Here is a 57,671-nt window from a genome sequence, read left to right as displayed (position 1 = left end):
CAACTTCAATATTCGTTAATACGTTCGATGACTTAGTTAATAGGGATGCTGCAAACTTAATTCAACTGTAAAAATGAAAAAAATTTCATTTTTTGTGATTTATTTACAAAATAACCCTAATAATTGTAAGGAATGGTGATTTTTACATCGCTAGGGAGGTTTTTAATTACTGGTCTGACTAGTTGGGTTGTGTTATAAATTTATTAAATCGCACTTTAAAAGGACATCCACATGCATTTTGAGCAATTACTTCAACAAGCCGCAAATCTTGGAAATTCAGATAATATCGAACAATCAACTAGCACCATGCAATTTCCAGAAAATTGGTGCCAAGGCAGAACAGCGTTTGGTGGCCTTTCTGCTGCATTACTTTATCAAGCAATTAGAGGTAAGGTAACGGATGATCGTCGCTTACTCTCTCTCAGTACTAATTTTGTAGGGCCATTACTTGCCGATACTCCTTTTTCATTGTCGGTTGAAATACTACGCCAAGGTAAAAGTAGTACACAGGTATTAGCCAAAGCGATTCAAAATGAACAAGTATGTGTAATAGTACAAGCGTGTTTTGCAAAAAGCAGAGACTCGGGCATTAATGTGCCTGTTTCAAAGTCATTGGGCTTAAAGCCGGTAGATGCGCGTCATACATTACCTTTTATAAAAGGTCAGATGCCTGAGTTTTTTCAGCATGTTGATTTATGCCCCCAACAAGGTGGTATGCCATTTAGTAGTGCAGAAACGTCTCACCTAGGTGGTTGGATGCGCTTTAAGCATACGCCAGAGCAAATAACAGAGGCACATGTTATTGCACTTACCGATGCATGGCCGCCAACCCTCTTACAAATGTTCAAACAACCTGCGCCGGCAAGTAGTATGTCGTGGTATTTAGAGTTTGTACAAGAGCCGAACTTAACTCCCGGCGAATGGCTAGGCTTTGAAGCAATTACACATCATTCAAAAGATGGTTACGGTTTAGAAGATGGCTGTATATGGTCACAATCGGGTGAGTTAATAGCCCTTACACGCCAAACAGTCGCTTTATTTGACTAAAATTATGGCCAAACAATATTAAATTGTTTGGCCATTAAATGCTTATTAGCTGTTCGCGTTGTATTAATGCATTAAATATTGCAAAATTGGAGAAATATTCTTCATGCTTGGTATTAAATTGCAAACTGTATGCCCCTGCTGCGATCTGATCATAGATATACCTCGCATAATCGCAAAACAAATGGCGATATGCCCGCACTGCCACCACAAACTTTGCGAAGCTGATGTTAATCACGACAGCCGAATTGTCGCACTTAGTTTTAGTGCCCTACTCATGCTACTTAGTAGTATGTTTTATCCTTTTATTTCTTTTAGCAGTAGTGGTATTACTCAAACAATTACTCTGCCCGATGCTGCCCGTATTTTATTTAATTACGACAGTGAACTGCTTGGCCTATTTATTGATTTGAGCATTATTGCTCTACCTATGGGTTTACTCCTTATTTTAATTCCTTTACATCTTGGGCTGTTAAAAACATTACCAGAGGGTATCGCAAGGCGGCTACTAAAGTTCACCCTTGCATTAGAGCCTTGGATTATGTCGGAAATATTTTTAATCGGTGTACTGGTTAGTATGGTTAAAATCATGTCGCTGGCTGATATTAGTTTTGGTACTAGCTTTTGGGCTTATGTAGGATTTGTTATTTTATACATAGCAGCGCTTGTTCACTTAAACCGCCCACGCTTGTGGGCTCAAATAAAGCCTGTAAAAATACTCGAAGGCGCAGAGCATGCTAAACGTGCAATAGATGAAAACATTAAAGCTTGCCATGTGTGCCATCAACTTTGTACGGGTAATATTTGTCAGCGTTGTCATACTAAAACACACGTCAGAAACCCTTATAGCGTACAAAAAGCAGCAGCTTGGCTAATTACTTCTGTTGTTTGTTATATTCCAGCTAATGTTTTACCTATTATGCACACCACTAGCCTTGGGGATGAATCACCTTCGACTTTAATTGGTGGCGTAATTACACTTTGGAAAAGTGGCTCCTACCCTATTGCTGCTATTATCTTTTTAGCCAGCGTAGTGGTGCCACTTGCTAAGGCTTTTGTACTCAGTTTTTTATGCATAATGGTAACAAGGCCTGCCAACAGGCATACAAAAAGTTATACGCGAATTTATCAACTGACTGAGTTTATCGGCAAATGGTCTATGATAGATGTATTTGTGGTGGCAATTTTAGTTGCCTTAGTTCAATTGGGTAATTTAATGTCAGTAACGCCAGGATTAGGCATTGTATTTTTTACAATTATGGTAATATGCCAAATGATGGCTGCCCATGCCTTTGACCCACGTTTATTGTGGGATTCACCCAAAAATAAATAATCAGAGAACAAAGCATGACCGAAACTGCCGAAATAACAAAAGAACCGAAAATTTCCGCTATCTGGATCATTCCGGCAATTGCGCTGTTAGTGGGCATGTGGATGTTATACCAATACCAAGCTAATAAAGGCCCTACGATTTTTATCGAAATGCCACAAGCCGAAGGCATTATTGCAGGTAAAACTGAAATAAAAGTACGTAGCGTAAAAATAGGCCAAATTGATCATGTTCGACTATCAGATACCCAAGACAGCGTTATTGCCCGAGCGCAAATAGACAAAAACTACAATAATTTGTTAACTGATGATGCTAAAATTTGGGTCGTAAAACCACGCATAGATGAAACAGGTATTAGCGGAATGAGCACGCTATTGTCTGGTGTATATTTAGAGTTTTCGCCAGGTGAAAGTAAAGAATTAAAAGAGCGTTTTCAATTACAAGATGAACCCGCCCTTATTGGTAAAGATGTAAAAGGCGGCCGTTTTAAATTAATGAGCTACAGCGCTGAAGTACTTGATGTAAGTACCGGTATATTTTTCAAAAACTACAAAATAGGTCAAATAGAAACCGCCACTTTTGATTGGGAAAACCAAGCAATGAAGTACGGCGTATTTATTAAAGAACCATATCAAAACCTCATCACCAATAACTCTATTTTTTGGGTAAACGCAGGAATAGAAATTGACCTGTCTGCCGATGGAATAAATATTAATACAGGTTCTTTAAGCAAGCTTTTAAAAGGCGGTATTTCGGTTGGCTTACCTGAGCAACAAGCCCCAGGCGATATAGCTGATGATGGGTATAGCTTTTCACTAAGTCAAAGTTACAAAGAAGCACTTGAGGAGCGTTTTTACGATTTTGATTACTACCTAATTGAGTTTGAACAATCAATTAGAGGGTTACGCACAGGTGCTCCAGTAGAGTATAGAGGCATGCGCGTAGGTACAGTGGTAGAAGCCCCAGCCAATGTAATTCTTGACGGTAAACCTGCACACTTTAGAAATAACAGCACCGCTGTGCCAGTATTAATAAAAGTTGAATACGGACGCTTGTATCACGATAGCGCCTCGGCTAAAGAGTATTGGCAAGGCAGTTTAAAAGGCTGGATTGAAAGTGGTATGCGTGCGTCGTTAAAGCCAGGTAATTTATTAACAGGTGCTGTGTATGTTGATTTTGATATATACCCCGATGCACCACAAGCTCAACTAGGTAAACTTGTACAGTATGATGTTTTTCCGAGTATTTCTAGCGGCATAACCGTATTAGCAGACCAAGTCTCTGACGTACTTAATAAAGTAAATAACTTAAAAGTTGAAGATAGCTTAGAACAAATGCAAGCCACATTTACCGATTACCGAGCGCTTGCTAATGAAATGCGAGAGCTGCTAAGCCAAAAAGATACACAAAACTTACCAGGCGACTTTAACCGTAACTTTGAAAAGATGACAAAAAGTATGGAGCAGTTTGAAGTAACCATGCGCCAATTTGATAAAACTATGGCCAGTTACCAAGCAGGCTCTGAACTTCATCATCAAATACAGCAAACGTTAAAAGAATTTAAGCGTTTAAGTGAAGGCCTACAGCCACTTACTCGCGGTTTGAACGAGCAACCTAATATGCTAATTTTTGATAAATCATTACCAGCAGATCCAAAACCAAGGAAGCAATAATGAAATCGTTATTTTTAACTGCAAGTTTATTATTACTATTGGCAGGTTGTAGCTCATCAATACAAACTGCGACACAGTATTATCAGTTTGAGCAGCCTATTGGTGCATCATCTCGAAACGTTGCAGATACAGATGCGCAACTAAGAATACAAACTGTTGTACTTAGAGGCGCTTTAAATAATTTGGGCATTGCTATGAAAATAGATAGCAACCAAATACATGCTGCTAATTACAACCTGTGGGGTGAATCACCTGATGTAATGCTTACTGCAACAGCCCAGCAAACACTTTTTAATGCTATGCCTAACTGGATGGTGATAAAGGGTTTGCCTGTCATTACTGAACTCGATCAACAAACGTTTTATGAACTTGAATACGAAATTCACCACTTTAATGGCGATATGCAAGGTAACGCTGATATTTCAGGGCTTTGGCGTTTATATTACACACACCCTGAAACAGGCCGACGCCTAATAAGTATTCATAACTTTTCAAACGTAGTAGCTATTGATGATGACGGCTATGACGGCCTGGTTTCAACGCTTGAAAATACATGGCTAAATATAAACCTAAATGTTGCAAAACAAATAGAACAAGCAAGACTTTAATCATTACGTGAAAATATAATTACGGCGGTTTTATCATCAATTACCGCCGTACCTTTCGCTTAAAACTCCTTCTTTAATAATTTCACCTTGCTCAACACTCCGCGCCACAAAAAAGTGAGCCATATGAATCACACTATTAAAGCCGCCTCTAATAAACTTTATCAATTTATGTATTTTTTTATTGACTGAAATTAAAAAGCAGATTATTTTTGCGCCGATGTTTTTACAGGCACAACAATAGCGGTTTGCACTCCTTGCACTCCTTGCACTCCTTGCACCGTCTGGCGCCAAAGCCAACGCGTTTCACTTAAACTGCAATTTAACATAACTGTTTATGTGTTCCTCCCTCGCGTACAAAAGCAGTGACTTGGAAAATGATTTAACAACAAACTTATCATCTTCTTTGTTTTTGTATAAGCAGCTTAAAATTAATACTTTTTAATTTTTATGCATGCTTTTAATTTTGTGAATACTTAAATGCTTGAACCTTCTGCGTTGAGTTTACTACCACCGTTAGTGGTGGTTGTATTGGCTGTTGTATTACGCCGCCCTATTTTATCTTTACTTATTGGTGCGTTAGTTGGTTTAGTTATAGCCGATCCTGCTCAGGTGCTTACTAACTTTGCAAGTACATCGCTAAAAGTGATGACAGACGAAACTATCGGCTGGCTAATACTTGTATGTGGTGGTTTTGGTGCACTCATCGCGCTATTAGTACGTACAGGTGGCGCGTCGGCTTTTGGTAAGTTAGCCCTTAAATACACCAAAGGTAAACGCTCATCTTTGTTTATGACCTTTTGCTTGGGTGTGGTTATTTTTATTGATGACTACTTAAATGCGCTTACCGTGGGTGAAACCATGAAAGGCATTACCGATAAATTTAAAGTTAGCCGCGAAATGCTTGCCTATGTTGTTGACTCTACTGCCGCACCAATCTGTGTACTTGTCCCGTTATCTACCTGGGCGGTATTTTTTAGTGGCTTATTGGTAGATAACGGTATTGCTGAAGAAGGCAAAGGTATTGCTGTTTATATTCAAGCTATTCCGTACATGTTTTACGCCTGGTTTGCAGTGCTTGTTGTTTTACTTGTTGTGTTGGGTGTAATTCCTGCGATTGGTCCAATGAAAAAAGCAGAACAAATGGCGCAAATTGAGCAAGCTCAAGTCGATCCAGTTCAATACAATGATGTTCAAACAGCGGATGAATATGCTGTAAAAGCAGCTGAAGAAAACTTTGTAGATGCCGATCCTAAAGGTAAATTACGTAATTTTTTAGTGCCGATTATTTTACTGGTCGCATTTACTGTTTACTTTGAAATAGACGTATACAAAGGCTTACTAGCAACAATGGCGGTGACTCTCCCGTTTTATGCGCTACAAAAGTTAATGAGCGTAAGTGAAATGATTGAGCGCATGCTTGATGGCTTTAAAAGTATGATCCCCGCTATTGGTACTGTTATAGCGGCGTTTATATTTAAAGATGTATGCGACTTAATTGGTTTGCCTCAGTTTGTTATTGGTAGCTTAAGCCCTTATATGACCGCTGGATACTTACCGGCTGTGGTGTTTATTTCGATGGCTATTTTAGCGTTTGCAACTGGGTCTAGCTGGGGTATTTTTGCTGTATCAATTCCAATTGTTATGCCACTGGCAAATGCGGTTGATGCAAACATCCCCTTGGTAATTGGGGCGCTATTATCGGCTTCTTCTTTTGGTAGCCAAGCGTGTTTTTACTCAGATTCAACCGTACTTGCAGCGCAAGGTTCTGGTTGTAACTTAATGAGCCATGCCGTTACACAATTGCCATATACACTGATTGCTGCGGCACTTGCCGTAATAGGCTTTTTAATAATGGCTTAAATAGCTTAATAAATAAAAACCCCAATGTAGCAATACATTGGGGTTTATTTTTAGCTACATAAATAAAGCTTATTTTTGTAATTTAATACCATTGTAATAGGCATCAAGCGTTGTGATTTTTGTTTGATTAGGTAAATCAGCAAAGTCACTTTCTATAAACTTAGTCCCGCGTAACTGCACATTTAAACGTGCTGCATTAGGGTTAAGCATTGTTTGCTTGTAGTAGTCTTTTATATCTGCAAGCGTTACTTTTTCAACTTCATCAATCAGCTTTTGCTTAGAATCAAAGGTAAAGTTTTCACGGTACCAATCGCTTATAAGTGGGCTCATTTCGTCACTTAAGTTTTTAGGCTGTTCTTTAAGCGATACAAGGGTTGAATTTTTAAGTTGCTCAAACGTCTCTTCGCTCATGTTATCAAGTTCAACTGCGTATTCTTTTTTAAACTTATCAAAACGAGCTTGTATTTCTTTAGGCCCTTTAACCGGTGTTTGTATAAACAAACCAATAGCTGAGTAATCTTCAATTGGGCGAGCTAACGCGCCTACTGCGTATGCAAGTTGTTCCTCTGTACGCATTTTATCAAACGCAACTGTTCTAAAGTGGCTTTGTAATACAGCTGCTTCTGCTTTTTGCTTGTAACCCGCAACTGGATGAACGGTCATATCAACCACAGCTACATCGGCTACATCAATATCTTTTTGCAGTACCAGCGTTTCGCCCGGTTGTGGCAACCATGCTTTGCTTCGCGCAAATTCACTGTGTTTATGATTACTTGGTAATGTTGCGCTTAGCTCTTTTGCAATTGCGTCTATATCTTGCTGATTGTAGTTACCGTAACTAAATACGCGTAAATCGTTTTGTGCAAACGTAGCTGTTTTTAATTGTGCTAAGTCGGCAACACTCAGTGAGTCAGCAGCTTTAATAAGCGCATCTGTATCAAAACCACCTGTACGCGTTAGTTTTGAATATTCGCCAAATGCTTGTGCATACGGAAACTGTTTTTGTTGATTTAGTAAATTACGTTTAAAGCGATCAACTGCTTGGCTAAATGCTTGTGCTGTTTCATCGGCTTTTAATCCGGTTAAAGCTTGTTTAAGTAATACATCTTGTTTATCTGTAAAACCACTCATAGATAAAACAAGACCGTTACTCGGTGCTAGGCTTACGCTCATACCTGCGATTGCTGCTTCGGTACTTAACTGACTTTGTTGAATATTATATAAATCAGCCCAAACAGAGTATAAAACTTCTGCTTTAATGTCGTTCAAACCCGGTTGGGTATTTATATAAACTTCAACAAGCCCTTTTGGCTGCTCTGCAAATTTTTGACTTGCTTGGCGCCATACTTTTATACCATTTTTATCGTAAGCAAGCTCAGGGTGTTTTTGCTCTTTAAAAGCTTGGGTTTTTATTGCAAAGTTTTCAGGTAATAAATTGTTTACAGTTGGTAATGCTAACTTAAACTCGCTTGGCTTTTTCCAGCTGGCGATTTCATCATCGCTAATATCACTGATGCGGTACTTGCCGTCGTAAAAGTGTAGTTGTGAGTCTGTCTCTTCTTTCTGCGATACATACCAAATACGAAGAGTATCGGCATTTAACTGCTTAAGTACGTTATTTACAGCATCTGCATCAAATTTTGCATAATAATATGGCGCATTAATAGCGTGATTTAACGGATAGTCTTGCATGCTTTGCGTAAGCGAGCTTACATAATTAAACTCATCACCTTTTTCTAAAAACTTAAACTGGTTATTTAGCGATGTACGAATTTCGTTGAAGTACTTGCTATCAACGCCTTCTTTTTTAATTAAATCGATGTACTGCATAATAGTCGCAACTATTTCGTCACGATTTTTCATGCCTTCATCTGTAAGCTCTACATTTACATTTAACGAACCGTAGTTGCCATATTGATTTGGTGCAGCTGAAGCTGAAAGCTGAGACACCCACCCTTTGTCGCGAAGCAGTTGCGCTGGGCTGCCCGGCATTTCATTACTTAGTAAATACGCTACAAATCGGTTTGGTTTAAGTGCAAATTCGCTATTATTATTAGCAATGGTGAAATCAAGTTGTAGCTGTTTTACATCTTCATTTGGTGCATAAAACACGCGTTTTCCGCCAGCGTTATCAAAATCAAGTTTTGCAGTTACTGTTGGTTTTTCTATGTTTTTATTTTTTATATCAGCAAAGTATTTTTGTGCTTTTTGCTCCATTTCAGAAATAGGTAAATTAGAAATAAGCGCTACTTTCATAATATTTGAAGAGTAATATTTATTATAAAAATCAACCGTTTCTTTGTGAAGAGAACTGTTTTCTTTATCACCAAGTGTTTCTAGGTTACCAATTAAAAAACGATTAGCGGGGTGATCGCCCATCATTTTACGCGCGAGTTTAAATTGACCAAAAAAGTCCATTTCGCGGCGCATTGACCACTCTGCATTTACTGCATTTTTTTCTTTATCTGTGTACTCAGGGTATAATTTAGGCGCTTTAAAAAAGTCAGAAAAACGATCTAGCCCTTCATCAAACGCATCGTTGTTAATTTTAAACATGTAATTAGTAATATCGAGCCACGTGTAAGCATTGTGCGCGCCACCATTTTTGGTCATAAAATCAGAATACCCTTTTGTGTCTGGGTAACGATCTGTGCCTAAAAACAGCATGTGCTCTAAATAATGCGCCATACCTTGTTGCGACATCGGGTCGTGCAGTAAACCAACACCTACGCTTAGTGCCGCTGCTGATTTTTCGGCGCTCGGATCAGACACTAAAATAACTTCAATGTCGTTTGCTAATTTAAGTGTTTTATATTCGCGGTTATCGTTAGGGCTTACGACCAACGAATCTGATAATAAAGAGGCCTGAGGCGCCACAGAAACCGAAGCCGTATTTGAACAACCACTTAAAACTGCAAGTGCAATAGCACTAAAACCAATAATCTTTTTCATTTTTGTTTTCCATTAAAAAGTATTGCGCAAAATAGCGTGCGCCAATTCAAAGCAATATAGTTAAGCTAAACTAACATTTTCAATTAATAATTTTCTACAAAATAACGCTATTTTGTGTAACACATTGTGAAAAATGTCTTCATAATCGGATATTAGTTGCGAGTCTACCAATCTTCCGTGATTGAAATTCACTCAATATAAAAATATACACAAACCCTAAATAATAATAAGGAAAAACAATGGAAAAAATCATCATACTTGCCATGTTTGTACAAGTTACGCTTTCACTGGTTGTCATGCTCATTATGGGTAAAAGGCGCTTTGCCGCAGCTAAAAACAAACAGCTAGATTTAAGTGATTTTAAAACAATGCAGTTAGATAAGGCTGGCGACACTATTAGAGTTGCAGATAGAAACTTTTCGAATCAGTTTGAAATACCTGTGCTTTTTTACGCGGGATGTTTACTTGCACTGCAACTAAATAGCGCCAGTACACTTGTGGCTATACTGGCCTGTTTATTTGTAGCAACCCGTATTGTGCATAGTGTTATTCATTTAGGTGAAAATAACGTACGAGCACGTTTTAAAGTGTTTTTATTTGGGTGTATTTGTGTGTTTACAATTTGGCTGGCAATGGTTTGGCGAGTACTGCTTTAAACAGCTCATGCTAATACCAATTCCATTAAGTATGTGGTCTAAATTTTACGCCGAAAAAACAATTCAGTTCTAGGCGCAAATTGATGTAAATGGTTGTTCCCTATGCGAAATTTACAACAAAGAAATGGGTTGTTTTAGCAAGTAAAATAGATCAGCTATTTATTGGAATTAGTATAAGTAGTAATATGGAAGGCAATTTATGCCTGCCATATTACTATTGATTAGATTATTTAGCACGTCTCAAGCGAGGAAGCACAAGTAAAAAAGCGCCTAAAAGCCACCCTAGCCCACCGCCAGAACTACTATCTGAGTTTATTGGTGCACCTGAGTCAATTAACGTATTTTCAGTTACAGTAAGGCCAGCAGCAGAATTTGGATCATCATCCATCACGGTTACACTTTGAATAGTTACTAAATTAGCACTGCTGAAGCTTACATCACTGCTTGAGCATTGCTCAGCGGTAATATCAACAACCGGCATATCGTTGCAATGAACCAGTGCTGCAATTTTATCTAAAGTCGACTGACTCGCTGCTGTTATTTGCCCAAACACAGTAAAACCGCCGTTTTGTGTATCTAGCGCTGCACTTCCTGCGCTGTTATTAGCCATATTAAAAAACCACTGACTTGTAGCGCTATTTTCATTTCCTGATAACTTAGCCATTGCAATGGTGCCTTTAACGTTTGAAAAAACAGGCTCATTTTCTACGGCTGGCTTTGTAGTAATCGAATCTAATGAATCAGAGTATGTAAATCCACCACCTTGAATAACAAAGTTACTTATTGAACGGTGAATCACTGTTTCATTATATGAATCGTCTTGAACATAACTTAAAAAATTGGCGACTGTTTTAGGTGTTTGTTGATCAAATAGGTTAATTTCTATCACACCTTGGCTCGTGTTCATTTCTATAATAGTGGCAGTACTTGTAAAACTAGCTGCGGCGAGTACTGAGCCAAGTAAGAGTTTTTTCATGTTACATCCTGTTGTTATATTTATTTAAATAATTGTTAATACAAGTAAGTTAATATTATTCAGTTAAAAAATCGATAATAAAAAGGTGATTGATACAAATTAGACCGCCTCGATAACATTTAAATTACATTTTATATATTCTTTTAAGTTATAAAAATAACTTTACCAAAGCTAAATCGTCTTTCGTTAAAAAGTACTTTTGTTAGTATTTATCAAAATCTAAAAACTAGGTAATACACATGCCAGACAATAAACACACAATTTGTGACTTTGGTTTACACAGAGGCGAAGCTTACACAAAGCTACCTGCCAGCTTTTTAACGTGGATGATTGCAGCAAACCATGAAAAATCTGAATATGCGAGTAAAGAGTTAAAGCGCAGAGAAATTGCTGCGACAAGCCGTAATTAAGATGAAATGTAAATAAGTACGTTTTTTTCGCATAAAACTAGTTTAAACTAGCCGCTCAATAAATTAAGTGGGCCTTAATAGACAGGTATTTTATGCGAATAATTATTTTATTTTCAGTTTTTTTAAGCGTACTTGGGTGTACATCGGCTACAACCGACTCAAGTGTAAGTAACTCTCCTGCAACTCAATATCTTACTGTACTTCATACTAACGATAACCATGGGCGCTTTTGGCACAACGAAAAAGGCGAATATGGTATGGCAGCGCGTAAAACGCTGATTGACTCTTTACGCAGTAAAGCTCAAAAACAAGGTCATGCGGTATTACTTCTCTCTGGTGGCGATATTAATACGGGTATTCCTGAGTCAGATTTACAAAAAGCAGAGCCTGACTTTAAAGGTATGTCTTTGATTGGTTACGATGCAATGGCATTGGGTAATCACGAATTCGACAACCCTATTGATGTATTGAAGCAACAACAAAAATGGGTAAACTTTCCTTTTTTATCAGCCAATATATTTGAAAAAAAATCAGGTGAACACGCGTTTGATAGCTATAAAATATTCAAAAAAAATGGGTTAACCATTGCAGTAATTGGTTTAACAACAACCGACACAGCTAAAATTGGTAATCCTCAATATATTGGGCACTTAGAGTTTAAAGACCCTGTTGACGTTACAGCAAGCTTAGCTAAAAAAATAAAAGCTAAATACAATCCTGATATTACAATCGCCCTGACTCATATGGGCCATTATGTTGATGCTAACTTTGGTATTAATGCACCGGGTGATGTAACACTCGCTCGCTCATTGCCTGCAAACACGCTTGATATGATCATTGGTGGTCACTCTCAAGAACCTGTATGTATGAGTGAAACGAATGTAAATGACGACAACTTTAAACCAGGCTTAGCCTGTAAACCAGACCAACAAAACGGTACTTATATTATGCAAGCCCATGAATGGGGTAAGTATGTTGGTAAAGCTGAGTTTAAACTTGAAAACGGTAAATTAACGTTACTAAACTACAAACTTATGCCAGTAAATTTGTATGTAGGTAAAGTACAAGCTGATGGCTCAACTAAAGAAGTGCTAGCAAACGAGTACATTAAACCAGACTCAAAACTTGAATCTTATTTAGCGGTATATCAAGCAAAAGGTGCTAAACAAATTGAAGGTACCATTGGTGAAGTTGATGCTCGCTTAGAAGGCGACAGAAACAAAGTTCGCTACCAACAAACTAATCTTGCGCGCGTAATTATTCAAGCTCAAATGGATGTAGTAAATGCAGACTTTGGACTAATAAGTGGTGGTGGTATTCGCAGCTCAATAGAAGCGGGTGAAATAAGCTATAAAGATATTTTAAAGGTGCATCCTTTTAAAAACCGTATTACTTATATGGATTGGCAAGGCAGTGATTTATGGGATTACTTAAATACAGTAACGAGCTTCCCACCGGATGCAGGTGCTTACTTACAGTACCATAAGCTATCGTTTGAACGTAAAAATGGCCAGCTAGTTAATGTGGTTATTAATGGTCAACCTTTGAATAAAAATAAAACGTACCGTATGAGTCTAAATAGCTATAACGCATCAGGCGGTGATGGTTATCCTACGCTTACAAATAAAAAAGGCTTTGTTAGTACAGACGAAACAGATGCCCAAGCGCTACAAGACTTTATATCAAAAAACAGCCCTCTTAAAGCGGCTGAATTTACCCCTAAATAAATCAAGATAATAGGAAAGTGACTGTGTTACTTTCCTATTATTTCAATATTGCCTTTTCTAATATTTGCCAGCCCATAACTATGCAGTCGAGAACGCGAACCTTCTCCATACGCTTTGGGGGGATAATATAACTCTTTCTCTTCAGGACATTCGTTAAGCACTTCATCTAATGCCGCACGTATTTCACTCAAGGTTTTTTCAAGACTATTATTAAAGTTAGGTCTTTTTCTAACCGTGTGACCAAGCTCAATCAACCTATAAAAATACTTGTTAGCAAGCTCTAGCAGCTCCTCTGGTACATTTTTATTATGACTAAGCGTTACAGCATCATTATTTGTACAATACTCTACAAGTGCTAAATAAAAGCATAATGGCTTATTAGCTAAACACATTTTTTGTTCTGGATTACAGCTACTCGATAGTGTTTTATCGTTAAGATCAACAATAAGTACAAGCGGCGTAGGCTCAGTAATTGTTTGATGCTCTGTATTAATCAATTGTTTATTACTTTGCTTAATAAACGCAAATTTTATCCAAAAGCTAACCAACACACTTAAAACAAAAAACATTAAATAATAAATAACATGACTTAACGTAAAGTGAGTGTGCTTAACGCTAAATACAACTAATACAAACCCGCTGTTTGTACTCAAACTACGTATTATTTGGTTGGGCTTTATAGGTGTTACCATCTCGCTTTTGGGTGCAATAGTAACAACCCTAAGATCATCCGAATCGATGTAGCTATTTAAGGCTTTAATGTAGCTATTAACCGCGTCTTTATTGCCTGAGTGTTTAAGCAGCTCATTTGATAAATCAAGTAAGGGTAAGTCGAGTGCTATTTGCTTCTCTATTTGAATTATTTTTTCTTTAACTACTTGCTGGCTTTTTTGAGTTACAGAAATATAAAAAACAGACGATAGAATTAAAAATAAACATAGTAAAACAAGTGATTGCTTATATTTACTCATCATCAGCGTCCTCTTTTAAGTTTACTGAGCTAGCACCACAACTCCAAAACGGCTGCACATTTTGATAGTAGTGCAACCTTTGATCTTTAGACATAGCAAGTAAGTTTTCCTGAACTGCACACAACAAATCAGTATTGTTTTGCTGCATTTTTAAATACCACCTTGTTCCAGAAATATTATTACTCAATGGCGTAATATAGTTTTTTGAAAAGCGTTTTTCGTCACTCTCTTTCCAAAATGAAGCAATAATATCGACTTTTCCGTCGGCGAGTAGATCACGTAATTCATTATGAGAACTAGCATAGGTAATTTTCAAATTAGCTAAATTAATATCCAGCTCTTTAAATACCTTCTTTGGTAATATGTGCCCTGAGCGGCTAGTTGGATAATCAAGCAAACCTATACGCTTATCTAAAAAGTACTGTTTTGTGATGCGAGGTTTTTCTTTAGACGATATAAAAAAGGCAGTGTAATCAGAAAAGCCAACAACGGGCTGGTAGTTATAAGTCGACTCAGCTTTGAAGGCGGCCATAATATTATTTTTAGCTAAAATTAAGTCAGCAATTCCTTTACCAACAAACTCAAAGCTTTCTGCGGTTCTATACCCCCAATACCCTTTTACAGAGCCATATTGTTTAGCCACTACGTTATCAGAACACAAATTCTGTGTTAATAACTTGGCTATTTTTTTCGATTGCATGAAAATAATTAGCTGGTCTTTATTACTTGTTGCTGTTGTTTGACATTCTGTTGAGGTTTCAATCATAACTGGAAAGTGCAAATCATCGTTGTACACACTAACTTGACCGCAAACCCACGTAACGATCAACAATAGAAACAAAAATGTAACAATTAACATTTTGTGCAACACAATATTTTTAAAATTCAAAGTAATGCTACTCAAAAAAAGACTATATTGTGCATTTGAACAATTTTGCTTACTTATTACAACAAGTAATTTTACCTGTCAAACATAAACCATTGATTTATATAAAATCTAAATAAGAAACTATGAATTTTAATAAGTCCTTCCTATCAACGCAAAAAGTGAGGACAATTGACCGCATTAGCTTATAGCAACCCCATGAAATATTCATTTAGGAAGTTCTAATGCATAACAGTATAAAGTACTCGATATCCTCTGCACTTTTGATTAGTGCGATATTCACAAGCGCCGACTCACATGCTTGGGGTCAAAATGGCCATCGTATTGTAGGGCAGATTGCACAATCTCATATAAGCGAAACAACTAAAGCAGCAATTAAACCTTATTTAGATGGTGAGTCACTAGCTCAAATATCAACGTGGCCTGATGAAATGCGCTCTGCTCCTGGTGAGTTTTGGCAAAAGAAATCATCTCGTTGGCATTATATTAATGCAGCACCTGGTAAGTCTTTCAGCTTCAACCACGAACATACTAAAAACAAAGAATCTGTAAGTAATATCCTTGAAGGTATTCACTACTCAATGCAGACACTTACAGATACCAATAGCACGTTAGACGCTAAGCAATTCAGTTTACGTTTTTTAGTGCATTTAGTAGGTGATAGCCATCAGCCATTTCATGCAGGTAGAGGTGAAGACAGAGGTGGTAACCGTATAAAGGTTTCATTTTTTAATGAAGAAACAAATCTTCATAGCCTTTGGGATACAAAGCTAGTTGAAAACGAAAACTTGTCGTTCACTGAATACGCGCAATTTATCGATACTAATAACAGCGAGTTAATTGCACAGTATTTACAAAGCTCTCCTAAAACTTGGGTTGAAGAATCGCACAACTTAGCAACAAAAATTTATAAGTACACCAACGACGAAGTTGGGTACAGCTACATTTATAACAATACGCCTATCGTAAAAACGCGCTTACAACAGGCGGGTATTCGATTAGCTGGATTATTAAATGCCTTATTTGACCCTTCTGCAAAAGAGTTAGAAACAGCACTAAAAATGACAACTGACAAATAAACTGTATTAAATTTATATAACCTACACACGGGAAATCAACATTATGACTAAGCTTCGCCTTTCGAAATTAACTGGAGCGGTAATTTTAGCGCTAGGTGTTTCTACAAGCGCAATGGCTGCTGATACTTCATCTGCAATGCGTGGTAAAATTACGACGCCTTCAGGTGGCAGTGCTGCAAACGTTAAAATTAAAGTAGTTCACCAACCAACGGGAACTATTAGCGAATTAACTACAAACGAAAGTGGTACGTTTATCGCTAATGGTTTACGTGTAGGTGGCCCTTACATGGTTATCATAGACTCTGATACGTTTAACGATACCACTGTTGAAAATATCTACTTGAACCTGGGTGAAACTTATCGTTTAAGCTCGCAGCTTGCTCCGCTAAACATCGAAAAGATTGAAGTGTCTGGTTATAAAATTGTTCAACAATCAGGTGGTTCTAGCAGCACATTTGGCTCTGACACAATTGAAAACATGCCAAGTTTTAACCGTGATATTAAAGATATTGCGCGCTTAAACCCACTTGCCAGTATTAACGGCAATGGCGAACTTACGTTTGCCGGTAGTAACCCTCGCTCGAATGGTTTAACTGTTGATGGCATCGGCCAAAACGATGATTTTGGTTTAAACTTTGGCGGCTACCCTACTTCTCAGCCGCCTGTAGCGCTTGATGCTATTGAGCAGGTTTCTGTTGATGTATCTCCGTTTTCAGCTTCTAAAGGTAACTTTGGTGGCGGTACTATTAATGCAGTAACAAAATCTGGTACAAATGAGTTTAAATTTTCTGGCTTTTACGAAATCTCTACTCCTGAGATAGCTGGCGATGTAAAAAGTATTCGTGAAGAAGATGAATTAGACCCACTAACGGGTCATAAAACTTATTCTTTTTATGATGTTGAGCCTATTCAATCAGAAAAGCGTTATGGTTTTAACGTAGGTGGCGCTATCCTTGAAGACGAGCTGTTTTATTTTGTAAACTATTCTAAGTGGTCAAGCGAACAGGATCTAGATTATGGCTTCGACGGTTCTGGTGCTGCTAATGAATTTAATACTTCTGAAGCTAACTATAATCGTTTCATTTCTATTTTAAATAATGAATACGGCCTGACTGATTCATTAGCAAGTGCGCCTGAAGATACTAACGAAAGCTTATTAGTTAAACTAAGCTGGAATGCTAGCGATGAACATCGCCTAGATTTCACGTATCAGTGGCAAGACGACCAAGACGAGCGCAATAGCAGTAGCGGTGGTAACTCTGTTGTTATGCGATCTAACACTTACGCTTATGCTACTAAGTTTAATAATTTTTCAACTAAATTATACTCAGATTGGAGTGACAACTTCTCTACTGAGGTCGGCATTGCATATAAAGACGTAACTTCAAACAGCAATACACGTTCAAATATAGGCAGTGTTAGTGTTTATGAAGAAGAAAAAAATGGTCGTGGTACAGGGGCTCAATTTGCTTTTGGCACAGACAGCACCCGCCATGCCAATGTATCTGAAACTAAAAACTTAACGCTTACATTTGATGCAACCTATTTAATGGATGAGCATGAAATTAACTTTGGTGCGCAGTACGAGTCATTAAAACTTTATAATTTATTTGCCGAAGATTCATTAGGGTCGTGGCAGTTTAAAAGCTTAGATGATTTTGAAAACCGCATGGTAAGTTTTGAAGCTTCAGATTGGAAAAAAGATGAAAATGGTAACTACCCATACGCTTTTGAGTACAAAAATGCCTATACCAACAATTCAGCTGATAAAGCTTATGATGTAACGCGTAACCAACTTGCGCTTTATATTGAAGATAAGTTTTACATTGGCGATGACTTAGAAATGACTGCTGGCATTCGTTACGAGCGCTTGTCATCAGATGACAAACCAACGCTTAATGAAAATTTTGCTAATACGTATGGCTTTACCAATCAAGAGAACCTTGATGGTATAGATATTATTTTACCGCGTATAGGCTTTAAATATTATGCTACAGAAGCACTTACAATAAGTGGTGGTATTGGTCGTTTCCAAGGTGGCATTCCAAACGTTTGGTATAATAACTCATTCCAAGCCGATGGTATTACAGGGGTAACCGCCCCTTCAACCGTTATTAATGAATATTATGCTAATAACCAAGCTGATATTACTCAAGTCCCAGATGAAATTAAAAACTCATTAGAAAAAGGCAGCGGCAGCGTTGCTTTTATAGACCCTAATTTTAAATTGCCTTCAAGCATTCGTACTCAAATTGGTTTTGAATATGAATTCGACTCTGAATTATTGGGCAACGGTTTTAAGTGGCAAGCAGAAATCGCTTACCATAAAAAAGAGAATGAAGCGGTATGGCACAACGCTTCAATTCAACCAGTTGGATTAGCAGCCGATGGTGAGCGTGTTATAAACCAAACTATTTACGACAACTTTGATAATGCTGATATCGTAATGACTAACTCATCTGAAGATGGTCGTTCAATTATTATCTCAACTGGCCTAGCTAAAGAGTGGGACAACGGTTTATTTACCTCTTTTAGTTATGCACATCAAGATGTAACTGAATCCTCTATTGGTTCAGCATCGCAAGCTGAAAGTAACTACAAACATAATGTTACTGTTAACCGTAACGAGGACCTTGCTGCACGAGGCTCTTACGAAGTGGAACACAGTTTTAAAATTAATTTAGGTTACAATACTGAATTCTTCTCAGGTTACGCAACCAAATTTAATGTTTACTTTGAACGTCGTTCAGGTCGTCCATTTAGCTACACAATGAATATGTACCAAGATAGTGATTTAGGCGATACGAGTACGTTATACACTAACGGCGCATACTTACCTTATATTCCAACAGGAGCTGATGATTCTCTCGTAAACTGGAGTGAATCAGGAATGAATTGGAATCAGTTAGAGCAGCTGTTAAATAAAGCAGGTATATCTGAACGAGGCCAAATACTTGGTAAAAACACAGCGACTCAGCCTTGGGTAACAACCATGGATGTGAGCATCAAGCAAGAAATTCCTGGTTTTGCACAAGGCCACAGTGGTGAAATTTACTTCATGATTGATAACTTTGCCAATTTACTTAACAGTGACTGGGGAATCGAAAAACGCTTAAGCTATGCAAACCAAACTATTTATGACTTCGGTGGTTTAGATGATGAAGGTCGTTATATTATCGATTCAGCATACGACGGTGCAGATGTCCGTAATTATTCGCAAATCAGTTCTTCGTCATCAGCATGGCAGGCTAAAATTGGTATTAGCTACAAGTTTTAAGCCTTAAAAACTCTACATCAATAACTTGTTAAGTTATTTGTAAGTTACATTAGGCCGTGTTGTTCTTTCGAGGTTGAATTTGCAGCAGTATGTTTGGTTTTTAGGCAAGGCAGAGCCTATGTAGTGTGGTTATTCCCCATAAATAGGCGATAACGCAGCATAAAGACCAAACATGCGCTGCCCGAAGGGTTCTGCTTAGGGGCAATTTACTCTTTGTTGCTCGATTTTCACTTAGCCCACTAGGTTACAAACCTCGCGCCGCGATTAAGTTGCCCCTAGATTGAACAAATTTCAATCCATAAAGTTCAACACGCCCTAGACCCATTGCAAATTTGTAATGGGTTTTTTATATCTCCGCCCTTCAATTTCACATGTTTGTCATAAAACCCACGTAATATAAACCCCGATATAGAGTTATTGCTCAAAAAAACACTAAAACAAACAAAAATAGTGCTATTTATTAAAAATATATTGCAGTTGTATTTTATTTGTAACGAATAAATAAGGTACACTAGTAATGGATTTTGAATAAATGAACTTCAACTGTTTATTTTGAAAAATTTAAAATAAAAATATAAAAATTTAATTAATAACTACACGGGAAAATTAAATGAAAACTCAATTACGCAAAACAGCTCTTTCACTTGCTATTGCAGCATGTGTTGGTGTGAGTGGCGCTGCAATGGCTAACGAAACGACCTCTGCAATTAAAGGTCAAGTAATGGGGCCTAACGGCAACCCAGCAGCCGGCACTAAAGTAACAATTTTACATGTGCCTTCAGGATCAGTAAAAACAACTGAAGTAAATGACGCTGGTTACTTTACAGCTAAAGGCCTGCGTGTTGGCGGTCCTTATAAAGTAGTTGTTGATTCGGATATATATGCAGACCAAGAATTCAATAACATTATATTAAATATTGGTAATGACTACCCAGTAAACGTTTCTCTTGAGTCACAATCAAGCATGGAACAAATTGTAGTTACTGGCGCGCCAATTAGCGCAATGTCTGGTGGTACTGGTCCTGCGTCTACATTTACGCTAACAGATCTTGAGAACCAACCTGCTATTAACCGCGATTTAAAAGATATTATTCGTATCGACCCGCGTATCACAATTGATGATAGCCGTGGTTCAATTAACTGTGGTGGTGGTAACCCTCGCTACAACAGCTTAACGCTAGACGGCGTTCGTATGAACGATAACTTCGGCTTAAGCTCAAATGGTTACCCAACAATAAATGCTCCTTTTTCTTTCGATTCAATTGAACAAGTTTCAGCTGAACTTGCACCGTTTGACGTTCAATACGGTGGTTTTACATCGTGTAACATCAATGCTGTAACGAAATCTGGCGGTAATGAATTACATGGCGGTGTATTCTTCGATTATACAAATGACTCTATGCAGGGTGATTCAATTGAAGGCGAAGATTACGATGCAGGTAATTATACAGAAAAGCGCTACGGCTTTAATGTTGGCTTACCATTAATCGAAGACAAACTATTTTTATTTACTTCATATGAAAAACTTGAAGGTGTAAAACAGTTTAACTACGGCGGCCTAACAAGTGGTAGTGTTACTGCTGATGACCTTTCTCGAGTTCAAACTGCCTCACAGTCTCGTTACGACTATGACGCTGGTGGCATGCCATCAAGTTCACCGATTGAAGATGAGAAAATTCTAGTTAAATTAGACTGGAATATCAACGAAAATCATCGTGCTAACATCATTTATAACTACAACGATGCATTCACAATCTCTCAATCAGATGCTGACAATGATGAACTTTCATTATCTAACCACTTTTATGAGCAGGGTGCTGAGTTTACATCAATAGTAGCTTCACTTTACTCTGATTGGTCAGATGACTTCTCTACTGAAGTGCGTATTGGTAAATCTGAACTAGATGCTCGCGTTGAATCTTTGGATGCAGCAAGTAGCTTTGGTGAAATGCAAATCAACACCGCGAATGGCGGTACGATTTATATTGGTCCAGATGATTCTCGTCAGTCTAACGATTTAAATTATGATACTACAACCGCTAAGTTTGCCGGTACTTATTATCTTGATCAACATACAATCACTGCTGGCTATGAGTATGAAGAACTAGAAATATTTAATCAGTTCGTACAGCACACTGAAGGTGAATGGCGTTTTGCATCAGTTGAAGACTTTGAAAATGGTATTGCTTCCTCACTTGCATATGACAATGCTGCAGGTACGAACAACCCAACTGACCTAGCCGCTAATTTTTCATACGCACAACATACCTTTTATATTCAAGACGAATATAGCTTTACGGATATTGATGCTAGCTTAACATTCGGTCTTCGTTACGATAAATATACTAGCGATGATAAACCAAATCTAAATGAAAACTACATTACCCGTTATGGTTTCAGTAACCAAAGCACATTTGATGGTGTTGACTTAATACAACCTCGCGTAGGCTTCCAATGGTATGCAACCGACGCACTTGAAGTTCGTGCGGGCGTAGGTCTATTCTCAGGTGGTAACCCTAATGTTTGGTTATCTAACTCGTATTCAAACGATGGTATTAGTAAAGCAACAAGTAGTATCTATGATTTAAGTGATACATACTATGTACTAAACAAAGATGGTGAATACGACCCGTTTGTAGATTTATTTATTCCTCAAAATGTTAACGGTGGAGCACCTGGCTACGAAGTTCCTCAAGAACTTTATGATAAAGTAGCAGGCTCTGGCGCTGGCGATTCAAATGTAAATGCTGTAGCTTCAGACTTTGAGATACCATCAGAATGGAAGTACTCATTAGGCGCGACTTTCACAACTGAAAATGAATACGTAATCTCACTTGATTACTTATATTCTAAAAAGAAAGATGCGGCTACCTTAATAGATCTTGGTCTAATGGATTCTGGTGAAACAACATTTGATGGACGCCCTCTATATGTCGGTAAAGATGACGTTCTTAACCCTGGTAAAACTCGTTCACGTGACTACTTACTTACCAATGTAAACGGTGATAGCGGTGACTCATCAGTTATCTCATTAGGCATAAGCAAACAGTATGATAATGGCGTTAACTTCAGCTTTGGTTACGCATACACAGATTCTGACGATGTTAACCCAATGAATAGTTCTGTTGCTGATTCTAACTATAGCAATTTAGCACTAACAAATCCTGGTAATCCTGGTGTTGCATCATCTGATTACGAAATTCCGCATCGCTTTACAATGACTCTTGGTTATCAGCATGAGTTTGTTGATGGTTACGCTACTCGCTTTAACTTATTCGGTGAAGCATACAAGGGTCTTCCATATAGCTACACATACAATAGCAGCGATAAAGCATTCGGCGATGTAAATAACTATGGTTATGGTAGTCGTCAATTATTATACGTACCACTTGAAAACGATCCTAATGTTGTCTACAACATGAGTGCAGACGAAATCAACGAGTTCAATGATTTCATTGCTTCTGAAGGTCTTGAGCGTGGTGAAATTACTGGTCGTAATTCGCAAAATGCGGATTGGTTTGTTAAGTTTAACTTTAAGTTAACACAAGAGCTTCCAGGGTTTATGGAAGGCCATAAAGGTGAGGCATTTTTCGTAATTGATAACCTTACTAACCTTTTAAACGATGACTGGGGTGTACTTAAAAAAGGCGCTTTCGTAGGTAACAAAGTAATCAAAACGTCTATTGATGATCAAGGCCGTTACGTATATTCAGACTTTAATTCTAGTAATGTAGGTACAACTACTGAAAGTAGTGCGTCTGTATGGCAAATGCGTGTAGGTGTTCGTTACACTTTCTAATTTAGAACTGTAACCTAAAACATCTTTTAAAAGCCCACTTTGGTGGGCTTTTTTATGCCTTTAATTTGTTATTTAACTTTTCAAAAATACTCACTAACACTTCATATTCTTCGTTAGTCAGAGTGCTCAGTAATTGTTTTTCCCAATTCAATGCATCAGGCGCTATTTGCTCATATAAGTTTTGCCCTGCTTGGTTCAGTACAAGTAATGCTGCGCGCTTATCTTGCTCATTTAACTCACTTATCACTAAACCTTTATCTATTAAAACTTTTACCGCGCGCGACACGGTCGATTTATCCATATTTGCTTGTCTGCATAGGTCCCTTGCGTTGCTTTGCCCATACTGCGCTAAATTAGCAAGTATTCGCCACTGAGGAATATTTAAACCGTATTTAGTTTGATAAACCTCTGCAAAGTCGTTACTTACGCGTGTTGCTATATTTGTTAATTGATAGGGTAAAAACGTTGCTAAATCAATTTTCATTTTTGGTTATCCCAGCTTTGTAAGCTTTACTTTAGTGTTCATTTATATTTACGGACGCGCGCAGTTGCACATTTGATATTAGTCTCACTTGAGAGTATCTTAACTGAAATAAAAATAATATTAAACCAACCCCCCTCTCACAGGAGTCAGTAATGACGACACAATTAAGTTATATGACAGGTTTTGGTAATGAATTTGAAACACAAGCGCTACCCGGAGCATTGCCAATAGGACAATTTAGCCCACAAAAGGTTAAATACGATTTATACACCGAGCAATTTAGTTCGACTGCATTTACGGCTCCTCGCGCTTCAAATCGTCGCACTTGGTTTTACCGCCTTCGTCCTTCGGTAGTGCAAGGTGATTACCAAGCAATTGATAACGGCTTAATAAGAACAGCCCCAATTACTGAAGCCGTAACACCACCAACAATGCTACGTTGGAATCCTATTGATATGCCTTCAGAGCCTACTGACTTTATTGATGGGTTAGTAACAATGGCAGCTAATGGCAGTGCTAATGGGCAATCGGGTATTGGCATTCATGTATATGTGGCTAATCAGTCAATGCAAGGGCGTTACTTTTGCAATGCCGATGGCGAAATGTTGTTTGTCCCTCAGCAAGGTGAGTTATTAATTCATACCGAGTGCGGTAAGTTAAGTATTAAACCAGGTGAAATTGCGGTTATACCTAGAGGAATTAAGTTCGCTGTTGATTTAATTGATGATACAGCCCGTGGTTATATTTGTGAAAATTATGGCCATGCGTTAGAGCTTGCTGAGCGAGGCCCTGTTGGTGCTAATGGCTACGCTAACGACAGAGACTTTCAATACCCCGTTGCTGCCTTTGAAGATAAAGAAGGTGACTTTGAGCTTGTTTCTAAATTTAACGGTAATTTATTTAGCTGTGAAATAAAGCACTCTCCTTTTGATGTAGTTGCATGGACGGGTAATAGTGCGCCCTATAAATATGACTTATCGCGTTTTAATGTAATGAATACAGTGAGTTTTGATCACCCCGACCCTTCCATATTTACTGTACTAACCTCCCCTTCTGCTACAGTGGGTATGGCTAATGTCGATTTTGTGATATTTCCACCGCGTTGGATGGTATCTGAAAATACATTTCGCCCGCCTTATTATCACCGCAATATTATGAGTGAATTTATGGGCTTAATTGAAGGTGTATATGATGCAAAAGAGCACGGTTTTGTACCTGGTGGCGCAAGTTTACACAATTGTATGTCGCCACATGGACCTGAAGCCGACGTATTTGAAAAAGCCTCAAACGCTGAGCTTACACCACAAAAATACGAAAACACATTGGCGTTTATGTTTGAGTCGCGCTATATAATTTCACCAACAAAATATGCATTAGAAGGTAGGGAACGCCAACCAAACTATACCGATTGCTGGCGTACTATTAAAAAACAATTTACAGGTTCACAGGATTAATTATGAAATTATACAGCTACTTTCGCTCATCAGCGGCTTATAGAGTGCGTATAGCGCTTAACTTAAAAGCAATTGATCATGAACTTGCTATTGTTAACCTTTTAAAATCGGAGCAACTTGGGGAGGAATACTTAGCAACTAATCCGCAAGGCTTACTCCCTGCTCTTGAAACCGATGACGGTGTATTAGCACAGTCACTTGCAATACTGGAATGGCTTGATGAAACTTATCCGCAATTACCATTAATTACAGGAACTGCGTGGCAAAAAGCACAAATAAGAAACTTAAGCTTTGCCATTGCTTGCGATATTCACCCTGTTAATAATTTACGTGTGCTGAAGTATTTATCAAACGAATTAGGTATTGATGACGAGGCTAAAAATAAATGGTATCGACATTGGATAGAAGTGAGTTTTGAAAAAATAGAACTGATGCTAAACGAAAATGACGACTACTGTTTTGGTACCCAACCAACACTTGCTGACATTTGTTTAGTGCCGCAAGTATTTAATGCAATTCGTTTTAATGTAGATATGAGCGCTTACCCAAAAATTGCAGCTATTTACGAGCATTGTAATAAATTAGCTGCATTTAATGATGCTGCACCGCAAAATCAGCCCGATGCAAATTAAGCTAATTTAAAACTAACTTTGTAGCGAACTATGAATAACCGTAACGTGTTCAATTAAATCTAAGCCCAGATCAGTTAAGTACCCGCCATCTGGGCTATCTATAATCCCTTTTTCAAATAAACGTTGTGCTGCACTAAGTAAGCTTGGCTCTGCGTCCGAATGTAATTTAATACCCTGCATTTTACTGTCGCGAGGAAACTTTGCTAATAGTGTAAATTCTTCGATCATTGTTTGATTAAATTGCATTGTGTGCACCTTTTTATTTGAATCTAAGTTGTTCTGAATATAACTAAGTTTATAATTAAAATAACTTTATGTGCTTTACACTAGCACGTTTTTTAGCTTAATGTATTATTTTTAACCTTCCCCTATTTTAAGGTCTCTAATGCGTAAATTTATAATTCTATGTTTTTGTTTTAGCAGCTTAGCGTACTCAATACTCAGTGAAGCAACAACACTTAAAACTCATTCAATTATTGATGCAAACCAGTTTGTAAACGAAGGGTCTAGCTGTTGGTACGACAATAAACGCTATAGCGAGGGTGCACTAATACAAATTCACTCATTTACACTTTTATGCGGTGCTAAAAATTCTCAGCACAGTAACAGCCAACTCATTTGGCTTAAAATAGATAAACAAGGTAATGCTATTTACCCAACAGCTCCTAAAACAATCACTGTGAATTAGCGCTAAAAGCTGATTTGAGCTACAATGCACGCAGTTTAAATAAGTAGTATGGCTATGGATAATCAACCTAAAAACCCTTTACATGGGGTAACGTTAGAACAAGTACTTGTTGAGTTAGAACAGCGACTTGGCTGGAGAACACTTGGCGAGCAAGTAAAAATTAAATGTTTTACTGATCAACCAAGCATTAAATCGAGTTTAAAGTTTTTGCGTAAAACACCTTGGGCTCGCGATAAAGTGGAAGCACTTTATATTCACACTATAAATAATAGACCTATTCGTAGACCAAAAAGTGCACCAAGAGAAACATCTTCTCAAGCACCGGATACAACAGGGTTTGTTTGGCCGTCAATTAAAAAGTGATTGGTATAAAAAGGAGCTAAATTAGCTCCTTTTTTGATTGTACCGTGCGCAATTTATTGCTCTTTGCAAATCACATGTAATGAGGCCGGCTCAATAGTAATAACGAGTTTGTGAGCTGTTTTAACTTCCCCATCAAGTACGTACTTAAGCTCTCCTTCGCCTGTAATCTCGACTCTTTTAGCGTTGGTGTGATGCGAATTTATAGCTAAATGTGTTTGCGTTAAGCTACTAAACATCAGCTCTGCAATACTCAAAACGGTAGTTGAGTCTTCATTATTGGGTGTTAACCAACTTACATCGAGAAGTCCGTCACTATGATCTGGCTGCCCACCACCTTGAGCCAGTAGCGTTGTAAAGGGCGCCGCATTTGCCACAATAAAGCTATTTGTACATATTTCTTGTGGCTCATTATCATCGAGTTTTACGCTAAGTAACTGTGATTTTTGCTCGCCAAAGGCTTCAAAAAAGCCATTTAAATAAGCAAGTTGCCCCAATTTATTTTTAGACTCTCTATCTGCTTTTTCAATCATTGATTGCTCAAAACCAATACCTGCAAGTAACAGTACTAATTCGTTATTACAATAAGCGGTATCTATTGTGCTTGTTTGACCATCTATAATTAAGTCACATGCTTGCTCTACAGGAATAAATTTAGAGCTAATCCCCATTAATACATGCGCAAGTGCGTTTGCAGTGCCCATTGGAATGATACCAAGTTTACATGGTGTGTTTACAAGTACGCTTGCAACTTCGCCCACTGTACCATCGCCTCCACACGCGATAATTATATCTGGATTTTGCTCAATCGCTTTTTTAGCAAGCTCAATACCATTAATATCTTTTGAGGTAGTGAGTACTTCTAAATCGTAATAGGCCGATAACCGCGCAACAATTAAGTGTTCTTTTTCTTCCCATAATCGTGTACCCGATACCGGATTAGCAATCAACACGGCTTTATTTTTGATCAGTAATTCGCCTTTTTTATGTCGCTTTGCTAAATGGCGAAGTTGATGCTTATTTAAGTTTGCGGTTTCGCGGGTTTCTTTTATTTGTGCGAGAATTTGATGTACATCAGCATCTTTATTTTGACTCAATAAGTAAGCCGCCATTACAAATACCGAGCGTCCACGTCCTAAAGCACAATGAACAACCACACGGCGGTTTTCTTTAATATGGTGATGTATCCAATTAATAGCCTGATTTAACTGCGAATGGGTAGGAATACTATGATCGAGCACCGGAATGTTTAAGTAATTAATATTCTCTTGTGTTGAACTCCACTCAAGGCCGTCAAACTCACACGTTACGTCTAAAATTGCCGTAATTCCGTTATCTTTTAATGTGTCTATGTCTGAGGGAAATAATCGGCAAGCTAAAAATAGGTTATCGTTTATTTGTTGAATTGGCGGTACTTTGTCGTGCTTACGCGACCAGGCATTATAAATTTGCACGCCAAATAAAAATGGTACAAATGCCCAGCGTATATAAAATGGGATCACCCCATTTTCACGCTTTCTGAATATTTTTGCAGCGTTAAAAATATAGGCGGTGCTAACCAATAAAAGCGACAACGCTGTCCAATAAAAAACAATAGCAAAATAAACAGAGTTTACTTCCCAACCAATAAAAATAAGTAGTAGCGCTAATAGTAAATAACCAATTGCAGCCCACATAGTCTCTCCTTTGTGTAAATAATTCCGATTTTCTAATTTTAATTTAAACGGCTTTATGTACTCTTTTGCAAATATCACGCCATATAAATGGCATTTTAAATTCAAATTAAAATCATAAGCTATTGATATATAATGTTAATAATAAAATAAATTTAAGTGCAATCTGCTCTTTGTGCATTTTTTACAAACATGTGAATAAATTATACCTATACGTTTATATTTCAAACACTGATCGGTTATTGCTTGTACTAACGTATAAAGCAGCTAATCTAAAAATCAATTAAATTTTTTGCATCCAAATCACGCCCTCAACCGTTTACTCAATGATAATAAGAAAAACAGGATCCCTATGGATAACGATGATTTACTCCCTCTTTTGTGCGCAACAGCACAAGGAGACAAAAATGCTTTCTCAAGTTTATATCAACAAACTAGCGGCAAACTTTTTGCTATTAGTTTAAATATGCTCACTAACAGAGCTTATGCAGAAGAGGCACTACAAGACGCTTTTATAAAAATTTGGCATAACGCATCTGAATATAACGCCTCTAAAGGCACTGTTATTAGTTGGATGATAAGTATAGTTAGGTATAGAAGTCTTGATTCGCTGCGCTATCACAAGGTACGAAAAGAGCAGTCGCTAGGCGATGATGAATATGTGAATGAAAGCATTGACATTAATTACGATGAAGAAACAAAACTGGTTAATTGTATAGAACAACTTGAGCCGCAACAAAAGCAGGCTATTCACTTAGCTTATTACAAAGGGCTGAGTCATAGCGAATTAGTGGATCATATAGAAACGCCATTAGGCACAGTTAAAAGCTGGATCAGGCGTGGGCTTATGCAGCTACAAAGGTGTTTAACATTATGAATTATAATAAACCCGAACTATTAGACGCACTTGCTGGGCAGTATGTGCTTGGCACACTTAGAGGGCTTGCCCGTAAGCGTTTTCAACGTCTGTTGCTTAGTTCAAACCAAGCACGTGAAGCAAAAAGTATGTGGGAGCAGAACCTAAATAACTTGGCAAGTGCTATTACACCACAAACGCCACGTGAGGATGTATGGATAAATATATTACAGCGAATTGAAAACCAGCAACCCACAAAAACGGTGATACATACCAAGCCTTCAATTTGGCGTACATGGTCTTTTGTGGCAACTGCAGCATGTATTGTTTTAGCCTTTTTGGTTATTCAACCCTCTACTAATGTTGTTCAAACGCAACAAATTGCCTTGGTTCAAAACCAAGACAAACAATCATTGTGGTTTATTGATGTTAACGAGCAAGGGCTTTCAATTAAAGCCAGTAGCAAATTGGTTGCTCAATCAAATAAAGATTACGAGCTGTGGATGATTTTAAAGGGGCAAGATACGCCAATTTCATTGGGTTTACTTCCAAAACAAGGCAATAAAATACTTTTCAAAGATAGCCGCTTTAAAGCAACCGACATAGCGTTGCTTGCAGTAAGCTTAGAGCCTATTGGTGGTTCGCCAAATGGATTACCGACTGAGGTGTTATACACCACAGAGCTGGTACTTTTATAACCTTGCTATTATGACCAATGTTGGCTGCTTGTATAAAGTAGCCAACCCTCAATTCAGTTTTTTAACAAAATATAAATTTAATTTAACTTTTTTGCATCCAATTTAAACCCTGCCCCGTTATTAGCTATGACTTCAATCAAAACTAAAGGACAAAGTCATGAAAGCTTTAACTCCATCAATACTCGCAATAGTAATATGTAGTACGTTTGTAAGTGCACCAAGTGAAGCATCTAGCCACAGAGAAGCGCCAAATATAAGCCGTTTCCCGACTTTAGATTCAACCGATTTTTATGTATTTAATAGTTACGAGCAAGGTCGTGGTGATTTTGTAACACTAATAGCTAACTATATTCCGCTACAAGACGCATACGGCGGCCCTAATTACTTTGCAATGGATCCAGATGCAACTTACAGCATTCATATCGATAACGATGGCGATGCTGTTGAAGATATTACATTTGCGTTTAATTTTAAAAGCATGCTCCCTAACGATAATCAAGGCGTGCAATTAACGGTTGGACCTGAAGGTAATCAACGTACAGTTTCGGTGCCACTTAAGAATGTTGGCGGCGTGGCTGCAGGTGATGACAGCGCAGCTAACTTTAGCGAATCATACACAATGAGCATGATAAGCGGCGCACAGCGTACTGGCGAAGCTACTGTGTTAAACAACACAGCCTCAAACTCAAGCACATTCTCTAAACCACTTGATTATGTAGGTAATAAAACATTTGGATCGATGAGTGATTACCAAACTTATGCAGATCAATTTGTTTATCAGGTTTCAATTCCTAACTGTGAAAGCATGGCACAAGTTTTTGTAGGACAGCGTAAAGACCCGTTTGTAGTTAACCTAGGTAAAACATTTGATTTAGTTAACTATGTACCTGTAGAGGGTGACAGCGCCCCAGGTGCTGGTGACGGCGGCGGTTTTCCAGGTGGTATAACGCAATCTGCTGATAACGACGACCTTGCAGATAAAAACGTCACATCAATCGCTATCGAAATACCAAAGAGTTGTATTGTTGGTGAAGGTAACGGTGTAATTGGCTCGTGGACAACGGCAAGCTTACCCCAAGCACGTGTATTAAACCCAAATGCTAAATTTGCAAATAATGCTGTAAACGGTGGTGCATTAACTCAGGTTTCACGCCTAGGTAACCCACTTGTAAATGAGCTTGTAATTGGCATTAAAGATAAAGACACATTCTCAACAGCGCACCCGAAAGATGATGCACAATTTTTAGATTATGTATCTCACCCTGCACTACCAGAGTTATTAAATATTTTATTTAAAGATGCTGTTAATACAACACTAGATACTAACTTTGAAACTCTGGCACCCACTAACTTCCCGCGTACTGATTTAATCACTGCATTTTTAACGGGTTTTGCAGACGTTAATCAGCAAGCAACGGTAACACCTTCAGAAATGCTGCGTTTAAACACAGCCATAGCAGCAACAGTACAGGCTAATCAATCTGCATTTGGTGTAGCTGGCAATGATTTAGCGGGTTTCCCAAATGGTCGTCGCCCGGGTGATGATGTGGTTGATATTGCACTGCGCGTTGTGATGGGTCGTTTATGTCATCCTATTCCTGTAAATGGTGAAGACACTGACTTAGGCCTTTGTACACCAGAGGATGCTAATACGGGTACAGTTCCATTTACTGATGGCGCACCTATTGATGCAACAATGATGGACTCAACATTCCCATACCTTGCAACACCTATTGCAGGCTCTAAATAAGGAGTTAACTAATGCGTAATTTAAAAACTACCCATATTTGTGTACTCCTAAGTGCTTTAACATTAGGAGCATGTAGTAGCGATGACGATAAAAAACAACCTACACCGGTTGTAAACACCGCACCTACAGCAAGTGATGCAATGCTAACAACACAAACTGAAGTAAGCATTACCGATATGCTTAGCGCAACTGACAATGATGGCGATTCACTTACTTACTCGTTAACAAGTGAGCCAACACTCGGTACTGTTACCGTTAATAGCGACGGTAATTTTACCTATACACCGAATAAAGAAGCGACAGGTTCAGATAGCTTTATGTTTAGTGTAAGTGATGGCGTTAATTCGCAAGTTACTGCCACAATAAGTATTGCGATTGAGGCGCTGCAAGTTGACTTTGCTCAATTTACAACCGATGCATTTAATCAAAGCACAAATGCAGAGCCGCTATCAGTTAATGGTCGCGTGTTTACAAACACCGAGTCTGATGTTGATGGATTAATTTCAACAAACGGTAACTAAATTAGCAACCTAGATTAGCAACTAAACAAGTAATTAAGCTGACAGGCCATGGATGGCTTTTTTCAAAGGATATTTATAATGCATTTATCAGTATTTAACCCCCTCACTATTATTGCTATTTGCTTAACCTCTCTTGCGGTGAGTGCGGCTCCTTTTATCCCAAAAGATGACGCAGTTATTGCCTCAAGTAATTCAACACTGAGTGCCTCACTCTCTGTCGACGAAATAAATACATTAGTGACTAATAGCCAATATGCAGGCCAAACAGAGCGCTTACAGGGGCTACTTAAAACCCGTTTAGCCCAGCTATATAAACAAACACCCACATCTAAAATTGGTTACCTATATGCTCGTGTTTTACAAAAAGAGCACCTTTTTGACGAAGCAATTAACATTGCTAACAACGTTTTGATTACCGAGCCAAAGCACAGTAATAGCCATTTGTTGCTGGCCAATATATTGATGACCCAAGGTGAATTTACACGCGCAAAACAACACTGCATCGCCTTGATTGGTCAAGTAAGTACTATTACAGCTAGCACCTGCGTACTTGATGTGCAAAGCCAGCATAAAAACGTTTTAGACAGCTACCAAGCATTAGTTAAAATTATAAACAATAACCAAACTAGTCTAGCTACAAACCATGTTTTAAGTGAAATGAGCTACCGCTTAAATAACTACAAACAAGCTTTGTCTCACTTACAAAGCGTAGATTTAGTTCAAGCTCCTGTGAGCCTCATTGTTTTATGGGCCGATATTCAACTTGCTCTTAATCAACCGCAGCAGGTATTAAATACATTAAGTGTACTGCTTCCTGACAAAAGTAATTTAGAAGATGCTATTTTGCTAAGGCTTTCAATCGCAGAAAAAAGACTAAGTAAACGCGATAAAAAATGGCAAAATACAATGGCGAAAAGAGTTACACTTAGAGAGCTTCGCAAAGATTCATTTCATGCAAGTGACTTAGCTAAATATTACCTTGATGTACAACCAAATCGCGAAAAAGCACTTTACTGGGCTCATATTAATTGGCAACAGGCTAAAATGAGCACCGATGAGCAATTACTTACTCAAGCAAAAGCGATGCAACGAGATACACTATGAAAACGCCTTATCTATTTATACTCACTTTAATGCTGTGTATTTTCTCAACTTACAGCTTTGCCCATCAACTAAGTACAAGTTATATAACCCTAAATAGCAAGAACGATAACGACACCAACAAAAAACAATACACGGGTACCTGGCAAATTAATATAGCCGACTTAGAGCATGACGTGCCTTTAGATTTAGATAAAAACGGGCAAATTTCATGGGCAGAAATAAAAGCAAAGCGCAGCTCAATTAATAACTTCATTACAGAAAATTTAAATATCACGCAAAACGAACAAGCATGCCCTTTAACAAGTGAAGGTATCTATCAGCTAGATAACCATTTTAACCAGCCTTATTTGGTTATTCCGCTAATGTTTAGTTGCAATGGCAATGAAACAATCTCTCTTTCTTATTCTGCTTTTTTTAAAACCGATGCTAATCATAAATCTATCGTAAATATAAACGGTGTATCTCGTGTATTTAACATAAACGAAGCTCAGCAAACATTTAGCTTTGAAAAATCTAGTTATTTAAGCACGTTCAATCAATACGTTTATCAAGGTGTTTTACATATTTGGATAGGTATTGATCATATTTTATTTTTAATCGCTCTGTTGCTTACCTGTGTTTTAAAACGTAGTGATAAAACATGGCAAGGTATTAGCTCTAAAAAACAAATTATTAAACACACAGCATGGATAGTAACCGCGTTTACGCTTGCGCACTCTATTACGCTTACCGCCACAGCTATGAACTTAGTCTCGCCAAATAGTCGTTGGGTAGAGCTTGGAATTGCTATATCGGTTTTATTTGCAGCACTAAATAATGTTTGGCCGTTAGTACTTCGTTTAGGGTGGCTTACTTTTGCTTTTGGTTTACTACATGGGATGGGATTTGCCAGCGTACTTGGCGAGCTGGGCTTGTCGAGCGACTATCAATTATTGAGTATTTTAGCATTTAATTTAGGTGTCGAAATCGGTCAGCTCAGTATATTACTGATTGCGCTGCCATTGCTTATTTATGTACGTAACTACACCTGGTATAAAAAGTGGCTTATGCCTATGGGTTCTGTGGCAATAGCAATAATTGCTCTGCAATGGTCAATAGAGCGTTTTTAAAGTATAAAAAAAGCTAGCCAATAATTGGCTAGCTTACTTTTTAGTTATCTATTTTGCGCTTTACTATTCTTTATCAAATGGCATTAGTAATGTTTTCATCGCTGGGCGAAGCGCTATTAATACTGTTTCTTCGGTTAGCTCAGGGTAGAGTAACTTTCTAAGTAACAACCCTGCCATCATTGAAAAAATAACATTAATTCGGCTTTCAAGTTCAAGTTCATCAATATCTTTTAGCGCACTTCGCTCACTTGTTAAAAGCTGCCTCATGCGCCCGCGTGCTTGAGTATCCATATCACGTAGCAAAGAAGCTACTTTAACATTTCGACCTGCTTCAGCCATCATATCTAAATCAACTACACATGCCCCTGTGTCCATGTGCCTTTGAACACCAATGTTTAAGCCATCAATGAGCGCTTGAAGTACATCACCAGGATGATCTTCAAACTGTTGGAAGATAGAAAACATTTCTTCCATATCTTTTTCAATAATGCTTTCTATAATTGCTTCTTTACTTTCAAAGTAATTATAAATATGGCCTGCACTCATCCCTGCCGTTTTAGATATTTCAGCCATGCCTGCACCGTGGTAACCTTTTCGATGAAAACACTCTGCAGCAGCTGTTAGTATTTGTTCGCGCCTAGCTTGCGCTATCGCGGGATCTGTTTGCCTTTTTGCTTTAGGCTTCATGTTCAACTCCACTACTAAGTCTTAAACTCAGTAAAGCGAGTACTATAAATAGCCTCGCTGTATCATTAAAATGCAGCTCGCAAGCGAGCTGCTAATATTACTGCTCTTCCTGAGTTATTTTGTCGCTCGTATTCCATCCGCCACCAAGCGCTTTGTATAAGTTAATTTGGCTAGCAAGATATGATTGCTGGCCGCTAATTAACTGTTGCTGCGCGCCATACCAAGTACGCTGAGCATCAAGTACTTGCAAGTAGCTATCTGCGCCTTTTTCGTAACGCATTTTTGATAAATCAAACGTGGTTTGTCGGCTACTTATAAGCATATCAAGCGCACTTAATTGCTCTTGATAGCCTTCTCTGTCGGCAAGTGCATCGGCCACTTCGCGAAACGCATTTTGAATTTTTTGCTGATACGTAGCCACTGCAATTTCTTGATCTGCTTTTGCTACATCAAGATTAGCTTGGTTACGTCCCATATTAAAAATAGGTAAGCTAATTGACGGTACAAAACTCCATGTACCTGAGCCTGAATCAAACAAGCCACTCAAATCACTTGAAGCAGACCCTGCATTGGCCGTTAAGCTAATACTTGGGTAAAACGCCGCACGTGCAATACCAATATTGGCATTTGCAGCAAGCAGTAAATGCTCAGCGGCTTTAATATCTGGGCGCTGCGATAGCAAATCAGACGGTAAGCCAACCGGTACTTCTGGCATGCTAATCAAGTTAGTCAGGTCTTTATTAGGCAGTAAATCAGACGAAACAGATTTACCCACTAATAAATCAAGCGCGCTTTTATCACGCTTTAATAAACGCTTATACGTTGCTATGTCTACTTTTGCTGTAGCAACTGTACTTCTAAGCTGCTCAAGCGTAATTGAAGACGTAGCACCTAAATCAAAGCTTTTTTGTGTAAGCGATAATGACTCTTGCTGAGAGGTTAACGTTTCTTTTGCAAGCTCTAGCAGTTGTAAGTCTGTCGCGTAATTAAGCCATGCATTTGCAAGCTCTGAAATTAAAGACACTTGCGTACTGTATTGGCTAAGCTCTGTAGAGTATAAATTTTGCAATGCTTGCGCCGATTGATTGCGCACTTTACCCCAAATATCTAACTCGTAAGAGGTAATGCCTACCGTTGCACTGTATTGCGAGCTAATAGCTGCATCGCCAGTACCCGACAAATCAGCAGGTAAACGCTGGCGCGTACCAGATGCGTTTAAATCAAGTGACGGATACAAAGCAGAATCTTCAATTTGATACAAACCACGAACACGCTGCACGTTAAGCACTGCAATTTGCATGTCTTTATTATGCTCAAGGCTTTGCGTAATTAATGTTTGTAGTTTTTCATCATTAAAAAACTGCTGCCAATTTAATTGCTGTGCAGAGCTTTGATCAGTACCTGATGCATAAGCATCAGATACTGGTAGAGCAAGATCTTTTTGCTCTGGTGCAAGTTGGCAACCACTTAGTACTAATAAAGCAATGGCACTTAGGCTGAATGTTTTAATACTCATTCTGCACTCTCCTTCGTTGTCTCTTTAGCTTTGCCTGGGAATACACGGCGAACTAAAACAAAGAATAACGGTACAAAAACAACAACTAATATTGATGATGCAAGTGTGCCACCAATAATTGAAATACCTAGTGCATTTTGCGCGCCAGAGCCCGCACTTGAGGCGATTGCTAGTGGGATTACACCACAAATAAACGCCATTGAAGTCATTAAAATTGGACGTAAACGAAGGCGTACCGCAGCAACTGCAGCATCAACTAGACCTAGTCCTTCATCCATTTTATGAATAGCAAATTCAACAATTAATATCGCATTTTTAGAGGCTAAACCAATGGTGGTCAACAAGCCTACCTGCAAGTAAATATCGTTAGATAAGCCACCGCCTAGCGCTGCCATAATTGCACCAAATATACCCAGTGGCACAATCATCATTACCGCAAACGGTACCGACCAACTTTCATAAAGCGCGGCTAAACATAAAAATACAAACAGCAAGGATAAGCCATATAATAGAGGTGCTTGACCACTACTTGAGCGCTCTTGGAATGAAATACCGGTCCATTCAGACGAAATACCATTTGGTAGCTGTTTAACTAAACGTTCCATTTCATCCATTGCTTGGCCTGTACTGTAACCCGGCGCTGCACTACCTTGAATTTCCATTGCTGAAAAACCATTGTAACGCTCTAAGCGAGGCGAACCGTAAGTCCAATAGGCACTAGCAAAGGCTGAAAACGGCACCATATCGCCATTATTATTGCGCACATACCACTTATTTAGATCCTCAGGCACCATGCGCGATTGTGCGTCACCTTGCATATACACTTTTTTAACTCGACCACGGTCAATAAAGTCATTTACATAACTACTACCCCATGCTGTCGAAAGTGTACTGTTGATATCGTTTTGCGACACGCCAAGCGCTTCGGCTTTTGCAAGGTCTGTATCAAGTTGCAGCTCTGGCATATCTTCTTGTCCGTTTGGACGTACACCCGCTAAAATTGGACTTTGACTTGCTAAACCCAATAATTGATTTCGTGCAGCTAATAACTCATCGTGGCCTAGGCCTACACGGTCTTGTAAGAAAATATTAAAGCCATTAGCAGTACCCAGCTCAACAATTGCAGGTGGCGGGAATGCAAACACAAATGCTTCTTTTATAGTCGAAAAGTAACCCATCGCTTTACCTGCAACACCTTGAACAGATAAGTCATCGCGTTGACGTTCATCCCAATGTTTTAGGTTAACAAAGGCAATTGCTGAGTTTTGACCAGAGCCTGCAAAACTAAAACCAGTCACGGTAAAAATACCGTTTACTGCTTCAGATTGATCGTTTAAAAAGTGATTTTCTACCTTTTTAACAACCTCAAGCGTTTGCTGTGTTGTAGAGCCTGCTGGCAATGAAACTTGGTTAAACAAAATACCTTGGTCTTCGTCTGGTAAAAATGCGGTTGGTAAATGTGAAAATACATAAACCATGCCACCCACTATCACAGCGTAAATAAGTAAGTAACGCTTAGAGTGGTTGATCATACGGCTTACAAAGCCTTGCGCACCGCGATTCGTTTTATCAAAACCTCGGTTAAATCCAGAGAAAAACTTACCAATAAACGAGCTATCGTCGTGAACATGGCTTGGTTTTAATAACGTAGCACACAGTGCTGGTGTTAAAATAAGGGCAACCAATACCGAAAGTCCCATTGCCGAAACCAATGTAATAGAGAACTGACGATAAATAATACCCGTCGAGCCACTAAAAAATGCCATTGGAATAAATACAGCCGAAAGCACCATGGCAATACCTACCAGCGCGCCTTTAATTTCGTCCATTGATTTACGCGTAGCTTCGAGTGCTGAGAGCTTTTCTTCAGTCATTAATCGTTCTACGTTTTCTACAACAACGATTGCGTCATCTACCAATAAGCCTATGGCAAGTACCATCGCAAACATCGTTAGTGTATTTATTGAATAACCAAAGGTGTATAAAATACCAAATGTACCTAGTAAAACCACAGGTACTGCAATAGTTGGAATAAGTGTTGCCCTAAAGTTTTGTAGGAACAAATACATAACTACAAAAACAAGTACAACAGCTTCAATTAAGGTGTGAATAACTTTTTCGATAGAGAGCGATACAAACGGCGTTGTGTCGTAAGGTACAACCGCATCTAACCCTTCAGGAAAGAATGGCTTTAACTCTTCAATTGCTTTTTTAACTCCAGCGGCAGTATCAAGTGCGTTAGCACCACTGGCTAGTTTAATACCTAAGCCTGATGCTGGCTGACCGTCATAACGAGCAACAACGCGGTAGCTTTCGCCGCCAAGCTCTACTCTAGCAACGTCTTCAAGGCGAACAAAAGAGCCATCTGGATTGGTTTTAACTAAAATTTGTTCAAATTGCTCTGGCGTTTGTAATCGGCTTTGCGCCGTTACTGTTGCATTAAGTTGCTGACCATCAACCGCTGGCATACCGCCTAGTTGACCGGCAGATACTTGTGCATTTTGTGCAGAAATAGAAGCGCTAATATCAGCTGGTGTAAGCTTATAGTTTTGTAACTTTGCAGGGTCTAACCAAATACGCATTGCGTACTGAGAACCAAACAACTGTACTTCACCTACGCCTTCAACACGCGAGACAATATCTTGCACGTTTGATGAAACATAATCGCCAATATCAATATTGGTCATGCTGCCATCTTTAGACACAAAAGCATAAACCATTAAAAAGTTACGCGCTGACTTTGCAACCACAACACCTTGCCTTTGTACGGCTTCTGGTAAGAGTGGAGTTGCTGTTGCTAGTTTATTTTGCACTTGAACTTGTGCAATATCAGGGTCTGTTTCGGCGCTAAACGAAAGTGTAAGCGTAGCAGAACCGCTAGATTCTGACGTTGATGACATATAAAGCAGGCCATCAAGCCCTTTCATTTTTTGCTCAATAACTTGCGTTACCGTATCTTCAAGTGTACGTGCAGATGCACCAGGGTACGTTGCCGTAATACTCACTGCAGGTGGCGCAATTGAAGGATACTGCGAAATAGGTAAACTCCTAATCGCCAAAATACCTGCAAGCATCACTACAATAGCGAGTACCCAAGCAAATATCGGTCTATCGATAAAAAATCGTGACATTAAAACTCTCCGTTATTGCGCTTGATCGGCTTTAGCAGACGATTGAATTTCAGAAGGATTCACTGGCGCACCAGGGCGGATTTTTTGTAAGCCTTCAACTATTAACTTATCGCCATCCATTAAGCCATCAGTAACAAGCCAATCAGAACCAATCGTTCTATCTACTTTTAAAACACGGCTTTCAACAGTATTCTCTTTACTCACGACCATTGCCGTTGGCTCACCTTTTGAGTTTCGGCTAACACCACGTTGCGGGGCTAAAATAGCATCCGCCTTAACGCCTTCTACAATAGAAGCGCGGGCATACATGCCTGGCAATAACAATTTTTCTGGGTTTGAAAATTTAGCACGTAATGTTACTGAGCCAGTACTTGGATCAACGGTTACTTCGGAGAACTGCAATGTACCTTTATGAGGATAAACAGAGCCATCTTCCATAATAAGTTCAACGTCAGTTTGGCTAGTAGAATCAACGCTTAGTGCACCTGATGATAATGCTTTTTTAAGTTTGGTAAGCTCATTACTTGATTGTGTTAAATCAATATAAATTGGATCTAGCTGAGTTACGGTAGCAAGTGCAGTACTTTGATTGGCACTAACTAGTGCACCTACAGTTACGCTTGATTTACTAATTTGACCACTAATTGGTGAAGACACATGGCTGTAATCAAGGTTAATTTGCGCCGATTTTAACTGCGCTTTAGCCGTTAATAATTCAGCATTTGCTTGTTTAGAAGCTGCATCTGCTTCGTCAAAATCTTGTTGACTTACCGCTTTAATTTTTAATAATTCACTATAACGCGATGCTTTTGATTTAGAACTCGCAATACTTGCCTCTGCGCGCGCTACGCTTGCTTCACTTGCTGCTAAGTCTGCTTCAAATGTCGCAGGATCTATTTGATACAGAGCCTGGCCTTGTTTAACCTCTTTACCTTCTACAAATAAACGAGATTGCACAATACCACTTACTTGAGGGCGTATTTCAGCAATTTGAAATGCACTGATACGACCAGGAAGTTCTTTTTTGAGAGTAAGCGCTTGGCTTTTTAATGTAAGTACACCCACTGGCACAGCTTTAGGAGCTGAAGCTTGTGACTGCTCAGCTGCCTGGTCACAACCAGTTAAAGCAACAGACCCGACGAGGGCTGATAATACAAATAAAGCGATGCGGGAACGCTGCATGTTAAATACCTTTTAGTTTAGAGTGAACGATCATTCTAAATTAAAACGCGCTGAAAATGAATCTTAATTAGAAGAAATTTACACAAACTTAAACCCTTGAGTGCGATATACGTATTAGGTTGTATTTAATGTTAATTAGATGAAAACAGAATCAAGCCTGTATGAAAATAAAACAACTTAACATATTGAAATAATTTTTTATTTTAGGAACAAAGCTTCTAACAAACACAAAAAAGCCAAGCAAATATAGCTTGGCTATTTATATAAACGACTAGCGTCATACTTAGTTTTTTAAGGGGTAATAGTAGTCTGCGGGATGATAACCCTTGAAACCAACAATTGCTCTACCCTAATCCCTTCAACATCAACAACTTCAAACTTAAAGCCTGCAAAAGTTAAATGCTCTGCGCGTTTAGGTATTCGCTTCATGTTGTAAATTAAAAATCCAGCAACTGTTTCATAGTGCATCTGATCAGGAAACTCTTCTATATCAAGTACTTTTGCTAAATCTGTAATTGGCGTTAGTCCATCTACAAGCCATGAGTTTTTATCGCGCTCTATAATTAGTTCATCACCTTGGTGAGTTATTAAATCCCCCATAAACCCTTTCATTAAATCTTTAACCGTAACAATACCCACCGAAAGTGCATATTCGTTTACTACAACCGCAAATGGCTTTGCTGCGCTTTTAAACGCATTTAAAGCTTCTGATAGGCTTAATGTTTCGGGTAAGTAAAAAACATCTTTATCAATCAGGTCGTCGTTTATGTTGGCGGCTTCGCCTTTTAGGACTTGTCGTAAAATATCTTTAGACTCAACAGAGCCATGCAACTTATCTAAATTTCCTGATACCACTAAAAAGTGGTTATGAGGATGATCTATAATTTTAGTGGCAATATCATGGCTACTTTCGTTTAAATCAAAATACACAATTTGGTCACGTGGCGTCATTACGCTTGATAAAAATCGCGCTTCTAGGTCAAACACATTGCCAATGAGTTCATACTCTTGCTTTTGCAAACTGCCATATGCAGCACCTGCTTCCATCATGGCAACAATGTCCTCTGTTGTTACATTGTCTTCTCGCTCAGCCGGCACCTTAAATAAGCGCAGCACAAAGTTAGTAACACCATTAAAAAACATAACAAGAGGCGTAAGCGCAAATGTTACCCAGCGCATAATGGTTACTACACGAACTGCAACGGCCTCAGGCATTATCATCGCTAAGCGCTTTGGCATTAAATCGGCAAATAATATAAACAAAGATGTAATAGTAAAAAATGAAAGTAAAAAGCTAATCTTTTCTAAATGCACACCTTGGTAAAACAAGACCAACACACTTTCAACATAAGGAGATAGCGCCTGCTCGCCCACAATACCACCGAGTATTGCTATAGCATTAAGTGCTATTTGGATCATGGCAAAAAAAGCCCCTGGATTTTCTTGTAGCTTTAGTACCGCTGCTGCCTTTATATTCCCTTCATCTGCCATTACTCGCAGTTTTATTTTACGCGACGCTGCAATTGCTATTTCTGACATAGCAAACAACGCACTGATCAAGATCAATAAGCTAATCCCGATTAAATCACCCATTTAACGCTCCAAAAAGTTAGCGCTTTTTTAAACAAAAAGCAGCTGGATTATAATCGGTTTTTTAAATGCGGCAATTTATATTTTAATGTTATAATAATAAATATTTAAGTCATTGAATTAAATGACTTAGTCGCTTATTTTTGCCTCATCAAATGCAGCCGAAAGTTTATCTTGTAGGCTTTGCTCCATGTTTATATTACAAGCAAAGTAAAGGGGAGACTGTTTGGTATTAAGATTTAAAACAGGTTCGAGTAGCTTTAATTTAGGTTCGAGTTTTGCACGATAGTTAAACTGCTTATTGCTTAAAATAACAAAATCGAGAATATCGTATCGAGTACTTATTATTTTATCAATTTTGTCTAGGCTATCAATAATAAGTAAATTTTTAGTTTCGCTAAAGCCTCGCTCTAATAAGTAATGGTGGCTAAAATTATCGCGTAGCACGGCAATTTTATAATTTTTAGCATCGTTAAGCGTATTTAGATGGATGTGTCGTGATTTAAGGGAGTATATAGCAGAATCAAAGCGCTCTAGTTGAGCAATCCAACTAAATTTATCTTCTCTATTTGGTAATTTAACAATTGAAAAAATACATGTGTTTTTATCTCGAAGTACCGCGTTATACGATACAGCCCAGCTATGAGCTGACATAGTGTATTTTATATCAGTGGTAGCAAGTGCTTTCTTTACTTTATCAACAGAGCGGCCAGCCAGCTGATTATTTTCGTCAATATATTGAAAATCTGGAAAAACTTCGGTCACAATAGTAATTTCAGCTGCATTAACCTTTATGCATGCAAAACACAGTATGAGTATATACAACCTCATTCAGCTACGCCCTTAAATTAAAAATTGATATAAACAACTATAGTTGAGGGCAACCGAACTGCTAGTTTTTAAACTAAAAGCCTAGCCCTATACGCTGATAGGACTAGATTTTTTAGGTTTCAACCAGCTATTTATTCATCGCATTAATTAAAAATGCTGAAATTTTAGCGCCTTCTCTAAGTGTTGTTTCAGAGCTTGATTGACCCACTAAAGAGCTGTCGGTAAAGGGCGCTATTTCCATCATATCAGCACCCGTAATCGGAAACTCATCCGCAATAGCTGATAAAATATCAAGCGCATGCTGAGGTGTTAAACCATTATGCTCTGGCGTACCTGTGGCAGAAGCAAACTCGGCATCAAGCGCATCAATATCAAAGCTTACGTAAACTTCATCAACGTTATCGGCTTTTAGCTGTGCAATTGCATCAGCAGCAACGGCCGCTGCACCGCGCTCAATAATTTCATGTGCCCAGTGCTGTTTAACACCAAATGTACTTTCCCAATGCGCTTTTGGCTTACCACTTGAGCGTATACCAAACTGAATTAAATGATGCGGTGCCGGTAAAAATTCTAAAATATGTGTACACCACGAGCCAAAACATAAATCTATGCCTAAGCGCTCAACAAGTAAATCGGTATGCGCGTCAAAGTGAATAATAGCGGTACGCCTACCTTGCTCACGTTTTGCCTTTAAATACGCCTTAGTAAGTGGGTAACTAATTGAGTGATCGCCACCAATACCAAATATGCCTTTATTTTTAAATGTTGCGTAAAAGCTGTCGCACACATCTTCTGTGATTGATAACGGACTTACGTAATAGTCGTTATCTTCATTACCGTATAACGCTTTTTGGCAATTAGAAATGGTTGCATCGTTTAAGTATTTATCGTGAAGTAAATGTGGGATTACACGCACATCGCCTAAATCAAACGAGTGACACTGTGGTTGCTGATCAATTAATGCTGAGCGCACAAATAACGGCCCCCAATTTGCGCCGCGTAAAATACCACCGCCACAGTCTGAGCTAATACCTAACATTACGGCTTTATGTGGAGAATTTGGTAGCTCATTTAAAGAGTCGCGCCAAAGTGAATCTACGTTTTCGGTTTGCCCATAAAGCTTATTACGCAGTGCGGCTTTGCGCTCTTTAGCTGTGTTTACTGTAAATACGCCATCACCGGGTGAACATAAATAGTGTTCAACTTTGTTTTTAAATGCTTCAAATTGTGTGCTCATAGTAAACTCCTTCGGTTTTTTTTCTGTACGCAGCTAATTAGTTTCGATTACTTTTGATTAGTTATGCAAAATTACTAAAAATGCCTAAACTTCAAATAAATTTCGTTTTTCTAAATAAGTGAGTGCCTAATGTAAATAAATACGTTTACTTTCATGCAATCAAAAAATCTGTAAGCAAATGAATTTAAATGGTATTTTAATGATTCGGCAATCAACTTTTAAATTGTAGTTACGCGCTTGAGTGATACTTATTATGTCTGCCTGAACAAGTCAACACCGTAACGGGGCTGCGAATATAAGTGCTTGATTGAATATTCATAGTTGGTGAATAAATCAAATTAGTCCTTAAAATTATTAAGATTTAATTGGAAGAGTTAAGATAAATCGGACAATCGTCCTGTACTTAATATACGTTTCTAGTAATGATGCTAGATTGACAACAAATTATTATAAAAGGCTTAGTTATGGAAAAGGTATTTCACTTAGGACTATGTATTGACGATCTTAAAGGTGCAAAACTTGCGATTGTACCGGGCGACCCTGATCGTGCACAACGTATTTCTCAATTCCTAGACAACCCAACCTGCCTAGCTCAAACTCGCGAATTTCATGTTTACTTAGGTCAATTAAACGGCCACTCAGTGGTTATTTGTTCTACGGGTATTGGTGGTCCATCTACGTCGATTGCAGTAGAAGAATTAGCACAACTTGGCGTGCGTAAGTTTTTACGTATTGGTACAACCGGTGCGATTCAACCACATATCAATGAAGGCGAAATTTTAATTAGCCAAGCGTCTGTACGTTTAGACGGTGCTAGCCAACATTTTGCTCCTCTTAGCTACCCTGCTGTGTCTGACTTTTATGCAACACAAGCTATGGTACAAGCATGTAAAAACTTAAATATCGATTTCCATATTGGTATTACGGCATCAAGCGATACATTCTACCCAGGACAAGAGCGTTACGATACGCATTCTGGCTACGTTCCTAAATCACTACAAGGTAGCTGCGAAGAGTGGCAAAAACTGGGCGTGATGAATTACGAAATGGAATCGGCAACATTATTTACTATGTGTGCAGCACTTGGCTTACAAGCAGCCTGTGTAGCTGGCGTACTTGTTAATCGTACTCGTCAAGAAATACCAAATGTTGACCATGGTGAAATTGAGCGTAAATCTGTAGCGGTAGTATTAGAAGCGGCTAAAGTGTTACTTGATTAATACGGATCCTATTAATTAGTAACATTATGAAGCACAGCTTTGGCTGTGCTTTATTGTTTTTGAAAGGTTATTTTAGCTGTGCACTAATTACTTCTATTGCCGGTAGATTATTAAAACTTGCAAGTACAGCACGTGCTACACCCGCTTGGTTTTCATTGCCTGCGGTTTCTAAAAGTGTAATACCTTTTACCGTACTTTCGTTAAAGCTAAGCCCTGCGATAAATAATTGGCTAAGCGCACTTTGCAGTGGCGACAAGCTTGGGCTGTACGCTGCGTTTTCTGCGTAACTTCCGTAAAAATCACCATTTTCAAATGTACTAATTTTTACTGCACTAAAGTTTTTACTATAGGGTACGTATGCGTTTAATGCTGTACTTGCTAGCTTTTCATCTAGTTGAGCATTTGCAAATACTTGCTGGTGAGGCTCTGGATTAAACAAGCTAAACGCGTTACCTAAATCAGTCGGCCCAAACGAGTGCGGCAGTAATTCTGCCAATTTAAAGTGTTGCTCTGGCAATAAAATATCAAACTCTTTCGCATCAGCGAGTTCGTTCATAAACTGGCGGCAATAACCACACGGTGCATCGCTAATCGCTATTTTAACTATTTTTTTAGCGCCGTTTAACCATGCATTATTAATTGCCGACTGCTCTGCATGAACCACTAAACTCAATGCTTGATGATCAAACTCTACATTTGCACCAAAGTAAAAGTTTACCTCACCGTTTTCATCAAGTGCTTTAACAATTGCGCCTACATGAAAATCTGATATCGGCGCAACAGCATACTCAGAAGCTAAAGGTACTAAACCTTGTAATAATGAATCATCCGATACATTGAGTTGCGCGCATAACGCTTTAATATTATTAGAATTTAATATGCCACGTTGTGATTTTAATTGACTACGTAATGCTTGAGTTTGCGCTACGTTTAATGTGATGTGAGAATTTGTAAGTGCTGTATCTTGCTGTACAGTAAAAGTTGCTGAAGCCATAACATTTTTTAATTATTCAATGGCTAAGTAGTTTAAAAGGTTAGGGTGTTAAATACCAGCCTATTTAACGCAAATAAAGGGAGCACATCGCGTGCTCCCTTTATTTTTAACTGATATACCCAACAAAATAATTAATTGGTATACCTAACAAAATAACATGTTAACCGGTATTACGCATACCTGCCGCAATACCTGTCATCGTGATCATTAATGCATTATCAATATCGCCTTCACTGCCTTTTTCACTTGAACGTGCTCGGCGAAGTAGCTCAACTTGTAATAAATTAAGTGGATCGGTGTACGGGTTACGTAAGTTAATCGATTCCTTAATCCATGGCTGTTCAGCCAGTAAGCTTTTTTGCGGGCTAAGTGACTGTACTAGGCTAATAGCTTCTTGTAGCTCTTTACGAAGCGTTACACCCAGTGGTTTGTACATATCTTCCACCAGCGCATTATCGTAATGCTCACTCAACCAGCAATCGGCTTTACTAAATACCATTTCTAGCATTTCTAAGCGCGATCTGAAGAACGGCCACTGTAAGCTCATTTCGTTTAGGGTTTCTGCGCCGTACTTATTAAGCGCAGCTTTTAAGCCTGTTAACGCACCTAGCCATGCAGGAAGCATTAAACGGTTTTGGCTCCACGCAAAAATCCATGGAATAGCACGTAGGCTTTCAACGCCGCCATTAGGATTACGTTTTGCAGGGCGCGAGCCAAGCGGTAACTTAGACAGTTCAAGTTCAGGCGTTGCCATTCTAAAGTAAGGTACAAAGTTTTCATCGTGGCGAACTACATTACGGTAATGCTCACACGACTCCTCACTTATTAGCTTCATTACTTCGCGCCACTCTGGTTTTGGTTCCGGCGGCGGCAATAAATTGCTTTGTAGTACTGCACCTGCGTAAATATTTAAGCTTTGCAGTGCTACATCGGGTAAACCAAATTTAAAGCGGATCATCTCGCCTTGCTCGGTTACACGCAAACCCCCTTTTAACGAACCTGGTGGTTGTGAATGAAGCGCTTGCGCCGCAGGTGCACCACCACGCCCTACTGTACCACCACGTCCGTGGAATAAAATAAGCTCAATACCGCGTGCATCAGCAAGCTGTACTAATTTATCCATTGCTTCGTACTGCGCCCAACCTGCTGCCATCATGCCGGCATCTTTGGCTGAATCAGAGTAACCAATCATCACATTTTGCGTGTTTTTAATGTGCCCGCGATACCAAACATTATCAAGCAATGTGGTAATTACATCACTGCCTGCATTTAAATCGTCGAGTGTTTCAAACAGTGGTGCTACAGGTAAATCAAAGCTACAGCCGCTTTCTTTTAACAATAGCTGTACTGCTAAAATGTCTGATGCTGTTCGCGCCATCGAAATAATATACAAACCAAATGTTTCTTCGTCTTGCTTGGCAATTACATCAAAGGTATCAAGTACTTCTTGTACATCTGGGCTTGGTTGCCAATGTTTTGGAATAAGCGGTCTGCGTGAGTTAAGCTCTGCAAGTAAAAATGCTTGTTTGTCTTGCTCTTGCCATTGGTTGTAGTCGCCTAAACCTAAATAACGAGTCAGCTCAGAAAACACATCGCCGTGGCGAGACGAATCTTGGCGTACATCAAGTTTAGCTAAACGCAAACCAAAGCTATTAATACGGTGCAGTAAATCAAGCAATAGGCCATCGGCAACTACTTTCATATTACACTTTAATAATGAGCGGTAGCATACTTCTACTGGGTGCTTAAGCTGATTAATATTAGTGATTAAGTCTTGTGAATCACTGCGCTTATTTTTAATTTTAGCACCTAAGTGCGCTACTGTTTCTGCAACTTGATTTTTAAGCTTTTTAATTACTGCTCTGTAAGGTTCAAACTCTTGCCCTGCAAGCTCAATAAGCTCATCACTGGCATCTGACATAGATAGTTCAGCACATAATGTTTTTAAATCTTGAATGTATAAATTAAGTGCCATCCAACGACCATGGTCAAGTACCTCTGTTGTAACCTGCGAAGTTACAAACGGATTACCATCACGATCTCCACCCATCCAAGACGTAAACTCAATTGGGCTGTAATCTATTGGTAACTCTAAGCTGAGCTGGTCTTTAACATTAGCTGAAAACTCACGTAAAAAACGCGGCACCGCATGCCAAAGGCTATTTTCTATAACTGCATAGCCCCATTTAGCTTCATCTACAGGCGTTGGGCGAGAACGACGAATATCGTCGGTATGCCAAGCTTGGCTAATCAGCTGCTCAATGCGATTTAAAATATTATCACGCTCTTGCGGTAAGTTATCTTTTCGCTCAAGCGATGCTAAACAATCGCTTAGCTCAACTTGTTTGTTAATCATAGTACGGCGCGTAACCTCGGTTGGGTGGGCGGTAAGTACTAAGTTTATGTGGAGTTTTGAGAGTGTTTCGGCCAAATGATTACTGTCTAACTGGCCTTGTTCTGCTTTTGTAGCTAACGTTTTTAATGTTTGAGTGAGAGGGTTTTGTTGACCAAGGCCAACATCATTAAAACGCGAAACGGTATGAAATTGCTCTGCTACATTGGCAAGATTTAAAAAATGATTAAATGAACGGGCAACCGGTAAAAGCTCTTCATCACTAAGCGCGTGGAGTATATCTATCAGCGCTTGTCTGTCGTCTTCATTACCACTGCGAGATGACTTTGATAAAGCACGAATTTCTTCAACTTTATCTAAAATCGCTTGGCCTTGGGCATCTTTAATTGTTTGTCCTAGTAGCTGCCCTAGTAAGTTTACATTACCTCGCAAGGCGGTATATTGTTCACTCATTTCTCATTCTCCTTTGTTTCATGGAGTGCTATTAATATCATCATGGAGCAAAATTTAATAGATCCATTTGCAATGCTATGTCGTAAAAAAGTATATGAAAAATAAACGCTAACCTATTTTATGATCATTTTTTATGATGGCAGCTGCCCTCTTTGCAGCACCGAAATGACACAACTAAAGCAGTTTGATACTGAAAATAAAATTGCGCTTGAAGATCTTAACGCCACCGATTTTAGTGAGCGCTATTCATATATTGATAAAGAAAAAGCAATGACCTATTTACAAGCGCAAACACATTCAGGCGAAATGGTTTATGGGTTAGATGTAACCTATCAGGCATGGAAAATTGTAGGTAAACACAGCTGGTTGAAAATTTTTCGCTTGCCAATAATTAGTTTTTTCGCTGACTGCGGATACCTACTATTTGCAAAGTATCGGCACCCTATTAGTCGCTTTTTAATGCCAAATACTCAGTGCAGTAATGGCCAATGCGGTATAAAAACAAAAGGTGACAAATGAAAACCATTGTTTTATTTGGCGCTAGTAGCGCCATTTCAAAAGCGTATGTTGAGCACTTAAATAACCATGCATCGCAATTTAAAGTACTGTGTGTAAGCTCAAGTGAATATCGCAGTAGCGCCTCTACAAATATTGAGCACTTTAGCACTGACTACAGTGCTAAAAGCTTGGCCATTTTTACCCAGCACTTAAAAGACATGCAAGCCGATTTACACCAAGTTATTATATTCAATGGTAAACTTCATTACGCTCAGCACATGCCAGAGAAAAAATTAGAAGATTTAAATGCTGATTATTTTAATGAAATTATAAGTGCAAACACCCTCACCCCATTGCTGTGCTTGCAAAGTGTATTGCCGCTGTTAACCCATAAAACGCAGTGCACAATTACAGCGCTAAGTGCACGCGTTGGTAGCATAAACGATAACAAGTTAGGTGGTTGGTATACTTACAGAGCGTCTAAAGCCGCGCTTAACATGTTGTTTAAAACGGCGTCTATTGAACTTGCTCGTCGTGCTAAAAACACCAAACTCATTTTGTTTCATCCAGGCACCACCGATACAGAACTCTCAAAGCCTTTTCAAAAAAACGTACCTGCAGGTAAATTATTTACACCTGAATTTGTAGCTAAGCAACTTTTTGAATTAACAAACAACAACCCTGATTTAAAACTAAACGGTGAACCTGCTTATTTAGATTGGCAAGGCTCTACAATACCGTGGTAAGGACTTTTAATGCATTTTACTAAAGCGCAAATAGACGCACTTGAAAAACATACCCGTACTCATTTAATTAATTCTCTTTCGGGTTTTAAAAGCGCTAATTTAATTGGTACGCAAGACTTACTTGGCAATACCAACCTATCTATTGTCAGCTCCGTTATTCACTTAGGTGCAAATCCACCGTTAGTCGCAATGATAATGCGCCCTCACAGTGTGCCGCGTCATACGTTTGAAAATATTTTACAAACGGGCACTTACACTATAAACCAAGTGAATAAGTCAATTTATAAGCAAGCTCATCAAACTTCAGCCCGTTACGATAAAGAAGAGTCTGAGTTTGACGCCACAGGCTTAACACCTGAGTACTTAAACGACTTTGCAGCGCCCTTTGTACAAGAAAGCCGTTTAAAGTACTCGGTTAAATTTGTAGAAAACCAACATTTAGCCATCAATGGTACTGAGCTTGTCATTGGCGAAATTATGGATGTATATGTAGATAAAGCAGCACTACAAAGTGATGGCTTTTTAGATTTACAAGCAATAGAAACAGTGGCAGTAACCGGGCTTGATAGCTACCACACAAGTAATAAATTAATGCGCCTGCCTTATGCGAAAAAACCTTAGCATGCATGTTATCTCATAAAATTGAATTCCCTTTTCACATTGCGCACAATGCCTAAAAACCAAGGAGAAAAACATGACCACCATAGGTATAGGTACACAATCAAGCGAGCAAGCGCTGGCAAGCCTAAGTAATATGACGCAAACCCTTATCCCTATTGCTGCTGACGAACATTTAGAGCGCATAGCCAAGGCGCAAGCGTATATGCTAGCAAACAACATAGATGCAATATATTTAAACGCTGGCACCAATCTAACCTACTTTACAGGCATGAAATGGTACGCGAGCGAACGCATGGTTGGCGCAATATTACCCGCCCTTGGTGACGTGCAATATATAGCACCATACTTTGAGATTGGCTCGTTAAACGGGTTTAAAGTGATAGATGGGCCTATTCATGGGTGGCAAGAGCACGAAAACCCTTACGCACTTTTTGTCGAAGTATTAAAAAAGTTAAACATTAATGAAAACGCAACTATTGGCATTGATGAAAGCGCACAATTTTTTATATTCGACGGTATTAATAAAGCGCAAACGGGTTTAACACTCATAAACGCACAACCTGTCACGGCGCATTGCCGTATGCATAAATCAGTTCACGAGCTTAGCTTAATGCAGCGCGCTATGGATATGACCATAGCCGTGCATCAAGCCACAGCAAGCATGCTTTATGAAGGAATAACCACCACCGAAGTAGAAGCTTTTATAAAACAAGCACACCAAAAAGTAGGCGCGCCAGGTAACTATTTTTGTATTGTTTTATTTGGTGTTGCAACGTCTTTCCCGCATGGTGTTAAAGACGCCCAAGTACTTAAAAAAGGCGATATGGTATTAATAGATACCGGCTGTAAAGTACACGATTACCTCTCTGATATTACCCGTACCTATGTATTTGGCGAGCCAACAATGCGCCAACGCATGTTTTGGGATCACGAAAAAGCAGCGCAAATGGCTGCGTTTAATGCAGCTAAAATCGGTGCTACGTGCGAAGACGTAGACGCGGGCGCACGTAACTATTTAGCAGCGCAAGGGCTAGGTCCGCAGTACCAAACACCGGGTTGCCCGCATCGTACGGGGCATGGCATTGGGCTAGACATTCATGAATGGCCATATTTGGTGGGCGGTGACAAAACCCCACTAGCACCTGGCATGTGCTTTAGTAACGAGCCAATGTTAGTTATACCCGATGAATTTGGCGTGCGTTTAGAAGATCATTTTTACATGACCGACAACGGCCCTCATTGGTTTACACAACCAAGTTATAGCATTGACGACCCATTTGGGCTTAACGCTTAAAACCGAATACCTTCAAGAGCAGCTGTTTAGCTGCTCTTTTTAGTTTGGTATTGATAAAGCTAAATTAATCCCAATATCCTTTTTTATACTTAGTTATAAGCAATCCTCAAAAGGATAAATATGAAAAACTTTAAAATTGATATCGTTTCAGACGTAATGTGCCCTTGGTGTGTAGTGGGTTATAAAAACCTAGAAACTGCACTAGAGCAACTTAAAGACGAAATGAGTGCAGATATTACGTGGCATCCTTTTGAACTAAATCCAGATATGCCAATTGAAGGTCAAGACTTAAACGAACATTTAATGCAAAAGTACAACCTAAGTGAAGAGCAAGGCGACGAAAATCGTAAAAACATGTTCGAAGCAGGTCAACGTGCTGGGTTTACCTTTAATTTTGATGGCAAACGCATCATGATCAACAGCTTTGATTTGCATCGTTTATTAATGTGGGCACGTGAAGAAGGTAAGCAAACTGAGTTAAAACTCGCCTTTTTTGAAGCGCACTTCACAGATTTAAAATACTTAAATCAAGAAGAAGCACTGCTCGACGTTGTTGAAAAAGTAGGTCTTGATAAAGAAACAGCGCGCGGTATCCTACATTCAGACAAATACGTACAAGACGTACGCCAAGAGCAAGACCGCTTTAAACAAATGGGTATTACGTCAGTGCCAACGTTTATCATCAACGATAAATATGCACTCACTGGCGGACAACCAAGCGACTCATTCATTCAAGCACTAAAACAAATTAGTGAAGAAGAAGCCAAGCAAGAGGCTTAACGAGTAAAATTGTTGTTTAACACTTCAAAAGGCTGCGCAATGCAGCTTTTTTTATTGCGTATAACTAAGCGAGTAATAATCACCTTACTATAAACTTATTTGAGTGTCGACGCACATAAACAGCTAATTTATATAGCAAAATAAAGACAGACATCTTAATTGAACAAACAAAGCTATCCCAATTAAGATGGGTGTCACGTTAATTTATTCAGACAAATACGTACAAGACGTACGCCAAGAGCAAGACCGCTTTAAACAAATGGGTATTACGTCAGTGCCAACGTTTATCATCAACGATAAATATGCACTCACTGGCGGACAACCAAGCGACTCATTCATTCAAGCACTAAAACAAATTAGTGAAGAAGAAGCCAAGCAAGAGGCTTAACGAGTAAAATTGTTGTTTAACACTTCAAAAGGCTGCGCAATGCAGCTTTTTTTATTGCGTATAACTAAGCGAGTAATAATCACCTTACTATAAACTTATTTGAGTGTCGACGCACATAAACAGCTAATTTATATAGCAAAATAAAGACAGACATCTTAATTGAACAAACAAAGCTATCCCAATTAAGATGGGTGTCACGTTAATTTATTAACCTCGTCAGTCAGATCTAATATTTATCGGAGCGATACCAGCACTTCAGGGCCACGATAGCGCCTATGGCCTACATAATTCTCTGTGTACGCTTCATCAATATTGTTCGTGTGATGCAGTCCTCACTGCTGAAAAGCATTTGCTAATCCCACACTCCGCCAAAGGCGCAACTCTCGATACAGGTGGTTGGTTAAAATAAGCGACGCAGGAGCAAAAACCAAAACCAATTGTTATTTGTCCTTTTAAGTGACTTGTTATATTTTTTATACCATAATATATTATATATAGGTACTTATGAGGTTTTATATTATGGCTAAAAATACAAGCGTAACATTAGGCGATCACTTCGATCAGTTTATAAACCAACAACTTAACACTGGTCGTTATGGCTCTGCAAGTGAAGTGGTTCGTGCTGGCTTACGCGCTTTAGAAGATCAAGAAGCTAAGTTATTAAATTTACGTAATATGCTAATCCAAGGTGAACAAAGCGGTGTTGCCGAGTACAGCTATGAGAACCTATTAACTGAATTAGATAAAGATAACCATTAATGGGTAAGTTTGTATTATCTTCGAAAGCAAAAACAGACTTAATAAAAATAGCTAAATATACTCAAATAACGTGGGGACTTTCCCAGCGAAATGACTACCTTAAAGTATTAGATAATACGTTTCATTTATTGTCGATTGATCCCGAGCTAGGCATTAACTGTGATTACATTAGAGAAGGCTATAGTAAATACCCGCAAGCTAGCCATGTAATTTATTACAAAGAATATAAGAACAATCAGATATTTATAGTGCGGATATTACATAAAAGCATGGATGTTAACTCCGCACTCTAAGAAAAATATAACGAGCCTGTAGATTAACTCGTTTTTTAATTTGTTTTTATTAATAAACAAACCATAGCTGAGTTCCTATTTTGGTTCAATCGATTACTGTGTTTTTACGCAGCATATAAAGAAGTGTTTGGTGTTGTTTCTATTGGCGTTTTGGAAGGAATTACAGGTGCCTGAGTGGCTTATAAGAGGTTAAAAGGGCTTCCCCTTCTCAATACATCGTATTTTGTAGCTTTTCTATATTATGAACAAGGCAATACAGTTGCCGCAGCGTGAAGTAAGGCATTCACTTTCGTTTGACCCCGTAAGGTCAATTTATTCATCCCTTTATTCACTGTAATGTTCCGCTTTTTATTTGAAGGAAAGCCGGTTCAATACAGCCTAGTCGTTTGCCATTCTTTAATAAACAGCTATCGTCGCCCCATTGGGCTATCTATTTTTACTTTCATTTTGTCTACATAGCTCAGCTTTTTGCGTGATTCATTATTTATAATAATGCACTCTTCATGCTGTTTTTATTGGCTTTTTCGTAAAAATTTAGGATGGGTGTCTTGTTAATTTTACGTAATAATTAGGATGGGTGTCTTGTTAATTTATCTCTTGTTAATTTATCTATTTTTGTTGGCTTTTTCGTAAAAATTTAGGATGGGTGTCTTGTTAATTTCTTGTTGTTTTGCGTGATACATTATTTATAATAATGTACTCTTCATGATGTTTTTGTTGGCTTTTTCGCAAAAATTTAGGATGGGTGCCTTGTTAATTTTTTGAAGCGAAGCGGAACCTAACCAACTGTTTTAGTTCCGTTTAAGCGCCTTGTTAAGTCTTCTTTTTGATATTGAATAACATTCCGACAGGAGACATTTGTTCCTTTTTATTTTCCTCTATTAGTGATTTGATTGAGGCAGGAATGCTTTTCAGTTTAGGAGCATCGAATATCTGATCTGCACCTAATGCAGCTAAAGCCCAGATTGGTGCTCCTGTTGCAGCAGCAGTTACTCCGAGAGTTCCAGTAACAAGCCATGATCCAATATCAGATCCTGCAAATTTCCACTGCTTTGCTCTCAACTGCTTAATATTTTCTTTATGCTTATCAAATGCCTCATTGATGTTGTCAAACATTTGATCCCTAGAACGATGAAAGTTGTTAGGGTTACTTTGAACTAACTCTTTAACTCCTTTTCCAAGCATGCTTCGGATTTCATCCATTGCGCCTTGCTTACGAACTTCGATTAACGCACTAGGCGGGACATTACCTAACCACTGCATATCACCGTCAGCTAAATCCTGTAGTCCTCTTGTTACATGTAAATCTCTAGTATTGGTTGCAGATTCAACTTCGGAAGAATCATACTCCATTTTCCATGCTAGATACTGCCATGAAGTTGGTGCATCGATAATTGGCGAGCCCTTTAACCTTCGAGATTTGATTAAAAGCTCATTGCTAACTGACATTCTTCCTACAGATTGATTGGCGAGAATAATACCTGGATTATTCGTTCCTATCAGCCTCGTATGCGATGACTCAGAGGCTCTTTTTAATTGTGCACTAATATCCCCATCCCATTCTGTATCAAACAAACATCTAGATTCGTCAGCAATCTCCGCAACTGCTCGTTCAACAGTATCTAACTCATGAGCAAACTCTAGCAAGTCATCAAGAGATTCAAATTTTCGACCGAATAGTCTTTCAGAATGCTTTAACGAATCAGAAATGCCAAGTTCATGAAAAAACTCTCGCTCTTCCTTATCTAAAGCAGCTGTATCAGGCAAAACTACAACAATAGGGATTTCTACATCCGCACAAGCTAACTCTTTATATTGAAGAATATTCATAGCATGCTTCATTAAATAGTAGGCTTTGTCAGCCAACTTCGATTTTTCGAAAACATGTTTTGAGCGTAGGAAAGGGTCAGGTAAAATTATTGTATCTGTGTAGATACCACATTTAGATGCAATGTTTTCATCATGCGCAGGAAATAAATCCCCACCAAATACACCTTTGATATTGTTATGTTGGTCTTCAACATGAATATGAGCAATATCTCCAAGTTCCTTCCAAAACTCTTCTATAAACTCTAAAAGTTTATCTAAGTTTTCAGTCACTTCTTTTATAGATGCTTCACTTTGCATAGCTGCGCGACCAGCATCATTTGGAGTCAATTTCCTCTTGAGCATTAACTTATAATAGTCACCAAAATTTTGCTCAAAAAAATTGAAATATGCATTTTGGATATCAGATAGTGATGCTAACTTTTTAGTTTCTTCTCTATCGTTCATCTCTGTAACAGCAAGTGCCATCGACCGTACTAGACCATCTACAGTATCTAGATCAACAACTCCATTTTTATCCATACGAACTGCTTCTAGGCTTTCTGTAACTTTTAAGCCTTCTGCTATATGAATTTTTCCTTGCTTCATTTGATCTTGTAAAATTTTTAGCCTTCTACGTAACCTTTCCTCATATTCTAATTGTTCTTTAGTTTTATCAGACATACACCATTCCTTGATGGAGAGATTGAAGACT

At 38.6% G+C, this 57,671-nt stretch carries 46 protein-coding genes and 2 pseudogenes; 30 read left to right on the top strand and 18 right to left on the bottom strand.

Going from position 1 to position 57,671, the window contains the following annotated elements:
- Window positions 1-231: 231 nt before the first annotated feature.
- The 5 genes from PX700_RS14880 (at window position 232) to PX700_RS14860 (ending at window position 6,515) form a co-directional block, all read left to right on the top strand.
- Window positions 232-1,047: a thioesterase family protein gene (locus tag PX700_RS14880; protein WP_197180223.1), complete on the top strand. Its 816-nt coding sequence runs from the start codon at window positions 232-234 to the stop codon at window positions 1,045-1,047.
- A 181-nt stretch (window positions 1,048-1,228) separates the two neighbouring features.
- Complete coding sequence (locus tag PX700_RS14875; protein WP_479521144.1) at window positions 1,229-2,377, top strand: PqiA/YebS family transporter subunit; 1,149 nt, start codon at window positions 1,229-1,231, stop codon at window positions 2,375-2,377.
- Window positions 2,378-2,391: 14 nt separating this feature from the next.
- The gene (gene pqiB / locus PX700_RS14870; protein WP_166420044.1) at window positions 2,392-4,047 is read left to right on the top strand and encodes an intermembrane transport protein PqiB; all 1,656 of its coding nucleotides are present in this window, start codon (window positions 2,392-2,394) and stop codon (window positions 4,045-4,047) included.
- Complete coding sequence (locus PX700_RS14865) at window positions 4,047-4,655, top strand: PqiC family protein (RefSeq protein ID WP_479521114.1); 609 nt, start codon at window positions 4,047-4,049, stop codon at window positions 4,653-4,655. Before pqiB ends, PX700_RS14865 begins: the two co-directional genes overlap by 1 nt.
- Window positions 4,656-5,132: 477 nt before the next feature.
- On the top strand, window positions 5,133-6,515 hold the full coding sequence (locus tag PX700_RS14860; protein WP_479521113.1) for a Na+/H+ antiporter NhaC family protein: 1,383 nt from the start codon (window positions 5,133-5,135) through the stop codon (window positions 6,513-6,515).
- Between the two features lie 69 nt (window positions 6,516-6,584).
- Here the strand turns inward: PX700_RS14860 and PX700_RS14855 are convergent, their stop codons facing one another.
- The gene (locus PX700_RS14855) at window positions 6,585-9,467 is read right to left on the bottom strand and encodes an insulinase family protein (RefSeq protein ID WP_479521112.1); all 2,883 of its coding nucleotides are present in this window, start codon (window positions 9,465-9,467) and stop codon (window positions 6,585-6,587) included.
- A gap of 239 nt (window positions 9,468-9,706) precedes the next feature.
- Between PX700_RS14855 and PX700_RS14850 the strand changes: the two genes are divergently transcribed.
- Window positions 9,707-10,123, top strand: coding sequence for an MAPEG family protein (locus tag PX700_RS14850; RefSeq protein WP_415637113.1), 417 nt, complete (start codon window positions 9,707-9,709; stop codon window positions 10,121-10,123).
- A 226-nt stretch (window positions 10,124-10,349) separates the two neighbouring features.
- On the opposite strand, the gene PX700_RS14845 is transcribed toward PX700_RS14850, so the two are convergent.
- Window positions 10,350-11,099 (bottom strand): peptidylprolyl isomerase, encoded by a 750-nt coding sequence (locus PX700_RS14845; RefSeq protein WP_415637114.1) that lies wholly within the window; start codon window positions 11,097-11,099, stop codon window positions 10,350-10,352.
- Between the two features lie 239 nt (window positions 11,100-11,338).
- Between PX700_RS14845 and PX700_RS14840 the strand changes: the two genes are divergently transcribed.
- Complete coding sequence (locus PX700_RS14840) at window positions 11,339-11,509, top strand: hypothetical protein (protein ID WP_415637115.1); 171 nt, start codon at window positions 11,339-11,341, stop codon at window positions 11,507-11,509.
- Window positions 11,510-11,601: 92 nt separating this feature from the next.
- Window positions 11,602-13,236 carry a bifunctional UDP-sugar hydrolase/5'-nucleotidase UshA gene (gene ushA, locus PX700_RS14835; RefSeq protein WP_479521111.1) on the top strand — a complete coding sequence of 545 codons (1,635 nt, stop codon included), beginning with the start codon at window positions 11,602-11,604 and terminating at the stop codon, window positions 13,234-13,236.
- A 26-nt stretch (window positions 13,237-13,262) separates the two neighbouring features.
- Here the strand turns inward: ushA and PX700_RS14830 are convergent, their stop codons facing one another.
- Together PX700_RS14830 and PX700_RS14825 are read right to left on the bottom strand one after the other, a co-directional pair.
- Window positions 13,263-14,207, bottom strand: coding sequence for a hypothetical protein (locus PX700_RS14830; protein WP_415637351.1), 945 nt, complete (start codon window positions 14,205-14,207; stop codon window positions 13,263-13,265).
- A complete protein-coding gene (locus PX700_RS14825) occupies window positions 14,200-15,066 on the bottom strand; it encodes a type 2 periplasmic-binding domain-containing protein (RefSeq protein WP_415637117.1) in 867 nt (288 codons plus the stop codon). Before PX700_RS14825 ends, PX700_RS14830 begins: the two co-directional genes overlap by 8 nt.
- Window positions 15,067-15,317: 251 nt before the next feature.
- On the opposite strand from PX700_RS14825, the gene PX700_RS14820 reads away from it, so the two are divergent.
- The 3 genes from PX700_RS14820 to PX700_RS14810 all read left to right on the top strand — a co-directional run bounded on the left by PX700_RS14820 (window position 15,318) and on the right by PX700_RS14810 (window position 23,248).
- On the top strand, window positions 15,318-16,172 hold the full coding sequence (locus tag PX700_RS14820; protein ID WP_415637118.1) for a S1/P1 nuclease: 855 nt from the start codon (window positions 15,318-15,320) through the stop codon (window positions 16,170-16,172).
- A 43-nt stretch (window positions 16,173-16,215) separates the two neighbouring features.
- Complete coding sequence (locus PX700_RS14815; RefSeq protein ID WP_415637119.1) at window positions 16,216-19,449, top strand: TonB-dependent receptor; 3,234 nt, start codon at window positions 16,216-16,218, stop codon at window positions 19,447-19,449.
- A 610-nt stretch (window positions 19,450-20,059) separates the two neighbouring features.
- Window positions 20,060-23,248 (top strand): TonB-dependent receptor, encoded by a 3,189-nt coding sequence (locus PX700_RS14810; protein WP_415637120.1) that lies wholly within the window; start codon window positions 20,060-20,062, stop codon window positions 23,246-23,248.
- Window positions 23,249-23,300: 52 nt separating this feature from the next.
- Here PX700_RS14810 and PX700_RS14805 read toward each other — a convergent pair whose 3' ends face one another.
- Window positions 23,301-23,732 (bottom strand): MarR family winged helix-turn-helix transcriptional regulator, encoded by a 432-nt coding sequence (locus tag PX700_RS14805; RefSeq protein ID WP_415637121.1) that lies wholly within the window; start codon window positions 23,730-23,732, stop codon window positions 23,301-23,303.
- Between the two features lie 152 nt (window positions 23,733-23,884).
- On the opposite strand from PX700_RS14805, the gene hmgA reads away from it, so the two are divergent.
- On the top strand, window positions 23,885-25,186 hold the full coding sequence (gene hmgA, locus PX700_RS14800) for a homogentisate 1,2-dioxygenase (protein WP_479521110.1): 1,302 nt from the start codon (window positions 23,885-23,887) through the stop codon (window positions 25,184-25,186).
- A 2-nt stretch (window positions 25,187-25,188) separates the two neighbouring features.
- Window positions 25,189-25,818 (top strand): maleylacetoacetate isomerase, encoded by a 630-nt coding sequence (gene maiA, locus PX700_RS14795; protein WP_479521109.1) that lies wholly within the window; start codon window positions 25,189-25,191, stop codon window positions 25,816-25,818.
- A 12-nt stretch (window positions 25,819-25,830) separates the two neighbouring features.
- Here the strand turns inward: maiA and PX700_RS14790 are convergent, their stop codons facing one another.
- Entirely contained in the window at window positions 25,831-26,064 is a 234-nt protein-coding gene (locus PX700_RS14790) for a TIGR02647 family protein (protein WP_415637124.1), read from the bottom strand.
- Window positions 26,065-26,203: 139 nt separating this feature from the next.
- Here PX700_RS14790 and PX700_RS14785 point away from each other — a divergent pair, with 139 nt between their 5' ends.
- The gene (locus tag PX700_RS14785) at window positions 26,204-26,506 is read left to right on the top strand and encodes a DUF1496 domain-containing protein (protein ID WP_415637125.1); all 303 of its coding nucleotides are present in this window, start codon (window positions 26,204-26,206) and stop codon (window positions 26,504-26,506) included.
- A gap of 54 nt (window positions 26,507-26,560) precedes the next feature.
- Window positions 26,561-26,869 carry a VF530 family protein gene (locus tag PX700_RS14780; protein ID WP_415637126.1) on the top strand — a complete coding sequence of 103 codons (309 nt, stop codon included), beginning with the start codon at window positions 26,561-26,563 and terminating at the stop codon, window positions 26,867-26,869.
- A 53-nt stretch (window positions 26,870-26,922) separates the two neighbouring features.
- Here the strand turns inward: PX700_RS14780 and PX700_RS14775 are convergent, their stop codons facing one another.
- A complete protein-coding gene (locus PX700_RS14775; RefSeq protein ID WP_479521108.1) occupies window positions 26,923-28,542 on the bottom strand; it encodes a diacylglycerol kinase family protein in 1,620 nt (539 codons plus the stop codon).
- 349 nt (window positions 28,543-28,891) lie between these two features.
- On the opposite strand from PX700_RS14775, the gene PX700_RS14770 reads away from it, so the two are divergent.
- From PX700_RS14770 to PX700_RS14745, 6 genes are all read left to right on the top strand, one after another.
- Entirely contained in the window at window positions 28,892-29,416 is a 525-nt protein-coding gene (locus PX700_RS14770; protein WP_479521107.1) for a sigma-70 family RNA polymerase sigma factor, read from the top strand.
- On the top strand, window positions 29,413-30,093 hold the full coding sequence (locus tag PX700_RS14765) for an anti-sigma factor (RefSeq protein ID WP_479521106.1): 681 nt from the start codon (window positions 29,413-29,415) through the stop codon (window positions 30,091-30,093). The genes PX700_RS14770 and PX700_RS14765 overlap by 4 nt, the downstream gene beginning before the upstream one ends.
- 157 nt (window positions 30,094-30,250) lie before the next feature.
- Window positions 30,251-31,843, top strand: a complete 1,593-nt coding sequence (locus PX700_RS14760; protein ID WP_479521105.1) for a DUF4331 domain-containing protein — start codon at window positions 30,251-30,253, stop codon at window positions 31,841-31,843.
- An 11-nt stretch (window positions 31,844-31,854) separates the two neighbouring features.
- Entirely contained in the window at window positions 31,855-32,364 is a 510-nt protein-coding gene (locus tag PX700_RS14755) for an Ig-like domain-containing protein (protein ID WP_415637132.1), read from the top strand.
- Window positions 32,365-32,442: 78 nt separating this feature from the next.
- On the top strand, window positions 32,443-33,468 hold the full coding sequence (locus PX700_RS14750; RefSeq protein ID WP_415637133.1) for a hypothetical protein: 1,026 nt from the start codon (window positions 32,443-32,445) through the stop codon (window positions 33,466-33,468).
- Window positions 33,465-34,577 (top strand): HupE/UreJ family protein, encoded by a 1,113-nt coding sequence (locus PX700_RS14745; RefSeq protein WP_479521104.1) that lies wholly within the window; start codon window positions 33,465-33,467, stop codon window positions 34,575-34,577. The genes PX700_RS14750 and PX700_RS14745 overlap by 4 nt, the downstream gene beginning before the upstream one ends.
- Before the next feature lie 63 nt (window positions 34,578-34,640).
- Here the strand turns inward: PX700_RS14745 and PX700_RS14740 are convergent, their stop codons facing one another.
- The 7 genes from PX700_RS14740 to PX700_RS14710 form a co-directional block, all read right to left on the bottom strand.
- Window positions 34,641-35,264 (bottom strand): TetR/AcrR family transcriptional regulator, encoded by a 624-nt coding sequence (locus PX700_RS14740; protein ID WP_415637135.1) that lies wholly within the window; start codon window positions 35,262-35,264, stop codon window positions 34,641-34,643.
- Window positions 35,265-35,361: 97 nt separating this feature from the next.
- Window positions 35,362-36,780, bottom strand: coding sequence for an efflux transporter outer membrane subunit (locus PX700_RS14735; RefSeq protein WP_415637136.1), 1,419 nt, complete (start codon window positions 36,778-36,780; stop codon window positions 35,362-35,364).
- On the bottom strand, window positions 36,777-39,911 hold the full coding sequence (locus tag PX700_RS14730) for an efflux RND transporter permease subunit (protein ID WP_479521103.1): 3,135 nt from the start codon (window positions 39,909-39,911) through the stop codon (window positions 36,777-36,779). The genes PX700_RS14735 and PX700_RS14730 overlap by 4 nt, the downstream gene beginning before the upstream one ends.
- A gap of 12 nt (window positions 39,912-39,923) precedes the next feature.
- Window positions 39,924-41,093 carry an efflux RND transporter periplasmic adaptor subunit gene (locus tag PX700_RS14725; protein WP_415637138.1) on the bottom strand — a complete coding sequence of 390 codons (1,170 nt, stop codon included), beginning with the start codon at window positions 41,091-41,093 and terminating at the stop codon, window positions 39,924-39,926.
- Between the two features lie 291 nt (window positions 41,094-41,384).
- On the bottom strand, window positions 41,385-42,686 hold the full coding sequence (gene paeA / locus PX700_RS14720; protein WP_415637139.1) for a polyamine export protein PaeA: 1,302 nt from the start codon (window positions 42,684-42,686) through the stop codon (window positions 41,385-41,387).
- Window positions 42,687-42,812: 126 nt separating this feature from the next.
- Window positions 42,813-43,514: a substrate-binding periplasmic protein gene (locus tag PX700_RS14715; RefSeq protein WP_479521102.1), complete on the bottom strand. Its 702-nt coding sequence runs from the start codon at window positions 43,512-43,514 to the stop codon at window positions 42,813-42,815.
- A 127-nt stretch (window positions 43,515-43,641) separates the two neighbouring features.
- A complete protein-coding gene (locus PX700_RS14710; RefSeq protein WP_415637141.1) occupies window positions 43,642-44,751 on the bottom strand; it encodes an arginase family protein in 1,110 nt (369 codons plus the stop codon).
- Between the two features lie 464 nt (window positions 44,752-45,215).
- Here PX700_RS14710 and udp point away from each other — a divergent pair, with 464 nt between their 5' ends.
- Window positions 45,216-45,971, top strand: coding sequence for a uridine phosphorylase (udp, locus tag PX700_RS14705; RefSeq protein ID WP_415637142.1), 756 nt, complete (start codon window positions 45,216-45,218; stop codon window positions 45,969-45,971).
- Between the two features lie 67 nt (window positions 45,972-46,038).
- Here udp and cdd read toward each other — a convergent pair whose 3' ends face one another.
- Both cdd and ppc read right to left on the bottom strand, forming a co-directional pair.
- Complete coding sequence (cdd, locus tag PX700_RS14700; protein WP_415637143.1) at window positions 46,039-46,965, bottom strand: cytidine deaminase; 927 nt, start codon at window positions 46,963-46,965, stop codon at window positions 46,039-46,041.
- A gap of 160 nt (window positions 46,966-47,125) precedes the next feature.
- Window positions 47,126-49,771 carry a phosphoenolpyruvate carboxylase gene (ppc, locus tag PX700_RS14695; RefSeq protein WP_415637144.1) on the bottom strand — a complete coding sequence of 882 codons (2,646 nt, stop codon included), beginning with the start codon at window positions 49,769-49,771 and terminating at the stop codon, window positions 47,126-47,128.
- A 120-nt stretch (window positions 49,772-49,891) separates the two neighbouring features.
- On the opposite strand from ppc, the gene PX700_RS14690 reads away from it, so the two are divergent.
- The 8 genes and pseudogenes from PX700_RS14690 (at window position 49,892) to PX700_RS14655 (ending at window position 55,150) form a co-directional block, all read left to right on the top strand.
- On the top strand, window positions 49,892-50,290 hold the full coding sequence (locus tag PX700_RS14690; protein ID WP_415637145.1) for a thiol-disulfide oxidoreductase DCC family protein: 399 nt from the start codon (window positions 49,892-49,894) through the stop codon (window positions 50,288-50,290).
- Window positions 50,287-51,015: an SDR family NAD(P)-dependent oxidoreductase gene (locus PX700_RS14685; protein ID WP_479521101.1), complete on the top strand. Its 729-nt coding sequence runs from the start codon at window positions 50,287-50,289 to the stop codon at window positions 51,013-51,015. The genes PX700_RS14690 and PX700_RS14685 overlap by 4 nt, the downstream gene beginning before the upstream one ends.
- Window positions 51,016-51,024: 9 nt before the next feature.
- A complete protein-coding gene (locus tag PX700_RS14680) occupies window positions 51,025-51,636 on the top strand; it encodes a flavin reductase family protein (RefSeq protein WP_479521100.1) in 612 nt (203 codons plus the stop codon).
- A 73-nt stretch (window positions 51,637-51,709) separates the two neighbouring features.
- Window positions 51,710-52,930, top strand: a complete 1,221-nt coding sequence (locus tag PX700_RS14675) for a M24 family metallopeptidase (RefSeq protein WP_415637148.1) — start codon at window positions 51,710-51,712, stop codon at window positions 52,928-52,930.
- Window positions 52,931-53,050: 120 nt separating this feature from the next.
- On the top strand, window positions 53,051-53,710 hold the full coding sequence (locus PX700_RS14670; RefSeq protein WP_415637149.1) for a DsbA family oxidoreductase: 660 nt from the start codon (window positions 53,051-53,053) through the stop codon (window positions 53,708-53,710).
- A 199-nt stretch (window positions 53,711-53,909) separates the two neighbouring features.
- A pseudogene (locus PX700_RS14665) lies at window positions 53,910-54,098 on the top strand (DsbA family oxidoreductase); the annotation flags it as partial.
- Window positions 54,099-54,617: 519 nt separating this feature from the next.
- The gene (locus PX700_RS14660; RefSeq protein WP_415637150.1) at window positions 54,618-54,857 is read left to right on the top strand and encodes a type II toxin-antitoxin system ParD family antitoxin; all 240 of its coding nucleotides are present in this window, start codon (window positions 54,618-54,620) and stop codon (window positions 54,855-54,857) included.
- Window positions 54,857-55,150, top strand: coding sequence for a type II toxin-antitoxin system RelE/ParE family toxin (locus PX700_RS14655; RefSeq protein ID WP_479521099.1), 294 nt, complete (start codon window positions 54,857-54,859; stop codon window positions 55,148-55,150). Before PX700_RS14660 ends, PX700_RS14655 begins: the two co-directional genes overlap by 1 nt.
- A gap of 208 nt (window positions 55,151-55,358) precedes the next feature.
- Here the strand turns inward: PX700_RS14655 and PX700_RS14650 are convergent.
- Window positions 55,359-55,635, bottom strand: a pseudogene (locus tag PX700_RS14650) (transposase); the annotation flags it as partial.
- A 328-nt stretch (window positions 55,636-55,963) separates the two neighbouring features.
- Entirely contained in the window at window positions 55,964-57,640 is a 1,677-nt protein-coding gene (locus PX700_RS14645) for a hypothetical protein (protein WP_479521098.1), read from the bottom strand.
- Window positions 57,641-57,671: the final 31 nt, after the last annotated feature.

The sequence above is a fragment of the Pseudoalteromonas sp. TP27 genome, assembly GCF_056470645.1.
Note: the sequence above shows the minus strand (reverse complement) of the source record. Positions and strands in the feature narration are given on the sequence as shown.

Bases quoted from the DNA above. Each gene is read 5' to 3' on its own strand.
- PX700_RS14735 (WP_415637136.1), bottom strand. From the start codon at position 36,780: ATGAGTATTAAAACATTCAGCCTAAGTGCCATTGCTTTATTAGTACTA.
- cdd (WP_415637143.1), bottom strand. From the start codon at position 46,965: ATGGCTTCAGCAACTTTTACTGTACAGCAAGATACAGCACTTACAAAT.
- pqiB (WP_166420044.1), top strand. From the start codon at position 2,392: ATGACCGAAACTGCCGAAATAACAAAAGAACCGAAAATTTCCGCTATC.
- maiA (WP_479521109.1), top strand. From the start codon at position 25,189: ATGAAATTATACAGCTACTTTCGCTCATCAGCGGCTTATAGAGTGCGT.
- PX700_RS14780 (WP_415637126.1), top strand. From the start codon at position 26,561: ATGGATAATCAACCTAAAAACCCTTTACATGGGGTAACGTTAGAACAA.
- PX700_RS14690 (WP_415637145.1), top strand. From the start codon at position 49,892: ATGATCATTTTTTATGATGGCAGCTGCCCTCTTTGCAGCACCGAAATG.
- ppc (WP_415637144.1), bottom strand. From the start codon at position 49,771: ATGAGTGAACAATATACCGCCTTGCGAGGTAATGTAAACTTACTAGGG.
- PX700_RS14675 (WP_415637148.1), top strand. From the start codon at position 51,710: ATGACCACCATAGGTATAGGTACACAATCAAGCGAGCAAGCGCTGGCA.
- PX700_RS14760 (WP_479521105.1), top strand. From the start codon at position 30,251: ATGAAAGCTTTAACTCCATCAATACTCGCAATAGTAATATGTAGTACG.
- PX700_RS14820 (WP_415637118.1), top strand. From the start codon at position 15,318: ATGCATAACAGTATAAAGTACTCGATATCCTCTGCACTTTTGATTAGT.
- PX700_RS14655 (WP_479521099.1), top strand. From the start codon at position 54,857: ATGGGTAAGTTTGTATTATCTTCGAAAGCAAAAACAGACTTAATAAAA.
- PX700_RS14670 (WP_415637149.1), top strand. From the start codon at position 53,051: ATGAAAAACTTTAAAATTGATATCGTTTCAGACGTAATGTGCCCTTGG.
- PX700_RS14825 (WP_415637117.1), bottom strand. From the start codon at position 15,066: ATGTTAATTGTTACATTTTTGTTTCTATTGTTGATCGTTACGTGGGTT.
- PX700_RS14770 (WP_479521107.1), top strand. From the start codon at position 28,892: ATGGATAACGATGATTTACTCCCTCTTTTGTGCGCAACAGCACAAGGA.
- PX700_RS14855 (WP_479521112.1), bottom strand. From the start codon at position 9,467: ATGAAAAAGATTATTGGTTTTAGTGCTATTGCACTTGCAGTTTTAAGT.
- PX700_RS14880 (WP_197180223.1), top strand. From the start codon at position 232: ATGCATTTTGAGCAATTACTTCAACAAGCCGCAAATCTTGGAAATTCA.
- PX700_RS14775 (WP_479521108.1), bottom strand. From the start codon at position 28,542: ATGTGGGCTGCAATTGGTTATTTACTATTAGCGCTACTACTTATTTTT.
- PX700_RS14875 (WP_479521144.1), top strand. From the start codon at position 1,229: ATGGCGATATGCCCGCACTGCCACCACAAACTTTGCGAAGCTGATGTT.
- PX700_RS14810 (WP_415637120.1), top strand. From the start codon at position 20,060: ATGAAAACTCAATTACGCAAAACAGCTCTTTCACTTGCTATTGCAGCA.
- PX700_RS14645 (WP_479521098.1), bottom strand. From the start codon at position 57,640: ATGTCTGATAAAACTAAAGAACAATTAGAATATGAGGAAAGGTTACGT.
- PX700_RS14755 (WP_415637132.1), top strand. From the start codon at position 31,855: ATGCGTAATTTAAAAACTACCCATATTTGTGTACTCCTAAGTGCTTTA.
- PX700_RS14725 (WP_415637138.1), bottom strand. From the start codon at position 41,093: ATGCAGCGTTCCCGCATCGCTTTATTTGTATTATCAGCCCTCGTCGGG.
- PX700_RS14850 (WP_415637113.1), top strand. From the start codon at position 9,707: ATGGAAAAAATCATCATACTTGCCATGTTTGTACAAGTTACGCTTTCA.
- paeA (WP_415637139.1), bottom strand. From the start codon at position 42,686: ATGGGTGATTTAATCGGGATTAGCTTATTGATCTTGATCAGTGCGTTG.
- PX700_RS14845 (WP_415637114.1), bottom strand. From the start codon at position 11,099: ATGAAAAAACTCTTACTTGGCTCAGTACTCGCCGCAGCTAGTTTTACA.
- PX700_RS14685 (WP_479521101.1), top strand. From the start codon at position 50,287: ATGAAAACCATTGTTTTATTTGGCGCTAGTAGCGCCATTTCAAAAGCG.
- PX700_RS14680 (WP_479521100.1), top strand. From the start codon at position 51,025: ATGCATTTTACTAAAGCGCAAATAGACGCACTTGAAAAACATACCCGT.
- PX700_RS14790 (WP_415637124.1), bottom strand. From the start codon at position 26,064: ATGCAATTTAATCAAACAATGATCGAAGAATTTACACTATTAGCAAAG.
- udp (WP_415637142.1), top strand. From the start codon at position 45,216: ATGGAAAAGGTATTTCACTTAGGACTATGTATTGACGATCTTAAAGGT.
- PX700_RS14805 (WP_415637121.1), bottom strand. From the start codon at position 23,732: ATGAAAATTGATTTAGCAACGTTTTTACCCTATCAATTAACAAATATA.
- PX700_RS14860 (WP_479521113.1), top strand. From the start codon at position 5,133: ATGCTTGAACCTTCTGCGTTGAGTTTACTACCACCGTTAGTGGTGGTT.
- PX700_RS14715 (WP_479521102.1), bottom strand. From the start codon at position 43,514: ATGAGGTTGTATATACTCATACTGTGTTTTGCATGCATAAAGGTTAAT.
- PX700_RS14660 (WP_415637150.1), top strand. From the start codon at position 54,618: ATGGCTAAAAATACAAGCGTAACATTAGGCGATCACTTCGATCAGTTT.
- hmgA (WP_479521110.1), top strand. From the start codon at position 23,885: ATGACGACACAATTAAGTTATATGACAGGTTTTGGTAATGAATTTGAA.
- PX700_RS14785 (WP_415637125.1), top strand. From the start codon at position 26,204: ATGCGTAAATTTATAATTCTATGTTTTTGTTTTAGCAGCTTAGCGTAC.
- PX700_RS14745 (WP_479521104.1), top strand. From the start codon at position 33,465: ATGAAAACGCCTTATCTATTTATACTCACTTTAATGCTGTGTATTTTC.
- PX700_RS14865 (WP_479521114.1), top strand. From the start codon at position 4,047: ATGAAATCGTTATTTTTAACTGCAAGTTTATTATTACTATTGGCAGGT.
- PX700_RS14750 (WP_415637133.1), top strand. From the start codon at position 32,443: ATGCATTTATCAGTATTTAACCCCCTCACTATTATTGCTATTTGCTTA.
- PX700_RS14730 (WP_479521103.1), bottom strand. From the start codon at position 39,911: ATGTCACGATTTTTTATCGATAGACCGATATTTGCTTGGGTACTCGCT.
- PX700_RS14840 (WP_415637115.1), top strand. From the start codon at position 11,339: ATGCCAGACAATAAACACACAATTTGTGACTTTGGTTTACACAGAGGC.
- PX700_RS14830 (WP_415637351.1), bottom strand. From the start codon at position 14,207: ATGAGTAAATATAAGCAATCACTTGTTTTACTATGTTTATTTTTAATT.
- ushA (WP_479521111.1), top strand. From the start codon at position 11,602: ATGCGAATAATTATTTTATTTTCAGTTTTTTTAAGCGTACTTGGGTGT.
- PX700_RS14740 (WP_415637135.1), bottom strand. From the start codon at position 35,264: ATGAAGCCTAAAGCAAAAAGGCAAACAGATCCCGCGATAGCGCAAGCT.
- PX700_RS14765 (WP_479521106.1), top strand. From the start codon at position 29,413: ATGAATTATAATAAACCCGAACTATTAGACGCACTTGCTGGGCAGTAT.
- PX700_RS14710 (WP_415637141.1), bottom strand. From the start codon at position 44,751: ATGAGCACACAATTTGAAGCATTTAAAAACAAAGTTGAACACTATTTA.
- PX700_RS14815 (WP_415637119.1), top strand. From the start codon at position 16,216: ATGACTAAGCTTCGCCTTTCGAAATTAACTGGAGCGGTAATTTTAGCG.